Origin of the sequence: Streptomyces sp. CB01201, assembly GCF_002803085.1 — a bacterium.
In the GTDB taxonomy this organism is placed as follows: Bacteria; Actinomycetota; Actinomycetes; order Streptomycetales; family Streptomycetaceae; genus Streptomyces; species Streptomyces hundungensis.
In genome coordinates, this window is sequence record NZ_NNBJ01000020.1 from 1 (window position 1) to 55,648 (window position 55,648).

Consider the following 55,648-nt stretch of genomic DNA (forward strand, 5'->3'; position numbering starts at 1 on the left):
AGGCCATGGTCACCCTCGCCTGCCTGCGGCTCTGGCTCCCATGACTTTCCGGACACCCCCTAGTCCCCGGCCCGTCCCTCGTCGTCCGCGAACCCGGCGATGAGGCGTTCGAGCAGAGCCAGCGTTTCCCGCTTGCCGAGGCTGTGCTGGATCAGCTCGGTCATCGAGGCGGCGTGCAGGTCCACGTCACCGAGTTCGCTCAGCCAGGTCCCGCCGCTGTTCAGCCCCTCGGTGTAGACCATGTCCGGCTCGTCCCGCGGCCGGAACTTGAAGACCGTCATCGCGGTCGTCGGCGGGAACACCCGCGCGCAGGCGCGGTCGGTGAAGACGCGGATGTGCACCCGGTCGCGGTTCTCCGCGAGGTTGAACAGGTGCCGCAGCTGGCCGCGCATCACCTTGCGGCCGCCCACCCATTTGCGCAGCGCCCCCTCGGAGATGACCGCCGAGTAGTCCGGCGCCTCGGGCGATTCGAGTATCTGCTGCCGTCGCCGCCGCACCTCCCACCGGCGGTCGATCGTGGGGAGGTCCGGTCTGCCCAGGTAGGGGGCCTGCATGATGGCCCGGGCGTACTCGGAGGTCTGGAGCAGACCGGGCACCAGCGAGTCGGAGAAGGTGCGGATCTCCGTGGCGGCGCTCTCGACCGCCATCAGGTTGTGCAGGGACTTGTCCACCACGTCGCGGTAGTCCGTCCACCAGCGGCGCTGGTTCGCGTCGTCCACGAGGCTCGTCAGCGCCCTCAGGGATTCCCGGTCGTCGTAGCCGTAGAGCGTGGCCAGCCGGGTCACGGTCTCGGTGTCGGGCCGGGCGTCGCCGTTGGCCGTCTCGTACCGGCTGAGCTTGGAGGCCGAGCCGATCGCGCCCGCGGCCACCACGTCCTGGCCGCGCAGCCCCGCCTCGATCCGCATCTCGCGCAGCCGCAGACCCAGTACGCGGGCCGGCGGGGCGGCGCTCGCCCGGGGGCTCTCGGGCTCCTCGTCCGGGACGGGACCGAGAACGCGTGCGGCCACCCTGACTCCTCCAGCGCACGGCGACCGTCGCCGATACGCGCCCATCCTGAGGAACCCGGGTGGCCGCCACAACCCGTCGCTACGGGTTTTCAGCCAACCATTCCGTCGAACTCCCCCTTGCGCGCCCCGTCAAGGAAGGCCGCCAGTTCGGAGGAGGTGAAGACTAACGCCGGCCCTTGTGGGAAGCGGGAGTTGCGCAGTGCCACCTCCCCCTGGGGAAGCCGCGCAATTTCAACGCAGTCGTTGTAGGCGTCGCTCGCGGTCGCCTTCACCCACACCGCGTTCGCGATCTCGTCGGCCCGTACGCCGTTGCCATGGCCTGCCATCAGGTTCCGCCTCTCTCCGTCCGAGCTGCGCGAAGCCCTTGGTGGCCTCGCACGCCGTCGAACTCCCGGCCCCTTCTCCGTCGGGCGCGGACCCGGGCGGTGAAATTTCAGGGACCGAGGAGTGCCGCCGATCGTAGCGATGCCGCGCCGGGCCGTGCTGTCCCTCGAAAGTGGGCAATTCCCGTTGCCCGCAGGGGGTTTCACTTGCCAAGCCGGGCCGATCGCACGCCCCATGCGTCCCTCCCGCCACGTCACTGACGACGAGGCTCGGCGGATAGGTTAGGTTAGGCATACCTAAGCAGAGGGCTTGGGTATCGACGCCGCCTCCCAGGAGGAACCCGCATGCGCCCCTTCCGCGCCCGCACCGCCACGCCGACCGCCGCCGAGCGCGTACGGTCGATCCTCGCGGCGGCCCATTCGATGACCGTGGTGACCGACGAGGGCCGACACGAGGTGTACTGCGCCGGCGATGGCGGTGCGGCGGGCCGTGTGCATCTGCACGAGCCCGGCGACCTGGACCACGGGCAGCACACCGGCCCCCTGCCCGTCCGCCTGGAACTCACCGACATCGCGCCCACCCCGGTCCGCGACCGGATGCGCGCCCGCGTGACCCTCTCGGGACTCCTGAGCGCCCCCTACGATCCGGCCGCGGCCGCGAGTACGTGCGTGGAGTTCGGCGGGGCGTGGATCGAGGACGCCCAGGGGCGTACGGACCTTTCCCTGGACGCGCTCCAGGAGACGGACCTCGACCCACTGGCCACCCGTGAGGCGGGCATGCTCAACCATCTCGTCGACAGCCACAAGGATCTCGTTCCGTTGCTGCTGCGGCTCGTCCGGCCCCAGGTGAAGAGCTCCCTGTCCCGCGTCCTGCCCGTCGCTCTCGACCGCTACGGGCTGACCCTGCGCCTGGAGTACCCCGCCACCCACCAGGACGTACGACTGCCCTTCCCCCGCCCCGTCCAGGACATCGAGCAGGCGGGCCCCCAGATCCACGCCCTGCTGTCCGCGGCCCGCCGCTCCTCCCACTCCAGCCGCCTGCCGGCCTGAAGGCGCCTGCCCGCACCGCCCGATGCCCGGCGCGCGACCGCGCCGCATCGCGGAAAAACGACATCACCCCGCCTCCGCGCCCTTGGTGTCGGAATCCTGCCGGAGGCGGGCCACCACCCCTGCTGGACTGGTGATCACAGCCCCAAGTGACACTCTCCAGAAGGGGATCCATGTCCTCCGCGACCGCAGCCGTCGAACCCTCGGCCACATCGACCACCCGCTCCCCCCTGCTCTCCTGGCTGGCCGTGCTCTCGGTGACGATGGGGATCTTCTCGATCGTCACCACCGAGATCCTGCCCATCGGCCTGCTGACGTCCATCGGTTCCGGCTTCACCGTCTCGGACGGCATGGCCGGCCTGATGATGACGATGCCCGGCTTCCTCGCCGCGATCTGTGCGCCGTTGGTGACCGTGGCCGCCGGGCGCATCGACCGCCGGACGGTGCTGGGCGCCCTGATCCTGCTCCTCGCGCTGGCCAACTTCCTGGCAGCGACTGCGTCGAGCTACTGGCTGATCCTCGTGTCACGCGTGCTGGTCGGCATCACCATCGGCGGCTTCTGGTCCATCGGCGCCGGTCTCGCGGGCCGGCTCGTACCGGCGGCGCAGACGGGTCGGGCCACCTCGTTGATCTTCTCGGCGGTGCCGCTCGGTTCCGTACTCGGCGTTCCGCTCGGTACGTTCGTCGGGGACCTCGCGGGCTGGCGGACCACCTTCCTGGCCATGGGCGTCTTCACCCTCGCGGTGTTCGTCCTGCTGCTCCTGGTCGTGCCGGCACTGCCGGCCGGGCGAGGGCCGCGCCCCAGCGTGCTCGGCGGGATGTTCCGGGGCACCAACACCCGGTACGCACTGGTCGTCACCTTCCTCGTCGTCCTGGCGCACTTCGGGACCTACACCTACATGACTCCCTTCCTGGAGCAGGTCACCGGTGTGAGCCCCGCGCTCATCACGTTCCATCTCCTCGCCTACGGAGTCGCGGGCATCGTGGGCAACTTCCTCGGCGGCTCCACCGTGGCCCGCTATCCGCGGGCCACCTTCGCCGCCGCTGCCGCGGCGATCGCCTGCGCGACCCTGCTGATGCCGCTGCTCGGCCGCCGGGACTGGGGCGCGGTGACCCTCCTGGTCCTGTGGGGTGCCGCCTACGGCGCGGTGCCGATCTGCTCCCAGACCTGGTTCGCGAAGGCCGCCCCCGCCTCCCCCGAGGCCTCTTCCGTCCTGTTCACGGCGTCCTTCCAGGCCACCCTCTCGCTCGGCGCGCTGGTGGGCGGGTTCGTGATCGACCGCTCCTCCCCGTCGGCGGTCATGGTGGTGGGCGGCTGCGCCGCCGTTCTGGCGGTGCTGGTGGTCGCGGTGCACGGCGCCAGGAGGATCGCGTGGGCCTGAGTCCCCTTGCCGCGCAGCTGCCCCATGGTCTACAGATTTCCGCCATGAGCCCTGAACCCGCATCCGCTTCCCCCGCCCCGCCCGCGTCCTTCTACCGGGAACTCGCCGACGGTAGCTTCGAGAGCACACCGGCGACCGCGGGCCCGTGGAGTCCCAAGACCCAGCACGCCGGCCCCCCGTCGGCGCTCGTGGGGCGGGCCATGGAACGGCACCCCGGGCGTTCCGGTGCGAGGATCGCCCGCGTCACCGTGGAGCTGCTCCGGCCGGTGCCGGTCGCGGACCTGCGGGTGGAGGTGCGGGCCGTACGCACCGGCGCCCGGGTCGAGCTCCTGGAGGGCGAGTTGACGGCCGACGGCGAGCCGGTACTGCTCGCCCGTGCCTGGCGCATGGTGGCCAGCCCCGATGACACGCCCTCGCTGCGGCACGGGCCCGCCGCACCGCCGCTGCCGGGGCCGCGGCCCCTGGGGAGCATGACGGGGGCGTACCTGGGCGGCTATGTCTCCGCGATGGAGTGGCGGTTCGAGGACGGCCGGAGCTTCGACTCACCCGGCCCGGGCACCGTCTGGGCCCGCCAGCGCGTCCCGTTGGTGGCCGGGGAGCAGGACACCGCCCTGACCCGGGCCCTCACGCTGGCCGACAGCAGCTGGGCCGTGGCGTTCGAGCTGGACCACCGCGAAGGCCTGGTCATCAACACCGACATCACCCTCGCCCTGCACCGCGATCCCGTCGGCGAATGGCTCTGCCTGCGCTCGGAGACGGCGGCCAGCCCTGCTGGTTCGGGCCTGGCCACGGGGCTGATGTACGACGGCTCCGGGGACTGCGGGCGGGTGTTGCAGACCCTGCTGGTGACAGAGCGCAGAGCCGGCTGAATCCGGGTGGCGGGTCCGCGGGGCGTCCGCCCTCCCGGACCCGCCGCAGATACCTTCCCCCGCTCCCGTCCCGGCACGACGCGGACGCCGCACGCCGACGCAGACGACGTGGACGGATCAAGACGGCTTGGACGACCTGGGGGAATCGCCCCGCACATGGGCGCGCACCCCTTGCAGGCCGAACAGGACGAGAAGCTCCACCGCGCCGCCGTCCGAACTGCCCAGCCAGTGCGGAAGGGACGTGTCGAACTCGGCGGCCTGGCCGGGCGGCAGGGTCAGATCACGCTCGCCGAGCACCAGCCGCAGACGCCCGCTGAGCACGTACAGCCACTCGAACCCCTCGTGTGTCTGCGGAGTCGGTGCCCGCGGTTCGGGGCGGGCGGGAATGATCATCTTGAACGCGTGTACGCCGCCGGGCTGCCGGGACAGCGGCACGAACGTCATCCCGAACCGTTGGACCGGCTTCAGATGGATGCGGGGATCACCGGTGCGCGGGGCGCCGACGAGGTCGTCCAGCGGAACGTCGTACGTCCGGGCCAGCGGCAGCAGCAGTTCCAGGGTCGCCTTGCGCTGTCCGCCTTCGAGGCGGGACAGGGTGCTCTCCGAGATCCCGGTCGCCGCGGCGAGGTCGGCGAGGGTGATCCGGCGCTCGCGCCGCAGCGCCCGCAGTCGCGGTCCCACCGCGTCGAGCACGTCTTCCGTTCCCCGGTCCATGCGCCCATCTTGCCAGAGCGGCAACTTTTCGTGCCAAGCCGCGGTGGCCTGCCGACACTGGGCGCACACCTACCCGAGGAGCCCTCCATGAGTACCCCCGAAGCCGCGGACGCGGCCACGTACTGGCAGGACGTCTACGCGGCACGGCCGGTGCCCACCGATCCCCGGCCGAACGTCCGCCTCACCGAAATCGTCGCGGCCCTGCCGCCCGGCGCCGCCCTGGACCTGGGCTGCGGCAACGGCGGCGACGCGCTGTGGCTGGCCCGCCGGGGCTGGCGGGTGAGCGCCGTCGACATCTCGGCCGTCGCGGTCGAACGGCTCACCGGCCTCGCCGGCGCCTGCGGTCTGGGCGAGCTCATCGACGCACGGCAGCACGATCTGCACGAGTCCTTCCCCGGGGGCCGGTTCGACCTGGTCAACGCCCACTATCTGCACACCCCCCACGCCCTGGACAGGTCGAAGGTCCTGCGCGGCGCCGCACACGCGCTGCGCCCCGGCGGCCGCCTCCTGGTCGTCGATCACGGGTCGACCGCCCCGTGGTCGTGGAACCAGGATCCCGACGCGTACTTCCCGCCCCCGAGCGAGGTAGCGGCCGGCATCGGCGCGGATCCTGCCACCTGGACGATCGAACGAGCGGAACCGTCCAGCCGTGTCGCCACGGGGCCCGACGGCCGGATGGCCGAGGTCACCGATCACATCCTGGTTCTGCGGCGCGCTTCGTGACGAATCGCCCGCTCCCGTCACCGGGTGGCGAGCCGATCGAGCAGGGCGGCGCTGCGGGCGAGCAACTCCCTTTCCGCATCGGTCAGTTCGGCCTCGATGGCCTGTGCCAGCCAGCCGGCCCGGCGACCGCGCTCGGCTTCGAGCGCGGACCGGCCCGCCTCCGAGAGCTCGACCAGCGACTTGCGGCCGTCGGTCGGGTGCGCGCGGCGGGTGACCAGGTCCTGCTCCATCAGCAGCCCCACCGCCCGGGCCATCGACTGGGGGCGCACCCGCTGGTCGGCGGCGAGGTCACTGGTGGTCATCGCGCCGTTGCGGTCGAGCGCACCGAGCACGGCGGCCTGACCCAGCGGGATGCGGTCCTCGTGTTTGACGCGTCGGGTGAGCTTGCCCATCGCAGTGCGCAGTTCGGTGGCGATGGCGGCGGCTTCCGGGGTGGACATAGGGCACTTTAACCCGCTGGTCGGCCGGGTGGCGCGGCTGACCTGCACAGCCATGCTGCACAGCAAAACTGAGCAGCATTGCTGTGCAGTATTGCTGTAGGGTTTGACTCGTCGGGCTCAGCGCCAGCGCTGTCGCAGCCGGAGCCACGGCATACGACAACGGGAAGGAACTCCCATGTCCGCACGCCCAGTTGAAACCGCAGCCGCCGCCATCCGCACCGTCCACGGCCGCCGGATCATCGACAGCCGGGGCAACCCCACGGTCGAGGTCGATGTCGTCCTGGCGGACGGATCCCTGGGGCGAGCCGCCGTCCCCTCCGGAGCCTCCACCGGCGCCCGGGAGGCCGTGGAACTGCGCGACGGCGACTCCGCGCGCTGGCACGGCAAGGGCGTCGACCGGGCGGTGGCCCAGGTCAACGGGGAGATCGCGGCGGCCGTGCGCGGCCGGGACGCGGTGGACCAGGCCGGGCTGGACGCCGCCCTGATCGCCCTTGACGGCACGCCCACGAAGTCACGGCTCGGCGCCAACGCGATCCTCGGCGTCTCCCTCGCCGCCGCCAAGGCCGCCGCGGCGGCCCACCGCCAGCCCCTCTACCGCTATCTCGGCGGCGCCCACGCCCGCCTCCTGCCGCTGCCGATGATGAACATCGTCAATGGCGGTGCGCACGCCGACAACCCGCTGGACTTCCAGGAGTTCATGATCGCGCCCATGGGCGCGGCCACCTTCGCCGAAGCCGTCCGCATGGGCAGTGAGGTCTTCCACACCCTGCGCCGCGACCTGCTGGCCGCCGGGCACTCCACCGGGGTCGGCGACGAGGGCGGCTTCGCACCCGCACTGCGCACCGCCGAAGAGGCCCTCGACTTCGTGGTGACCGCCATCGAGCGCACCGGCTACCGTCCGGGCGCGGACATCGGTCTGGTCATGGACCCGGCGTCGTCGGAGTTCTTCCGCGACGGTGCGTACGACTACGCCGGCGAGGGGGTGCGCCGCACGCCCTCCGAGCAGGTCGACTACCTGGCCAAGCTGATCGACGCCTATCCGGTGGTCGCCATCGAGGATCCGATGGCGGAGGACGACCTGGACGGCTGGCGCGAACTGACCGCGCGCGTGGGCGACCGCTGCCAGCTCACCGGCGACGACGTGTTCTGCACCAACGAGACGCTGCTGCGCGAGGGCATCCGCACCGGCGTCGGCAATTCGGTCCTGGTCAAGGTCAACCAGATCGGGACGCTCACCGAGGCCCTGGACGCGGTGGCCACCGCCCACCGGGCGGGGTGGACGGCCGTCATGTCGCACCGCTCGGGCGAGACGGAGGACACCACCATCGCGGACCTGGCGGTCGCGACCGGCTGCGGTCAGATCAAGACCGGCTCGCTCTCGCGCTCCGACCGGACGGCCAAGTACAACCAACTGATGCGGATCGAGGAGGAGTTGGGGGGCTCGGCCCGTTACGCGGGCCGAGCCGCTCTGCGCCGGGCGTGAACCCCGGGCAGCCCCGCCCGCTCAGGGGCGGGGCTGCTCCCTGGTGACGCAGTGGATGCCGCCGCCGCCCGCGCCGAGGCTGTCGATGTCGAGCTGTTCCACCACGCGCCCCGGGAACAGCTGCCGCAGGCTCGACCTGGCCGCGGCGTCCGCGCGCGCGTCGCCGAACTGGGCCGAGATCACCGCGCCGTTGCAGACGTAGTAATTGGCGTACGCGGCGACGAAGTTGGGGTCACTCGACCGGATGCGGCCGTAGTCGGGACCCTGGATCTGGGCGACGGCGATGGGCCAGCCGTCCGCGTCCTTGGCCGCCGACAGGATCTGGTACTGCTGGCGGGCGTCCTTCGACCAGGCGTCGGTGTCCGTGGCCAGGGGCATCTGGACCAGACCGGACCCGGCGGCCAGAAATCTGGAGGTCGCGTCCACGTGGTCGTCGGTGATGTCCCGCCCGGTCACGCCGTTGAACCAGATCACCTGGTCCGCGCCGTACGCATCGCAGAGCGCCGCCTCGATCTGCGCCTGCTTGAGCCGAGGGTTGCGGTTGGTGTTGATGAGACTGCTGCGGGTCGCCATGAGCGTGCCGTTGCCGTCCGTCTCCACCGCGCCGCCCTCCCCGACGAGGGCCGCCGTGGTGAACGGGACCCCGAGGCCGGCCGCTATCCGCTGCGCGACCAGGGCGTCCTTGGCATGGGTCTGTTTGTTGCCCCAGCCGTTGAAGTTCAGCCCCACGGCGTCGAGGCCTCCCGCGCCGTCGGTGCGAAAGACCGGACCGGTGTCACGCATCCAGCAGTCGTCGACCGGGATCGTGCCGATCACGGTGACGGACGGGCCGCACGCGGTGCGGGCCTTCGCCACACTGGCGGAGTTGGCGCACAGCGTGACGGGCTCGTACTGGGCGATGGTCCTCGCGATGAGCGCGATGTCGGCCTGCACTCCGGCCAGTTGGCGTCCCCAGATGGCACTGCTGTCGGGCCACGCCATCCAGGTACGGGTGTGCGGAACCGCGTCGACGGGCACGGCGAAGGCCGCGGCCGGGGCCGGGGCCGCATGTGCCCTGCCGCCCGTGCTGACCGCCAGGGTCGCACCCGCCGCGGCGGCTCCGGCGGCCGTCAGGAAGGTGCGCCTGCCGAGCCGGCCGGACGCGGGGACGCTTGAAGCGAGCTGGTCGTTCATCTCTGATCTCCGATCAGTTGTGTACGGTGCTCTGTCCGTTGGTGCTGTCGGAAGGGGACGCGGTGTGGTGCAGGGCCCGGCGGGCGGCCGCGATCGCGTGCGGGTCCCAGCCGGGACGCGGAACGGACTCCAACAGGAGCCGCGTGTAGGGGTGTTGGGGCGCGGAGAGGACCTGCTCGGTGCTGCCCGCCTCGACGATCCGGCCCTGTCGCATGACGATCACGTCATCGGTGACACAGCGCACCACCCCGAGGTCGTGCGTGATGAAGAGATAGCCGACGCCGGTCTGGGCACGGATGTCGGCCAGCAGATTGAGGATCTGGGCCTGCACGGACACGTCGAGGGCCGCCACGGCTTCGTCCAGGACGAGGATGGCCGGCTCCACCGCGAGCGCGCGGGCGATGGCGACGCGCTGGCGCTGGCCGCCCGAGAGCTGCCGGGGCAGCGCGTCGCGGGTCCGGGTGCCGAGACCGACCTGGTCGAGGAGTTCGGCGATGCGGCGGGCGTGGTCGGCGCCGGGGAAGTGGAGGCGCAGGGTCTCCCGCAGCGCCGCCTCGACGCCCACCCTGGGATCGAGGGAGAGGAAGGGGTCCTGGAAGACCATCTGCACCTCGCGGGCCCGCGCGAGCCGGGCCACCCGGCCGCGCACCCGACCCGTACGCCCGGTGCCGCGCACCCGTATCTGCCCGCTGTCCGCGGACTCCAGGCCCACCACGATCCGGGCCGTGGTCGTCTTGCCCGAGCCGGATTCGCCGACGATGCCGAGCGAGCCGCCCCTCGCCAGCGAGAACGACACGTCGTCGACGGCCTGGACGCTCCCGTACCGGCGGTGTACGCCGTTGACGTGCAGCACGGTCTCAGCCATGGTCGGCACTCCCCGTGACGCGGTCGCTGTGGTGGCAGGCGACCCGGTGCTCACGTCCGTCGGGGGCAGCCGTGACGGCCCGGTCCTCGGGGGCCTGTTCCGTGCAGATCCCGGTGGCGTGGACGCAGCGGGGCGCGAACGGACAACCCGTCAACTCGGCTTTCAGATCCGGAGGTTGGCCGTCGATCGCGTTGAGCCTGCCCTGCGGTGCGTCGAGTCGCGGGGTGGCCGCGAGCAGGGCCGCCGTGTAGGGGTGACGGGGCCGGGCGAACAGGGCGTCGGCGGGGCCGGCTTCGACGATCCGGCCGGCGTACATCACGTACACCCGGTCGCTGATGGTGGCGGCGAGGCCGAGATCGTGGGTGACGAAGAGCAGCCCGGTGCCGAAGCGGTCGCGGAGGTCACCGAGGAGGGCTACGACCTCGGCCTGGGTGGTGACGTCGAGGGCGGTGGTGGCCTCGTCCGCCAGGAGCAGTGCCGGGTCGCCCATCAACGCGGCCGCGATCATGACGCGTTGGAGCATGCCGCCGGAGAGCTGTCCCGGGTACTGGCGCATCACCGCCGGAGCGAGGCCGACCGCCACGAGCAGCTCCCCGGCACGCCGCTCGGCCTCCTCGGCGGATGTCCCGGTGTTCAGGCGCAGGCTCTCGGTGAGGAAGTCCCCGATCCGGCGCAGCGGGTTGATGGCCGCGCGGGGGTCCTGGAAGATCATGGCGGCCGTGCCGGTGCGCAGCGCGCGCAGCCGTGCGGCGCTCATGGTGAGCACATCCTCGCCCGCGACCCGGACGGCACCTTCGGTGCCGGCGCCGGGCGGGAGCAGGCGCAGCACACTGCGCGAGGTGAGGGTCTTGCCGGAGCCCGACTCGCCGACCAGGGCGACGGTCTCCCCGGCGGCCACGGTGAGGTCGACGCCGTCGAGTACGGGCCGTGCGGTGCGCGGAAGACGCAGGCGCAGCCCTCGGATGTCGAGCACGGGCGAGGCGGTGACGGAGCCCGTGGACGCGCAACTGGCGTGTTTTTCCTGGGTGTTCATCGATCCCTCCTGGCGACCCGGTCGGCCCAGCGCTCGCCGACGACGTTGAACGCGACGACCGTGAGCACGATCGCGACACACGGCCAGATCGCGGAGAGCGGGTAGCCGCGCTGGACGGCGGTCTGGCCGTCGAGCACCATGCGGCCCCAGTCGGGGGTGAGTGCGGGCACGCCGAGGCCGAGGAAGGAGAGCCCGGCCAGGTCGATGAGGGCGTACCCGAAGTTGATGGTGGACTGGGCCAGGACGACGGGCCCGACGTTGGGCAGGACGTGCCGCAAGCAGATCTGCGGGGCGGAGTGGCCCTGCACCACGTAGGCGTTCACATAGGGCCGTTGACGTTCGGCGAGCACCAAGGAGCGGGTGAGTCTGCTGACGTAGGGGAGATAGGCGACGGCGAGTGCGATGACGGGGGCGGTGAGTCCCTCTCCGTACACCGCGACGATGAGGATCGCGAGGAGCATGCCGGGGAAGGCGAAGACGAGTTCCGTGCTGCGGGAGAGCACGGAGTCGAGCCAGCCGCCCCGCCACGCCGCGGTGGTTCCGATGGCCACGCCGGCCAGGGTGGAGAAGGCCACCACTCCGAGGGGCCCGAGCAGGGAGGTGCGGGCTCCGGTGACCAGTCGGGCGAGCGTGTCGCGGCCGGAGGAGTCGACGCCGAAGGGGTGGGCCGCGGAGGGGCCGGCGAGTGCGTTGCCCAGGTCCACGGCGTTGGGGTCGGCCGGCGAGATCCAGGGCGCGAGCAGGGCCGCGAGGACGACGACGGTGACGAAGGCGAGGCACAGCAGGTAGAGGGGTGCGTGAGGGGTGCGGAGCCGGGACAGGCCCGGGCGCCGCAGGACGGCGACGCTCATGCGGCGGACCTCCGGGGGCCGAGGGCGATGCGCGGGTCGACCAGGGGATGTGCCAGGTCAACGGCCAGATTGATCAGCATGAACAGGCCGACCATGGTGAGGGATATGGCCTGCACGGTGGGGAAGTCCTTGGTGGTGATGGACAGTTCGAGGAGCTGGCCGATGCCGCCGACGCCGAACGCCGACTCGACGAGGACGGTGCACACCAGGAGGGTGGACACGATCAGGCCGCCGGTGGTGAGGACCGTGCCGAGCGCGTTGCGGAAGACATGACGGCCCATCACCTTGCGTCGGGGCACCCCCCGGCTGAGGGCGACGGTCACGTGCTCCTGTCCGAGGACCTCGACCATGGCGCTGCGGGTGACCCGGGCGAGCATGCCGATCAGATACAGGGCGAGCGCTACCGCGGGCAGCGTGAGGTGCCACAGCATCTGGACCGGCCCGTCGCCGGTGCCGCCGGCCGGGAACCAGTGCAGCCGGACCGCGAAAAGGCCCTGGAGCAGGACGGCGGCGACGAAGGACGGGGTGCCGACGGCGAGCGTGGTGGTGACCAGGATCGTCGAGTCCACGGCGCCGCCGCGCACCGCGGCGATCCGACCGAGCGCGAGGCCCGCGGCCACCACGAGCACCAGGGCCATGGCGACCAGGAGCAGGGTGCTGGGAAGGCGGTCGGCGAGCAGCCGTGACACATCGGTGCGGTAGGTGATCGAGCGGCCGAAGTCGCCGTGCAGCAGCTGGCCGAGCCAGCGGAAGTACCGTACGGCGAAGGGGTCGTCGAGGTGGTACTGCCGGTTGATGGCCTCCAGCGCGGCCGGGGACGCGGACCGTCCGGAGAGCAGGAAGCTGGCGGGGCTTCCCGGCGCCAGATACATCGCGCCGAAGATCACGAACGAGGCCGCGAGCAGGGTGACCGCCATTTCGGCGAGGCGCCGCAGTCCGAATCTGAGGAAGTTCACCGCGCGGCCCCCACATCCGCCGCCCAGGGGTAGTACAGGTAGGAGATGGTGGTGGGGGCGCCGGTGATCCGTTTGTTGAGGAACACGGTGGTCGGCCACTCGGCGACCGGTATCCACAACACCTGCTCGGCCGCCTTCTGCTGGAGCTTCGCCTCGACGGCGAACCGGGTGGCCGGGTCGTAGGCGGCGCGCGCCTGGTCGACCAGCCGGTCGTAGTCGCGGTCGCTGTATCCGGCGTAGTTCTGGTAGGCGCCGGTGCGGAAGTTGCTCAGGAGGTCCAGCGGGTCGGTGATGGAGTCGTAGTACGTCTCCGGGAAGAGGTCGATGCCCTCGCGTGCCTTGGGGTCGGTGAACAGTGCCGTGAAGGCGTTCGGCGCGATCGTCTTCAGTTGGACGTCGAGCCCGATCTGGGTGCCGGCCGCCTGGAGGGCGGTGGCGAGCAGGGACACGTCCTGTCCGATCGAGCTGGTCGCGACGGTCACCTTCTTTCCGGTGGCCCCGGCCTCCTTGATGAGCTTTCTGGCTTCGCCCAGGTTCGGCTCGGTGGCGGGGAGCCCCGCGAAGGCGGCCTGCCGGGTCTGCTCGGGCGCCTCGGCCCAGGCCGCTCTGGTGGTGAGGGAGTGGGTGACCGTCCCGGCACCGCCCAGGCCGGTCGTGACGAAGCCCTTGCGGTCGAGGGCCAGCGACAGGGCCCGCCGTACCCGGACGTCACCGAGCACGCCGTGCATGTTGGTCACGTTGACGTTGTCGGTGCTGAGCCCCTCGCCGAAGTAGAGCGTGCCCGCCCCGCTGGAGCGCAGCGCGCCGTAGCTCTCGGTGGGGATGAGGTACCCGCCGTCCACCTCGCCGTTGAGCATGGCCTTGGTGCGCGCGGAGGAATCCGTGAGGAAGCGGAACACCACCTTGCCGGACTTGGCCCTGCTCCCCCAGTACGCGGCGAACCGGTCGAGCTCGATCGACTGCCCCTTCTCCCACCTCCCGAGCTCGTACGGTCCTGTGCAGTCGAGGCCGCCGGAGGTGCCGTAGTCCTTTCCCGCCGCCTCGACGCCGGCCTTGCTCGCGACCACGCCCGCGGCGGTCGCCATGTACTGGGGGAACTGGGAGTCGGGGCGCTTCAGTTTCACCGTGACCTGGAGTGGTCCGGTCTTGGTGACCGAGCCGACGTTCTCGAAGACCTGCGCCCAGGACGCCCCGTTGTCGGGGTTCATCTGCCGCCCGAGACTGAAGACGACGTCGTCCGCGGTCATGGTGGCCCCGTTGTGGAAGCGCACTCCGGGGCGCAGATCGTAGACCCAGGTCGAGGGTTCGGGGTTGGTCGCCTTCTCGGCGAGGCCCGGAGCCGTCTTGAGCTGGGGCGTCCAGCGCATCAGGCTCTCGCAGACATTGGACAGGATCATGTTCTGCGGATAGTCGAAGGCGGAGATGTAGTCGAGTGTCGGTGGCTCCGCGTACAGGGCCCAGCCGAAGGAGGCGATCTCGCCCTTGGCGGGCGGAGTGCCGGCGGACAGCTCGAAGTCGGCTGCCGCGGCCGGGGAGTTGGTGCCGGGCGGTCCCGCGCAGGCGGACATCAGGAGGGCGGCGGACAGGGCCGCGGCGATCAGGGCGAGCCGGTGGGGACGGCGTACTCCTGGCCGGGCTCCTGGCCGGGGCGGTGGGGTGGGCATCGGCGCGGTTCCTCTCCGTACGGGCACGATGGGGCGGTGCGGGGCGGCCGGCCCGGTCTGGGCGGTCAGACCGGGCGGGCAGCGCTGGGCAGGAGGGGTCAGTCGCGGCGGGGCGCGGCGGGCACCTGCTGGGTGATGCAGTGGATGCCGCCGCCGCCGTGGGCGAGCGCCGTCGTCGGTACCCCGACGACCTTGCGGTCGGGACAGGCGGCGGCGATCACGGCCAGCGCCTCCGCGTCCTGGGGCAGGCCCGCCACCGGGACGACCACTCCGCCGTTGGCCACGTAGAAGTTGAGGTAGCCCACTTCGACGGGCACGCCGTCGACCTCGGTGAACGCGCTCTGCGGAAGGTCGACGATTTCCAGGGTGCGGCCCTGGGCATCGGGGGTGGCTTCGAGGATCGCGCGGTTGGCGCGCATCCGGGCGTAGTCCGGGTGCTCCGGGTCGTCCGGCAGCTGGACCACGACCTTGCCCGGCGCGACGAAGGCGCAGACGCCGTCGACATGGCCGTCGGTCTCGGTGTCCAGGAGCCCGCCGTACGGCAGCCAGATGACCTTGGTGACACCGAGCCGGGCCTTCAGCTCGGCCTCGACCTGGTCCCTGTCCAGGCCGGGATTGCGGTTGGGGTGGAGCAGGCACTGCTCGGTGGTGATCAGGGTGCCTTCGCCGTCCACGGTGATCGCGCCGCCTTCGAGAATCATCTCCGAGCGGATCGCGGTCTCGCCGAAGTGTTCCAGGAGCGCCGCCCCGAGCCGGTCGTCGGCGTCGTACGGGTGGTGCTTGCGGCCCCAGGCGTTGAACCGGAAGTCGACGCCGGCCCGGTGGCCCTCGGGGTCGAGAACGAAGATCGGCGCGGAATCCCTGAACCAGGAGTCGTCCAGCGGCAGTTCGATCACGTCGACATCCCCGCCGCACCGGGTACGGGCCTCGTCGCCGTGGCCGGGCGGCGCGACCATGGTCACCGGCTCGAACCCGGCGATGGCCCGGGCCACCTGGGCGTACTCCTGCTTGGCCTGTTCCAGGACGGCGCCCCACAGATCGGGGCGGGTGGGCCAGGCCATCAGGCAGCGCTCGTGCTCGGTCCACTCGGCGGGCATGCGGAAGGTCATCACAGCTCTCTTCGTCAGATGTTCGACAGGCTCTTCGCAAGGACGGGCAATCGGTCTTCGCAAGGACGGAGGACGGGCAACGGTGGGCCGCGAAGTGGCCGGTTCCGGGTGGGTCGCACCCGAAGGGCCGGGCCGAGCGGGCGGTCGATGACCACGACGGCCGTTGATGTGCCCGGAATACTCCTCCGAACTGAAAATTCAGTCAAGGTGGGCGACCGAACGATCTCGGCCGCGTGGTGTCGGCGGCCCTACAGGAAGTACAGGCGGCTCAGGGATACCTCCTGGGCCGGTTCCGAACTGATCGGGACACCGTCAAGGGTCACGAGCCCGGTGTCCGCCCCCACCTGTACGGCGCCGAGGCGCGAGTTGTGCACCAGATCGGCGGGGCCGATGCCGCGGGTGCCGCGCACCGCCACGCGCCGGCGCCGGGTGGCCAGCGCGTCGTAGGGCCGCCCGAAGGAGCCGGACTCCGCCGCGGCCCGGCTGACGAACGCCACGGACAGGTCGGCCGCGGTGGCACCGTGGGCGCCGAACAGCGGCCCGAGCACCAGGGGTTCGCAGCGGTCGGTCGCGGCATTCGGGTCGCCGGTGACGCCCCAGGCGGGGAAACCGGACTTGAGGACCATCTGCGGTTTGGCGCCGAAGTAGGCCGGGCGCCACAGCACGATGTCGGCCATCTTGCCGATCTCGATGGAGCCGATCTCGTGCGCGAGGCCGTGCGCGATGGCGGGGTTGATGGTCAGCTTCGCCATGTACCGCAGGACCCGCGCGTTGTCGTCACCGTCCCCGTCGCCCTCCAGCGGACCCAGCTCCGCCTTCATCTTCCCGGCCATCGCAAACGTGCGCCGCACCGTCTCACCGGCCCGGCCCATGCCCTGCGCGTCCGAGGACGTGATCCCGATCGCCCCCAGGTCGTGCAGCACGTCCTCGGCACCCATCGTGCCCGCCCGGATCCGGTCCCGGGCCATCGCCGCGTCCCCCGGCAGATCCGTCTTCAGATCATGAACCGAGACGATCATGCCGTAGTGCTCCGCGACCGCGTCCCGCCCGAACGGCAGCGTCGGATTCGTGGACGAACCGATCACATTCGGCACCCCCGCCATCTTCAGCACGTTCGGCACATGCCCACCACCACACCCCTCGATGTGGAAGGCGTGAATGGTCCGCCCCTCCAGCACCTTCAAGGTGTCCTCGACCGTCAGGCACTCGTTCAATCCGTCACTGTGCAGGGCGACCTGCACATCGTGCTCCTCCGCCACCCGCAACGCCGTGTCCAGCGCCCGGGTGTGCGCACCCATGTCCTCGTGCACCTTGAACCCGCACGCACCGCCCTCCGCCAAAGCCTCCACCAGCGGAGCCCCGTCCGAGGACGAACCCCGGCCCAGGAAACCGATGTTGACCGGCCACGCGTCGAACGCGTTGAAGGCGTTGCGCAGCGCCCAGGGCGAGTTGACGCCCACACCCCAGGCCGGCCCGATCTCCTGGCCGATGATGGTCGTGACGCCGGAGGCGAGCGAGGCCTCCATGATGCGCGGGGACAGCAGATGCACATGGGTGTCGACGGCTCCGGCGGTGGCGATCAGCCCTTCACCGGAGACGATCGTCGTGCCGGTGCCGACGACCACGTCCACACCGGACAGGGTGTCAGGGTTGCCCGCCCGGCCGATGGCAGTGATCCGCCCCTCGCGGATACCGATGGACACCTTGCGGATCCCGACCGCCGCGTCGATGACGACGACGTTGCTGATGACGACGTCGCAGGTCTCGCGGACGGCGGCGGCCTTCAGATGCAGCCCGTCCCGGGCCGTCTTGCCGAAGCCCGCGAGGAACTCGTCACCCGGCGCCTGCGAGTCGGATTCGACCCGGACCACGAGGCCGGTGTCCCCGAGCCGCACCCGGTCGCCGGCCCGCGGACCGTGTACGGCCGCGTATGCCGTTGGATCGACTGAGCTGTTCACGGCGCTGCCTCCTGATCATCCGATTCGTCCGTGCCGGACCCGCTCGCCGCGTTGCGGGTGTAGACAGCGGGGGCCCCGCCCGCCGTGCCGTTCACGCCGAGATAGCCGCAGGCGGCGGCCCGGCGCAGCGCCTCGGCTTTCGCGCCCGGGGCGTCCAGCGGACCGTCGACGAGACCGGCGAAGCCGATGGCCACGCGGTCCCCGCCCATGGGTACGAGCGCGACCTCGCGGGACAAACCCGGGGCGAACCGCGTGGACGATCCGGCCGGCTCGGCGAGCCGCATGCCGTAGGCGGCGGCCCGGTCGAAGTCGAGCCGCGGGTTGCTCTCGAAGAAGTGGAAGTGCGAGGTGACACTGATCGGGACCGCGGCGGTGTTGCGGACCGTCAGCACACATTGCGGCTCGGGGCCGCGCACATCCCCGGCGCCGGGCAGCACCGCCCCCGGAGCGAGCGCGCCGAGGCCTCCACCGCCGAACGGCTCCCCGACCACGGCCAGCCGGCTCCCGTCGTCGAACACCGCCTCCACATGGATCTCGGTAACGACATCGGGCACGCCGGGCAGTACGTCCTCGGGCCCGAGGACCTTGCGGGCCGCGGCAACGGCCTCGGCGAGCCGGGCACCGTCCCGGGCCGCCTCGCAGACCGTGTCGGCGATGAGCGCGGTCGCCTCCGGCACGTTCAGCCGCAGTCCCCGGGCCCGGCGCGCTCTGGCCAGTTCGGCGGCGCCGAACAGCAGGAGCCGGTCGCGTTCCGTGGGAGTCAGCCGCATGTCCGCGGCTCCGGATGGACGCCCGGTACGGGAGGCGGGGCGGGGGCATGGATGAGCATGGAAGAGACCTCTTTCAACGAGGGCCTGTCGATGCGGGCCGGCTCCTTGGCGGGTCGGCGGCGCGTGGCCTGAACATCTCACTGACTGAAAATTCAGTCAAGAGATGAGGCAATAGGCAATCGGACCACATGAGCGTTCGCTCCCGACCGTCAGAACGTGTTCGGCCGGGCAGATAGGGTGGGCGACCGTGGGTGACCGTAGAACAGCGATCATGGAAGCGGCCGCGCGGGTCATCGCCCGGCGCGGGGTGCGGGGACTGCGGGTGGAGGAGCTGGCCGCCGAGGCCGGGGTGTCCACCGCGCTGATCTACTACCACTTCAAGGACCGGGCCGGAATCCTGCGCCGCACACTGGAGTTCATCAGCGACCGCGCCGAGCGCTACACCTCCGAGCGCGAGACGCCGGCCCGACCGCTGGACCCGCGCCGGGAGCTGGAACAGACCCTCCTCCTGGAACTCCAGGACGAGCCCGTGGTCCGGGAGAACAGCACCGCCTGGGGCGAGCTGCGGGCGAACGCCGTCTTCGATCCCGAACTGCGCGAAGACCTCGCCAAGGCCACGCTGATCTGGGTGCAGGAGACCGCCGAGCTGCTCGGCCAGGTCAGCCCCATGTCCCCGGCCGCGAGCCTGGCCGCGTCGGCCGAGCGGCTCACCGCCCTCCTCGAAGGGCTCAGCATGCGCTGGCTCAGCGGCATCCTTCCGCTGACGCACGCCCGCACCCTGCTGCTCGAAGCCGTCGCCGTCGAGCTGGAGCGCCTGGACCGCAAGTAGCCGGGCTCCCGGTAAAAGCGCCGCACGGCAAGCGCACCGCTGTTGACTGGTTACTGTACGAACGTGAGTACTCGACGTGCCAAGCTGCTGGAAGCGACCTGCCGAGTGATAGCCCTGCGGGGCGTCCGAGGGCTGCGGGTGGAGGACGTCGCCGCCGAGGCGGGCGTCTCCAAGACGCTGATCTACTACCACTTCCGCGATCGCGCGGGCCTGGTCACCAGCGCCCTTGAGTACGTCAACGACCGCGCCGAGGGCTATGCGGACATCGCGGAGGACGACGACTCCCTCGCCCGTGACCTGCTTCTTCGCCTGCTCGCCGCGGAGTTCCAGGACGACCCCGCGGTACGGGAGAACTCCGCGGTATGGGCCGAGGTGCGCGCGGCGGCCACCTTCGACGAGGCGCTCCGGCCCGTCCTGACCGCACTGACCGAACGCTGGCTGGTCGACCTGGCCGAGCTGATCGCCGACGGCCAGGACGACGGCACCATCCCCGCGTCGGTGGATTCGCGGGCCGCCGCGATCCGGCTGACCGCCCTGGTCGAAGGACTGAGCGGTCGCTGGCTGGCCGGCCTGGTCACCACCTCCGAGGCGCGGGCCCATGTGGAGGCGGCCCTGGATCGGGAGCTTCAGGCCACCGCGTAGGTCCGCCCGGCCGGCCCCGCACCCGCACCCGCACCCGCACCGGATTCGATGCGCGTCATGCCGAATCGTGCGCCATGCCCAATCCGCCGAGCCGCCCTCACACCTTGACTGAATTTTCAGTCAGTGCGACAGTAGAGGCACAGCCGACGCACGGACCTCCGGTGCGCCCGGTGTGCGCGGCGCGTCATCGCCGTGTACACAGGAGCGCCGTACACACGGGAGCGCGTACGCACAGAGCAGCGTGCCCCGAGTCCGCGTCGGCCCGCCGGGAGGCCGTCCGTACACCGCGGCCCCCCTCGATCCACAGCACGCGATGCGGAGCACCACCCATGAGCCACCTCCCCCCAGGCAGGCGTCTGCTGGATGCCCTCCTCGGTACGCGCCCCTCAGCCGCACCCCCGGACGGCCGCGCGAACGGCGCCTGGCGCGTACCGGCGGACGATGTGCCGCATGCCAGAACCTGGATGTCCTGGCCGTCCCGCAGGTCCATCTGGGGACGCCGACTGGGCGGCGTGCAGCAGGACATCGCGCTGATCGCCCGTACGGTCGCGGCGTACGAGCCCGTCGTCCTGTGCGCCCCGGACGACTACACGGCCGCACAGGCCAGGGCCGCGTGCGGGCCCGGGGTCACCGTCATCGACTCGATCCCCACCGACGACCTGTGGATGCGCGACACCTGCGCGGTCTTCCGCCGCGACGGCCACGGCGGCCTCGACACCGTGGGCCTCAACTTCAACGGCTGGGGCCGTAAGCAGACCCATCACGACGATGGCGAAGTCGCCGCGTGCGTAGCCGAGTTCACCGGCCTCGGGTTCCACCGGGCCGACTTCGTCGGGGAAGGCGGCTCGGTCGAGACCGACGGCGACGGTACGGTCATGGCCACCGAGAGCAGCCTGGTGAACAGGAACCGCAATCGTGGGATCGGCCGCCCGGAGATCGAGGAGGCCGTGCTCGCGGCGTACGGCGCCGAGAAGATGATCTGGGTTCCCGGAGTGCCCGGCCGCGACATCACCGACAACCACATCGACGTCACCTCCCGCTTCGTGCGCCCGGGTGTGATCATGGTGCAACTGCCGCCCGACGACCGGAACGACGTCTGGGCCCGCGACGCGCGCGAGCAGTTCGCGATCCTCTCGGCGGCCACCGACGCCCGCGGCCGCCGGCTCCGGGTGATCCGGGTGGACGGTCCCGCGACCGTGCGGTCGCGGAGTTCGGCGTTCGTCGACTCCTATCTCAACTTCCATCTCGTCAACGGCGCGGTCATCACGGCGCAGTTCGGCGACCACGCGACGGACGCCGCGGCCCGCCGGAGCCTGGCCGAGGCGTTCCCCGGACGCGAGGTGGTCCAGCTGGACGTGGACCGCCTCATGGCCGGAGGCGGCGGCATCCACTGCTCGACGATGCAGCAGCCGCACCCCTGATCCGGGATCCGCCCCCACGGCGGCCCAACACGCACGCCCGACCCGGGTGCGCGAAAAGAAAAACACCCTCGGCTACTTTCCTCCCAAGGGACCGCTCTTCGGGTTCTGTCCGGCATCCGTCCGGCTCCGTATGCCCCCGAACGGCGACCCACCCGCACGACGCAGGAGTTTCTCCGTGACCCCTCCCCCCATGTCCCGGCGCACCGCGCTGCGCACGTTCGCCGGCTTCGGCGCCCTCTCCCTCACCGCCGCGGCCTGCGGCCCCGGGGACACCCCGGCCGGATCGTCCTCCGCCTCCCCCACGGCAGCGGGCGAACGAACGGCGGGCGAGCGGACGGCGGGCCGGCGCTTCGGTGCCGAGTGGGACAGTCACGCCCGTACGTTCATGTCGTGGCCCGCGCTCGATTCGGTGTGGGGCGAGCAACTCCCGTCCGTGCGCGCGGACATCGCGCGGGTGGCACGAGCGGTGGCGGAGTACGAGCCGGTGGTCCTGATGGCCAGGCCCGACCAGCAGGCGGCGGCCCAGAAGGCGTGCGGCTCCCAGGTCGAGGTGATTCCGCTGGCCGTGGACGACCTGTGGGCCCGTGACACGGTGCCGGTGTTCGTGGAGGAGGACGGCCACACCCTGGGTGTCGACTTCAACTTCAGCGGCTGGGGCAACAAGCAGGTCCACACCAACGACGCACAGGTGGGCCGTCTGCTGCTCGCGAAGTACGGCATCGCCCGCGCCAAGGCTCCGCTGGTCGCCGAGGGCGGCTCCTTCGAGACCGACGGCGAGGGCACACTGATGGTCACCGAGAGTTCGGTGGTCAACAAGAACCGCAACCCGGGCAAGTCACGGGACCAGATCGAGGCCGAACTCAAGAGCAGCCTCGGCGTGAAGAAGGTGCTCTGGCTCGCCGGAGTGCGGGGCAAGGACATCACGGACGCACACGTCGACAGCATCGCCCGCTTCACCGCGCCGGGGGTCGTCCTGGTCGACCAGGCCTTCCCGGGCAGCCCGCCGGACGTGTGGTCGCAGTCGGCGGACCAGGCCAGGTCGGTCCTCAAGCGGGCAACGGACGCCCGCGGCAAGCGACTTGAGGTCATCGACCTGCCGCAGCCAGACCTGGACAAGATCACCGGCCGGGGCGACTCCTTCGTCTCCACCTATGCGAACTTCTACGTCGCCAACGACTCCGTGTTCATGCCCCGCTTCGGCGACGCACAGGCCGATGACCGGGCGAAGGGCATCCTCCAGGAGCACTTCCCCAAGCGCGACATCGTGATGGTGAAGATCGACACCATCGCCTCCGGAGGCGGCGGAATCCACTGCTCGACCCACGACCAGCCCGGCAAGCCCGCCCAGTAGCCACCTGGATCGGCCGCGGCCGGGCGTCCGGACGCGGGCTACCCGCCGTGGACGGTGGTGAGGTCGCTGAGGCCCGAGATGGTCAGGACCGGGTCCAGCAGCGGGTTGGTGACGAGTTGGAGCCGCTCGGCGTGCGGGAACAGGACGCTGAGGCCGGCGCTGTCGAGGTAGTCCACACCGGTGAGGTCGAGGACCAGGGGGCCGGCCGTGGTCGCGAGGGCGGCGGCCAGCTCACCGGCGTTGCTCATGTCGATCTCGCCGACCGCGGTCACCAGCCCCGTTCCGTCGGGCCGTCGTCCATGGGTGAGGGTCAGGGCAGTGGTCATCAGACGATCCTCGTGTGCATGTCGACGGTGGTTCCGGACGGTCCGGGGGTGACGGTGACGTGCTGCATCAGCGCCCGCATCAGTCTCATCCCCCGCCCGCGATGGGTGTTGAGTTCCGGCTCCGGAGCCTTCCAGCGGCCCGTGTCGGCGATGGTCAGGCGCAGATTGTCGACGTAGGCCTCGGCCCGGAAGTGGATGGTCTCGCCGGGGGTGTCGCGGTGGCCGTGCTCGATGGCGTTGGCGCACGCCTCGCCGGCGGCGACCAGAACGTTCTGCACCGTGGTGGGGGGCAGGTCGCACTGGTCGAGCCAGCTGCGCAGCGACTTGCGCACGGGGGCGAGCTGGGAGGACTCGGCGGGGAACGTCATCTCCAGCGGGGCCGGGTGGCGGTAGAGCAGCAGGGCGACGTCGTCGTCGTACCCGCCGACGGGCGCCAGCTTGGACATGACATCGGTGGCGAGCTCGTCGACCGCCGTGTTGCGGCCGTCCTGGAGGGCCTCGCTGGCCTGGTCGATGCCCGCGCTGAGCGGACGGCGGCGGCGCTCGACGAGGCCGTCGGTGTACAGGAGCAGCGTGGACCGGGCCGCTATGACGCAGGTGCCTTCGGGCCGCTGCCTGCCGGTGCGGACGGCCAGCGGAAGGGACCGCCCGTCTTCGAGGAGCCGGGTGGTGCCGTCCGGGTGAACGAGGATGCCGGGCGGATGGCCCGCGCTGGAGTACGTCAGCTGTCCGGTGTCGGCGTTTAGGACACCGCAGAAGACGGTGGTGCAGACGGCGCCCGGAACACCGGCGGCGAACTGGTCCAGGGCCATCAGCGTCTGGGCCGGGCTGGCGTCCTGGAGCAGCAACGCCCGGCAGGCGCTGCGCAGTTGACCCATGACGCTGGCGGCTTCGAGGCCCCGGCCGACACAGTCACCGACGACGATGCCTATGCGGCCGTCCGGCAGGCCGACGGTGTCGTACCAGTCGCCGCCGACCTCCAGGGGCTGGGTGGCGGGCTCGTACCGGACGGCGAATCCGTCGGGCAGCTGCGCGGGGCCGAGGATGGCCCGTTGCAGGGCGATGGCGGTCTCGCGCTGCTGGTCGAACTGGTGGGCCCGGTGCAGACCCTGGGCGAGGTGGCCGGCCAGGAGGGAGAGCAGCAGCTGGTCCTCGCCGGTGAAGGGCCGGTTCTCGCCCAGATCGATCCACAGGGCGAGCGGGCCGTCGGGGAACTCCAGGAGGACACCGGCCCCGGTGGGGTCGGCGGCCGGGGTCAGGATCGGCCCCTGGCGAAGGGAGTTGAGGGTGTCGCGCCGTCCGGCGGGCAGTTCCGCCCAGCGCGGTGTCCCGTCGGTGGAGGTCAGTGTGGGCTCGTCGCCGTGGTCGAACACGGCTGCCATGACCCAGCGGGCGCGCCAGATCTTCTTCAGTTCGTCCAGGGCCCCGGCCAGCGCCTGGGGCAGGCTGGTGGCCCGGGCCAGGCAGGTGCCGAGGGCGGCCAGGGCGCTTTCGCGTTGGATGGCGTAGTGCTCGGCCGTCACGTCCCGGAAGGTGCCGACGGTCACCCGGCGGCCGGTGTCGGGATCGTCGACCTGGTTGAACGTGGCCGTGACCCAGAGCCGGTGGCCGTCCCGGTGGGTGATCGGAATGGTGTAGGAGCCCTTGGTGCTGCCGAGCAGCAGCGCGAAGGCGTCGCTGACCTGCTGGTGTGCCTCGGAGTCGGTGGCGTCGGGCCACCAGGGGTGGACCGGACGGTAGGGCAGGCCTTCGGGTCCGTAGCCGAGGATGTCGGTGAACGCCGTGTTGATCTCGACGACGGCGCCGTCCTCGTCGCAGACGAAGAAGGCTTCCTGTAGGGAGTCCACCAGCGCGGTGCGCCAGCGGGCGTGATGGCTGCGCAGCCGTGCCAGCTCGATGTTCGCCCGGACCCGGGCGAGGAGTTCCGCGGCCGCGAACGGCTTGACGAGGTAGTCGTCGGCGCCCGCCCGCAGGCCCTCGATGGACGCCTCCTGTCCGGCCCGTGCGGACAGGAGCAGCACGGGGACCGAGGCGGTCCGTGAGTCCGCCCGCAGCGCCGCGACCAGGGCGAGTCCGTCCATGTGGGGCATCATGACGTCGCTGATCACCAGGTCGAAGGCCTGTGCGCGGACGGCCCGCAGCGCCTGTCGGCCGTCGTTCACCGCGCTGACCCGGTGCCCCGCACCACGCAGCAGCCGCATGAGGTACTCGCGCATGTCGGCGTTGTCGTCGGCGACAAGCACATGGGCCTGCTCGGCGCCGGCGTCCTGGCCGTCGGCGCTCGCGTTCGCGTCGCTCCCGACCGGGACCGGCATCGTCGTGGACTGCTCGCCGGGCAGCCAGCGCAGGGCCTCCTGTACGAAGGGGTCGGCCATGGCAGCCGATCCCGGGCCCGCCTCCGCGAGGACGGCATCGGCGGGCAGATGCGCGGAGCCGAAGGGCAGCCGGATGGTGAAGCTGGTGCCCCGGCCCTCGGCGGAGGTGGCGCCGATGTCGCCGCCGTGCAGTCCGACCAGCTCCTTCACCAGCGCCAGGCCGATACCGCTGCCCTCGTTGGAGCGGGAACGGGCGTTCTCGATGCGGTGGAACCGCTCGAAAAGGCGCGGCATCTCCTGCGCCGCGACCCCGATCCCGGTGTCGTCGACGGTCACCACCGCCATGCCGTCCTCGATGCCCACGGCGACCCGGATCGAGCCGTCGAAGGTGAACTTCAGCGCGTTGCTGAGGAGGTTGAGAACCACCTTCTCCCACATGCTCCGGTCGACGAAGACCGGCTCGGGCAGCGGCGGGCACACGACCCGGAAGTCCAGACCGGCCCGGTCGACGGCGGAGCGGAACACGCTGGCCAGTTCGCCGGTCACCGCGGCCAGGTCGACCGGCTCGTACTGGGCCTGCATCCGGCCGGCCTCGATGCGGGAGAAGTCGAGGAGGGTGTTGACCAGTTTGCCCAGGCGCAGCCCGTTGCGGTGGATGACCTCCAGTTCCGCCCGCGCGGCCTCGTCCGTGAGCCGGTGTCGCAGCTCCTCGACCGGCCCCATGATCAGGGTCAGGGGCGTACGGAACTCGTGGCTGATGTTGGAGAAGAACGTCGTCTTCGCCCGGTCCAGCTCCGCGAGTTCCTCCGCGCGGCGCTGCTGCGCCTGGTAGCTGCGGGCACTGGCGACGCCGGTGGCGACATGGCCGGCGACCAGTTCGACGAAGCCGCGGTAGCCGTCGTCGAGATCCCGGTACCGGTTCAGACCGACCACCATGAATCCGTACGGGGCGCCGCCCTGCTGCCGCAGGGGCACCACCATCGCCTGGAAGGGCGCTTCGGCCCACTCCCCCGTCGGGAGATCCGCGAAGGTGGCGCCGTCCAGCGGCGTCAGCACGGTCTCGCCCCGCGCCGGAGCGCCCGTCGGCCACACGGTCTCGGATCCCGCCGGGAGCAGCTTCTCGGCGGCCGGATGGCCGTCGTCGAGTCCGGTGACGGCGGCCAGCGCGGCACTGCCGTCGTCCTGGAACAGATAGGTCAGCGTGAAGGGCAGGTCGTGCGGGTTCCGGCTCAGCTGTACGCACGCGAAGTCGAGCATCTCCTGTTCGGTGCGCACCACGCTCGGGTCGGACCCCAGGTCGCGCAGCGTGGCCATCCGCCGCTCCCCGATGACCCGTTCGGTCTCCTCGCTGACCACGCACAGCATGCCGACGACGAGGCCCGCGTCGTCCCGCAGCGGGCTGTAGGAGAAGGTGTGGTAGCTCTCCTCCAGGTACCCGGAGCGCTCCACGAACAGCAACAGCGCCTGGTCCCAGGTGGCTTCGCCGGTGGTGAGCACGGTGTCGATCCGGGGGCTGATGTCGCTCCAGATCTCCGCCCAGACCTGGCTCGCCGGCCGTCCCAGCGCCCACGGGTATTTGCGGCCCAGGGTGTCGCGCCGGTAGGCGGCGTTGCAGAAGAACGTCAGTTCCGGTCCCCAGGCCATCCACATCGAGAACTTCGACGACAGCAGGATGCTCACGGTCGTCCTCAGGCTCTGCGGCCAGCCTTCCGGGTCCCCGAGCGGTGTGGTCGCCGCCCAGTCCACCAGAGCCAGGTCCCGGCCGATCTCCGTGTCCGCGCCGAACACATCGCTTCCGGCCGCCGCCGTGGCCTCCGGCTCGGCATCCTCGGAACGCGTCACTGCCCACCCCTTCGTTCACGGCAGCCGTCGCCCGAGCACCTGTCGGTGCCGGTCGTGCTGCCGCCCCTCCGCGCGTCGTGCCCGCTCGACCATGGGATACCCGCATGATCGCCGGACCATCCGGGCCGAGCCCGTTGACGTGATCCGTAGGATAGGACAGCCGTGTCCGGCACCAACAGGCACGGTCGACCAGGAGGGGCGGGGGGGTGACATGGCGGCGGCCGACCACGCCGTGCACCGGGACGTCCGTGCCGTCGCCCGCGGCGAAGAGCGGTGGCCGACCGCGCTGTTCGGCCCCTTCTGCGCTGCCTCGGCCGCCCCTTCGATCCTCGCCCCGACCGGCGGCGGCCACCCCGCGGCTCCGGCACCGCGCGAGAGCACGTTCGGCGAACTTGGGGCCGGCCCGCCGTCCGCGCGCGCCTGTCCCGCGCGCGCCTGTCGCGGGACCGGCAGTTCGACGCCCGCGGCGCACACGCTTTTCGCCGAACTGGGTACTGGGGTGAGCGACGACACCGCGTTGCCCGCCCTGTCCGTCCCGCCCCACCGCACGCCCCCGTCCGCTCAGGAGAACCGGTGACCGACCCCACTCTGACCGCCACCCGACACACCCACTCCCGCGGGGCGACGGTTTTGGCCGTGGCCGGCGAACTCGACCACCACACGGCGCCGCAGCTCTCCCGGCTCATCCAGGACACCGCCTTCGGCCCCGAGGCCCCGGTGCTGATCGAGCTGTCCGGGCTCACCTACTGCGACTCCACGGGCATCACCGTGCTGATCGGCGCCGACCGGCGGGCGCGTCAGGCCGAAGCCCCGCTGTCCCTCGTCGGCGTCAACCCCGACCTGATGCACGTGTTCCGCATCATCGGCCTCGACCAGCTCTTCAACTTCCAGCCCACGGTCGAGGACGCCATCGACGCGCTGCACGCCTGACCCGGTCCGCGCCCGGCCCAGGTCTCGGCGCGAGGCGGACGCCCATAACCTGACGCTCTGTCAACTCTCGCCCGGGCAGCCCTGGTTGGAACTCGGCCGGGCAGGGGCGGCGCGGCCGGGAACGCGGGCTCGGGCTCGGGCTCGGGCTCCAAGGACGGTCACGGCCTCTCGGCGTTCTCCAGCGGCGGCTCGCTCATGGGAGCGGGGGTGATCCCCAGCCGCTCCGCCACGGTGGTGAGGGCCGCTCCCAGAGGGAGTGCGATACGTGTGGTGGCGTGGCGGTCGCCCCTGGTCGGATCACGGTTGATGATCAGCACCGGCCGGCCTTCCTGGGCCGCCTGGCGGACGAAGCGGAGGCCGGACATCACCGTCAGGGAGGAGCCGAGGACCAGCAGCGAGGACGCCTCGCCGACCAGCGCCCGGCAGTGCTCGACCCGCCGCGGCGGCACGGTCTCGCCGAAGAAGACCACGTCCGGCTTGAGGATGCCGCCGCAGAGCGCGCAGGGCACCACCTGGAAGTCCTTGACCTGCTCGTCGGTGAGATCGGCGTCCCCGTCCGGGTTGAGGGCGGCCGCCACCGGCGCGAAACCCGCGTTGGCCTCCTCCAGCCGCCCCGCCAGTTCGCGGCGCGGGCTGAAGGCGCCGCAGGAGAGGCAGACGACGCGGTCCAGGCTGCCGTGGAGCTCCACGACGCCCTCGCTCCCGGCGGCCTGGTGCAGACCGTCGACGTTCTGGGTGATCACGCCCGAGAGCAGGCCCTGCCGCGCGAACGCGGCCACTGCCAGGTGCCCGGTGTTCGGCCGGGCGCGGCCGAAGGTGCGCCAGCCGAGGTGGCTGCGGGCCCAGTACCGGCGGCGGGCCTGAGGGCCGGCCGTGAAGTCCTGGTAGGTCATCGGGGTGTGCCGACTCAGGCTCCCTCCCTCACCCCGGTAGTCGGGGATGCCCGACTCGGTGGAGATGCCCGCCCCGCTGAGGACCAGCACTCCCCCGGCGCCCAGCGCTTCGGCGACCGGCCCCAGGTCCGTGGTGCCCGGCGCGATCTCCCCGGTGGGGGTCCAGCTCAGGGTGGGACGTATGCGCATGCACCCAGGGTACGGAACGGGCCGTCGGCGCCTCGTCCGCCGCGGGACGGCCCCGCGGGGTGGTTACTGCGGGACGGTTACTGCGGGATGTCCATGTGGAGCCGGACCGTCGTGCCCTGGTCACGGGTGGACCGGATCTCGACCAGGTCGCACAGCTGATGAGCGAGCCAGAGGCCGCGGCCGCCCATCTGCTCCGCCGTGGGGCGGGTGCGGCCGGCCAGCTGGTCGGAGATGTATCCGGCGTCCCGGAGTTCGCACAGGAAGGTCGCGTCCCGCGTCCAGGTCCGCAGCGTTCCCCTCCCCCCGCCGTGCCGGATGCTGTTCGTGGCGATCTCGGTCACGGCCACCGCCAGCTTGGGCAGCCGGTCCTCGGGCACGCCCGCGTCGGAGGCGCACTGGGCGACCTTCGACCGGACCGCGGAGAGGTCGCCGTGCGTATAGGCCAGCTCCTGGAGCGGATCGCAGGGATCGGGCAGGGCGTCGAAGACGTAGTCGTCGGCGCTGAGGTAGTCCTCGTTGCGTACGGACTGTCCGTCCTGGTGGATCAGTGGATGACAGCGTGAGACGGACCGCAGCGCGCTGCGGTCCTCGTCGGCGGCGTCGTAGGGGCACAGCATCGACCACGCCTGGCTGCGGGCGAAGGCCCGGTTGAGCAGCCATTCGTTGTAACGCAGCTCGGAGAGGTGCGACGCGTTGCGCGCCAGGCGCCACGCGGTCTCCCCGATGCCGCGGACCGGCCTTCCCCCTTCGCCCTGTTCGCTCATCCAGGCCGTCCAGGCCGCGATGTGGCGGCCGGGGTTGGGTCCGGCCGTCGACGCCTCGACGAACGTGACGGCGGGCTCGTCGGTGAGTTCCCCGCGCAGCAGCGACGCCTTGTCGGAAGGGACGGCGATGATGATCGCCTCCCCCGCGTCGAGGGCCTCACGGATGAAACCGAGCGTGCCCGTCAGGAACTGTGTGTCACCCCGGTACGGGTACAGCTCGTGCCGGAAGGGGGACTCCTGTCCGGCGGACGTCTTCGACGTCCGGGAGACGCTCATGCGCCCATCACCACCGAGAGGTCGGCCGCCTGGTAGCCGGCGAGTTCCCAGCACAGGCGGACGGTGTCGTTGGCGCCCTCCACGAGGATGCGGCGGGACGGCAGCCGGCGGGATGCGTCGACGAGGGCGTGCATCCCGGCCGCGTCGATCATTTCGAGGGTGTCGAACCGCAGCGTCAGGGTGGGCGCCTGGACGATCGCCGCGCGCAACGCCGCGTTGAACGCCGCCGCGCCCTCCGAGTCGATCACCCCGTCCACGCTCCAACTGTCGGCACCCGTGCTGAACATCCGGAAGGCCGGGCGCTCAGCACGTGTGCCCACCTCATGGGGGTGCACACATGCCATGTGGTCCAGCGTAGGCGCGTTCCACTGCGACGGCCGGAAGGCACACACCACGATCGCACCGCTCTCCGACGCGAACTGGTCGAGCTTGAGCTCCTGGTCCAGCAGCTCCTCGACCCCCTCGGGAGCCGCCTTGGGAACCCGCTCGGTGAGGACACGGACCGCGCGGAAGCCCTCCCGCAGCGCGGTACGCGCCTCACGGCGCACCGCGGCCAGGACCGAGGCGCTGTCCGCGGCCTCCGAGAAGTCGAGCACGACCGAGGCCGAGGGCACGGCATCACGCGGAAGGTCGAAGGTCTCGCCCATGCCGCCGATGACGACGATCTTGTCCCCGTACAGGGCGCCGTCGGCCACGAAGGCCCGCGCGTCGGCCAGGAGCGCCGCCGTGGGGTCCATGCGCCAGCAGACGTGGTCTCCGAGCCCGACCTCGTCCAGCGTCGCCAACGCCCGTGCCGCTCTCACCCGACCCCCTTCCGGCCGCCGGTCGATCTCTCGGCGGAGTATGCACAGACCTCTGAGCCTAGCCGAGCGTCGGCTCGGCATCCGCCCCGTTCAGCGGGGGCGCCGTCAGACGGCTCCCCAGTCGAGGCGGAGCACGGCCAGGTCGTCGGAGTGGCGTCCGGCGTTCAGTGCGTAGGTCTCCTTGATGAGACGGTCCACATGGGCGGCCGGGTCGGTCGGTGGCAGCCGGCGGATGAGGCCGAGCAGGCCTTCGACGCCGAGCCGGCCGTCCGCCGTGCCGTTGTGCCCCTCGGTGAGGCCGTCGGTGTAGAGGGTCAGCGCCCCGCTGTCGGGAAGCGGGACCACGGTGGCCGGCCAGTCGCGCTGTTCGGGCGCGATGCCCAGGGCGATGCCGTGCGCGGCGGCCACCTCCTGGGTGCCCGTCGCGGTGGTGAGCAGCGGCTCGTGGTGGCCGGCCAGGTGGAGGGTGGCGGTGCGGGTCTTCTCCTCAAGGGTGAGCAGCGCACAGGTGGCGAACAGGGTGTGGCTGTCCCGTTCGGCGATCAGGATGCGTTCCATGAGGTGCAGCAGTTCCGGGCCCCGATGTCCGCCGAGGACCAGCGAGCGCCAGGCGATGCGCAGGCACACGCCGAGCGCGGCCGCGTCCGGGCCGTGGCCGCTGACGTCGCCGACGACGGCGCACAGGAGTCCGTCGTCGCACTCGACGACATCGAGGAAGTCCCCGCCGAGCAGGGCCAGTTCGCCACCGGGGAGATAGCGCGAGGTGACCCGCACCGTGGAGGTTTCGAGGATCGGCTGCGGCAGCAGGCCCCGCTCCAGGCGGGCCATCTCCTCGGCGCGCAGCCGGGCGGCCTGCGCCTCGGCGCCGGCGCGTTCGGTCTGGCTTCGGTAGACGGCGTAGCTCACGGTGCGGCGCAGGAGCTCCGCCTCCACCTTGCCCTTGACGAGGTAGTCCTGGGCACCGGCCGCCATCGCCTCGGGGCCGGCCTGTGCCTCGGACAGGCCCGTCAGGACGATCACCGCGGTGTGCGGGGCGAGGGAGCGGACGGTGGTGACGGCGTCGGTGCCCGCCACGTCCGGGAGGTGCAGATCGAGCAGGATGCAGTCCAGGGGCGCCGCGGCCAGGTCGGCACGGGCGTCGGCCAGGCTGGACCGGCTGGTGAGTTCGAAGCGCAGGCCCGTGTCGTGGAGCAGCTCTTCGACGAGCAGGGCGTCGCCCTCGTCGTCCTCGATCAGGAGGACGCGGTACACCGGCTCCCCGGGCCGGGTGCCGTGGAGTGTGGTCGCCGAGCTGGTCATGACGTGGGCTCCGCCCCGGACCGGATCGCGGCCGGCTCCGTGCCCGCGCTCTGCCCCAACTCGGCTCCGCCGCGCGCCGGTTCGGTCTCCAGGAGCAGTCCGGCGGCTGCCGGGGGTGCTTCGGCGAGGGTGAAGGTGATGCGGGCGCCGCCCGTGTATCGCGGGTCGACGGCGATGGTGCCGCCGTGGAATTCGACGATCTTCTTGCACATCGCGAGGCCGATGCCGCTGCCGCTGTACGCGTCCTTGGTGTGCAGCCGCTGGAAGATCACAAAGACCTTCTCGGCGTACTCGGGCGCGATGCCGATGCCGTCGTCGGTGACCGAGAACCGCCACAGCCCGCCCTCCCGGGCCGCCGTGACGCGGATGCGCGGCGGTTGTCCGGGGCGGCGGAACTTGACCGCGTTGCCGATCAGGTTCTGCCACAGCATGCCCATCTGTGTGGGATCCGCGACCAGGGTCGGCAGTTCCTCACAGCTGATCTCGGCGGCCGTCTCCTCGATGCTGACGCTCAGGGCGGACAGCACGCTCTCCACCACGGCATCGAGGGCGACGCTCTCCTGGGTGTGGTGCACCCGGCCCACCCGGGAGAAGTCCAGCAGGTCGTTGATCAGGGTCTGCATGCGGTTCGCGCCGTCGACCGCGAAGGCGATGTACTGGTCGGCCTTGGCGTCGAGCCGGCCCGCGTAGCGGCGCTGGAGGAGCTGGGTGAAGCTGGAGACCTTGCGCAGCGGCTCCTGGAGGTCGTGCGAGGCCACATAGGCGAACTGTTCGAGTTCCGCGTTGGAGCGCTGGAGTTCGGCCGCCTGTACGTCCAGATGCTGCCGCGCCTGTTCACTGACCTCCAGCTCCCGCACCAGGCGCTGCCGCATCGCGTCGATCTCCCCGCTGAGGTGGCGCAGGTCCGCGGGCCCTGTCGCGACGATGGGGCGGCCGAAGTCGCCGGCCGTCACGCTGCGGGCGTCCCTGCCGAGCCGCTCCAGCGGCTTGGTGACGCCGCGGCGCATCGCTTCGAAGATCAGCCCGGCCAGCGCGGCGATGACCAGCGCGATCGCGGCGAACACCCAGTTCCGCAGCCGCATGGTGGCCGCCAGGTCATCGCGCCCGGCGTCCTGGTCGGCCCGGAGGCGCTCCTGCTGCCGTGCCATGGCGGCCCGCAGCGCGTCGAATTCCGTCTTGCCCTCCGCCGCCCGTTCGGTCGCCAGCGGCGAGGGCGCCCCGGCGGGTGAGGCCGCGATCGGCCGGGCGATCCGTGCCTGCCACGTCTCGACCGCGTCCTGGACGCCGCGCAGATCGCCGAGTTCGGCACGATCGTCGCCCACCAGCCGGGAGAGCGTGCCGATGTGCGTCTTCTGGTCGGCGAGACCCTGCTGGTACGGCCTGAGGAAATCGGGGGCGCCGGTCAGCCCGTAGCCCCGGATCCCGGTCTCCTGGTTGAGCAGCGCCGACTCCAGCCGGAACGAGGTGCTCAACGCCGGGGACTTCACCTTCACCAGGGCGTCACTGATCGAGGCCGTACGCCCCAGCACCCACGCCCCGGTCGCGCCCAGCACGGTCAGGACGGCCAACGAGACGGCCACCCCGACGCGCAGCCACCGCCGCGTAGTCCACCCGGAAAGCCGCCGCCCATGCGGTAGCTCCTCCTCGCCGGTCATCCCTGCACCCCTCCGCCTGTGCCGCCACGAATCGGCGCCGCGCACACTGTAGAGCCTCCGCGACAACAGATGTTGTCGCGGGGCCACTCAGGGGCCTAAGGTGCCAGACATGCCTGGCAAGAACTACCCATCCCGGACCTCGTCGCAGGAGACGGCCGAGGTCACGGACCGGGCGGTCGACGAACTTGCGCGGCGCATCGCCGGGCACCTGCTGCGCGATCCCGGGCAGCCGGAGGGCGATGGCACAGCGCAGGCGCTGACCCTGCTGCACGTCCTCGTCCAGGTCCAGCGGTCCGCCGAACGTCTCCAGCGGTCCGCGGCCGAGCGAGCCGCACATGCTGGAGCCGGGTACCCCCAGATCGGCGAAGCATGCGGCCTGACGCGTCAAGGTGCCCGCCGGCGTTGGCCGGAACTCTTCCACCACTCCCCCGAAGCACCCACGGAGCCATCGATGACGACCGCCCCCGCCCGCGCCTTCGACGTTCTGCTCGTCGAGGACGACATCGCCGACGCCATGCTCATCGAGGAAGCGCTCTCCGAGCGCGGAGCCCGCAATCTGGTGCAGGCCACCGACGGAGTGGCCGCCCTCGAACACCTCCGCGACCCCGCCAAGGTGCGCCCCGACCTCATCGTGCTCGACCTCAACATGCCCCGCATGAACGGCCGCGAGCTGCTCCGGGTCCTCAAGACCGACGAGGCCCTCCAGACCATTCCGGTCGTCGTCCTCACCACGTCCTCCGCCCCGGACGACGTGACCGACGCCTACAGCAGCCACGCGAACGCCTATGTGACCAAGCCGGTCAACCTCCAGGAGTTCGAGCAGGCGGTGCAGAGCATCGACGCCTTCTACCTGGAGACGGCGACCCGGCCGCCGCACAGCTGAGCGTTCGCCCCCGCCCGCCGCACGCGGGCCGGGGCCACGCCGGGGGCCCTCAGCTGCCGGGTCCGCTCGGCGCCCGGTCGATGTCCGGGTGCTTGCCCGGTTCGATGATCTTGTCGAGCACCGATCGCACCACCGTGAACGCGCCGGCCAGCTCGGCAGGCCCGGAAGCCCCCTGCGCTCCGGGAGCCGCGTCGGCCTCGGCGCGGAGCCTGGCCTCCTCCTCGATCGCCCAGTCACGGGCCCCGCGAATGCGCCGCAGGAGTTCGTCTCCGTCCACCGCGTCAGCCATGGGTGAGGTCTACCCACAACCACCCCTGGGGAAGCGGCGGTTGGGCCCCGCGGTGCCGTTGGGCTCCGGCCCCGGCCTCATCGCGGAGTGTCGGCGTCGGGGCCCGGAATCCCGTCCCTGCCGTGCTGCGTCCGGTACGAGGCGATCCACTGCTGGACGGTGGCCACGGGGAGCCGGGCGTCCTGGGCGATGGCCTGGAGCGGAACGCCGGTGCGCCAGGCGTCCACGGCCGCTCGGTGCAGGGCCGCGATACAGGCGTCGAGGTCGCCGAGAATGGCGTCGGCGGACACGTGCGGTGGCCGCTCGGTGAGGCGCTGGGCCGCTCTGCGCACCGCGCGCCGCCGCTCGATCAGCAGGATCCGGTACGCGCGGGGAGTCCGGCGGACGCGCCCTGTCGAGCCGCGGGAGCGGCACTTGCCGGCCCGCTCCGCCAGGAGCCATGCCGCATCGGCCCGCAGACCCAGCAGGCCGATGAGGCTCGGGGCGTCGTGGCCGCGCAGGGCGAGCGTCCAGGCCAGGTAGCAGGTGTTCAGGCCGGGCGGGTCGGCCCTGAGCAGCAGCGGCCGCAGGGCGTCCATCGGGAAGTGGTCCTGATGCCGCGCGTCGGGGCAAGCGGCTGCCGCCCCGGCGTCGGAGCCCGGCCATGCGCCGTTTCGGCTCGCTCGCCGGTGGGCGAGGAACAGGACCAGGCCGGCGGCGGCCGTGCCCGCCGCGGCGCTACAGAGCAGCGCCCGCGCTCCCGGCGGGGCGTACGCGAAGCCCAGCGCTTCGATCGTGGCGCAGAGACCGAGGGTCGCGGCAGCCGTACCGACCGCGCCGGGTCGGTGACGTGAGATTTTCATGCGGCAGGCCCCTGTTCGACAGCTGCCCGGATCTAAGCACCGCTTGCGCAACTAGGCAAGTGTTTCCAGTATGCTGCGGAAGCACTTCGCGCCCATCGGGGCCTCCACCGGCGGAGGTTGGGGTGTGACCGGTCCGGGCACCTCCGAGTGTCGATCCGGCCACACGGGCATGGGGTGTGACAGCGGAGCACCGGGTGCTCACGAGCGGGGGGAGGCGGGATGGACAGTGGTCCGGGCCATAGTCGGCCCTCCCTGCTGTGTTCTTCGCCGTCTCTCCGCGACACCGGATAACCGCCGCTCCCCGCGGTCCCGTTCGAGCCCCGCTCGTTCGGTTCGCGGAACGCGCCTGCCGTGACCCGGTGTTGCCCGGTCCCGCCGTGGCGGGTTCAGGGAGTTCGCCTTGTCTGCCAGCCATCTCCTCATGACCACCTCCGCGCGGCTGCGCGACCGCCGCGTCAAGCTCGCCCGCCGCGCCCTCGCCGCCAAGACGGTGCGCGGCTCCCTGGTGTCCGTGGCCGGCCTGGTCAAAGGCCCTGTCACCAACCAGGCCGGCGACGACGTCGGCCGTGTCGTCGACGTGGTCGCGCGGCTGTACGGAACCGACTCCTATCCGCCCGTGACCGGGCTCGTCATCCGGGTCGGACGCCGGCGCGCCTTCCTCCAGATCGACACGGTCGAGCAGATCGACGCCGGACGGGTACGGCTGCGGACCGCGCGGATGGATCTGCGCGAGTACGAGCGCCGACCGGGTGAGGTGCTGCTCGCCCGGGACGTGCTCGACCACCAACTCGTCGACGTGGACGGCATTCAGGTCACGCGCGCCGCCGACCTGTACCTCGCCCCGCTGGCCGAGCGCATCGTCCTGGTGGGCGTGGACGTCTCGCTGCCCACCCTGCTGCGCAGGCTGGGACCCCGGCGCTGGCAGGCCCGGCCCACGCCCGAGCGCGTACTGGACTGGCAGTCGATCGCGCCGTTCGCCGAGCACGCCACCGAAGGGCCGGCCGAGGTCAGCCTGCGCGGCACTCGCGCCTCGCTGCACCGGCTCAGGCCCGCGGACCTGGCGGACGTACTGGAGGATCTGGGCCGCGCCGAGCGGCAGCAGTTGCTGACCTGGCTCGAACCCGGTCACGCCGCAGACGCCCTGGAGGAGATGGAGCCCGGCGAGCTGGAGAACCTGCTGCGGGAGGCCGGGCCCTCGTACGCCGCTCAGATGCTGGGCGAGATGGAACCCGACGAAGCCGTCGACGCGTTGCGCGATCTGGGCGCGGGCGAGCGCTCGAACCTCCTGGACCGCATGGCCCCCACCCAGGCCACCGGGCTGCGCGGACTGCTCGCCCGCCCCGAGGACACCGCGGGCGGCGCCATGACCACGCGGCTCGTCACCGCGCTGCGCGAGCACAGCGTCGCCCGGGTCCGCGGCCGGCTCGCCGAACAGGCCGAGCACCGCACCGAGATCGACGCCGTCGCCGTCGTCGACACCGGCGGACGGCTGATCGCGGACGTACCGCTGTTCCATCTCACCGTCGCCGAGGACAGCTCGACCATGGGTGAACTGGTCGACTGGCTCGCCCAGTTCGGGCCACAGGTCGCGGTGCGCCCCGACACCCCGGTCGACGAGGTCGCCGACCATCTGCTCGCCTCGCGCGCCTCGTCCCTGCTGGTCGTCGACGAGAACGAGACCCCGCTGGGACGCCTGCTCGCCGACGACATTCTCGACGCCCTCCTGCCGGAGCGCGGGCGGCGCCACTTCCGGAGGTTCCTGCGATGACGAGCGACACGGACACCGCCGCGGAGGACACCGCCCCGCACGGCACGCGGCGGCGGACGCCCCGAACGGGGTGGCGCAGGGTGGTCGCCGTATCGGCGGTCGCGGGCCCGGGCCTCGTCGCGGCGAACGCCGGCAACGACGCGGCGGGCATCGCGACCTACGCCTCGGCCGGCTCCCAGTTCGTCTACGGCACCCTGTTCTTCATGGTGCTGGTCACCATCGCCCTGGTGATGGTCCAGGAGATGGCGGTCCGGCTCGGCGCCCACACCGGCAAGGGCCTGGGTGCTTTGATCCGCGAGCAGTTCAGCCTGCGCCTGACCGCACTCGCCCTGTGCTGTCTGCTGCTGGCCAACACCGGCCTGGTCGTCTCCGAATTCGCGGGCATCGGCGCAGCCTTCGAACTCCTCGGCGTACCCAAGTGGGCCGTCATCCCGCCGGCCGCCCTGCTGCTGTGGGCCCTGGTGCTCTTCGGCTCCTACCGATGGGCCGAACGCATCTTCCTGATCATGTCGCTGGCCTTCTTCGCCTATCCCGTCGCCATGGTCCTCGGCCATCCCGACTGGGGCCGGGTCGGCTCCCATCTGGCACTGCCCCACATGGAAAGCAGCCAGGCGTTCATCCTGCTCGCGGTCGCGCTGATCGGCACCACCGTCAGCCCCTACATGCAGTTCTACGCCGCCGCCGGAGTCGTGGACCGCGGCGCGAAGCCCGAGGACTACAAGCTCATCCGGGCCGACGCCGTACTGGGTGCCGTGTTCGCCTGCCTCATCAGCCTGACCATCATCATCGCCACCGCCGCGGTCATCGGCGGCAGCGGACCGCTGCAGTCCGCGGCCCAGGCCGCCCAAGCACTCGAACCCGTCGCCGGACAGGGCGCGGAGCTGCTCTTCGCGTTCGGCCTGATCGGCGCCTCCGCGCTGGCCGGGGCGGTGGTGCCGCTGTCGGCCAGCTATGCCATCGGCGAGGCCGCCGGGGTCGAGCGCTCGGTCTCCCGCCGCTTCCGCGACGCGCCGCTGTTCCTCGGCCTGTTCACCGCCCAGATCATCCTCGGCGCCGCCGTGGCCCTCACGCCGGTCAACGTGATCCAGCTGCTCATCGGCACCCAGGTTCTCCAGGGGCTGATCAGCCCCGTCGTCCTGGTCTATCTGCTCGTCCTCACCAACCGCCGTTCGGTCCTCGGCTCCGCGGCCAACGGACCGCGCTATCGGATCGCCGCCGCCCTGGTCGTCCTCGCCGTCGCCGCCATGTCCACCATCCTGCTCGTCCAGACCGTCCTGACGTGGCTCGGCTGGGCCTGAACGACGTACTCGGCCGCGCGGGTGGTCTGCGCGGTGCGGCGAGGGGTTGGACTGCGCGCCAACCAAAGGGGACCCGGCCGGGCGCGGTGACCGGGGCGCCGCTACTGGGCCGCGCGCTCCTCGCGGCCGAACCAGTCGAGGCAGACGACGAGTTCGTCGTCGTCCGCCGCGTCGCCCCGGTGGGCGGCCAGCTCGCCGAGGACGGCGCGCGGGACCGCGGCCGCGGGCAGCAGGCTCGCCGCTTGGATGACCCGCGTCAGGGCCCGCTCCCCGTACGCCTCGCCGAGTTGGCCGGCGGCTGCGTACACCCCGTCGCTCACGAAGATCAGCCGGTCGCCCGGGCGGACTTGGAAGCTCTGGGCGACGTAGGGCGTCTCGTCGAACATGCCCAGGGGGAACTGCGCCTCGATGGGGATGCGTTCGACGGTCTTGTCGCGCTGGCGCCACAGTTGCGGGGATCCGGCGTCGACGATCTGCACATGCCCGGTGGCGAGTTCGAAGGACAGCAGCAGGGTGGACACGTACTGGGCCCCCGCGTGCTGGGCGTAGAGGGCCTGGTCGGCGAGGGCGGCCTGATCGGCGATGCCGATGCCTGCCCGGCGGGCGTTGCGCAGGGCGTTGACGGCGAGATTGGTGAGCAGCGAGGCCTGGATGCCCTCGCCCATGCCGTTGGTGATGGTGAGGGTGAGGCTCTCGGCGGTGGTGGCCCAGTCGAAGTTGTCGCCGTGAATGGCGTAGGCCGGCTCCAGTTGGGCGCCGATCGCATACTCCTGGCGGGCGCAGGAGCGTCCTGGCAGGAGCTGCCACTGCATTTCGGCGGCCAGGGTCAGGCGGCTGGCCCGGCGGGCCTGCAAATAGAGGTCGGTGTCCCGCTCGGCGACGATGATCTCGTGCCCCAACAGCTCGGCGAGGCTGGTGAGTTCATCGACGGCCTGCGGGCTGCATCTGTGTTTGGGCAGGCGCACCGTGAGGATGCCGAGTCTGTCGCCGCGCACGGTCACGGGCAGGTGCAGGTCCACCGCGCCGTCGTGTGCGGTGTACTGGCCGAAGGGTTCCTGGCTGCCGAAGGCGCGCCCCTCGGGGCTGGTGTGCAGGGGCAGCGGCTGGGCGGTGTGGGGCAGCGCGGTGACGGGTTGCAGGACGGTGAGGCCGTAGTCGGCCATGAGGAGTTCCACGCCGAGGGCCTCGTAGTGCTGCACGAGTGCGGCGCGTGCGGCATCGAGCAGAGCGTGCGGGGGCGCACTGCGCACGGCACGTTCCACGGCCAGGAAACGGCTCACCGTCAGCCTGCCTTCGTTCAAGGGGTAGAGGTCTGGACGCAGTAGCGTACCGGCACCGCAGGGCCGTCAAGCACGTGTTTCCCGGAGTAGCGGACGCGCGACGGGCCCTTGACCTCATCATTAACTCACGAGAACTGTTGTCTTTTGGCAACGGTTGGCGCTACGGTGGGGCCAGTCGCCCGATCGGGTTGTCCTGACGGGGCCTCCCCTTTACGACTACGGGAGTTTTTGAGCTCCCCATCGGGCCTCAACCGGCTTCACCGCCACCATTCGAGGGGCCAGTTTTGGACACCCCAATCACCGATCAGCGGATGTTCCTCGTCACGTACCACAGTGCGGACACCGTCGTACTCGCCGTGCACGGCGAAGTCGACCTCGATTCGGCACAGCCCCTGCGACTGGCCCTCGACGAGGCGGCCCGCTACGGCGCCGGCCCGGTCGTGGTCGATCTGTCGGGGGTCCTGTTCGCCGACACCACCATCGTCAACACCCTGCTGCGGGCCCGCTCGGGTCTCGGGGAACGGCTGCGGCTCGCCGCCCCGTCGTGGCCCGTGCTGCGGCTGCTGCGGATCCTCGGCATGGGCAGTGTCTTCGCCATCCACACCGGCCGGGCCGCCGCGCTCCGCGACGGTCCTGTCCACGTGTAGGAACCAGCCGGCGATCAGCCCTTGGGAAGCTTCACCACGGTGACGAAGAAGTCGTCGATCTGGCGGATGGCCAGGATGAACTGGTCCAGGTCCACCGGCTTGGTGACATAGGCGTTGGCGTGCAGCTTGTAGCTGCGCAGGATGTCCTCCTCGGCCGACGAGGTGGTCAGCACGACCACCGGGATGTGGCTGAGCTCCGGGTCCGCCTTGATCTGCTCAAGCACCTGGCGGCCGTCGTACTTGGGCAGGTTCAGGTCCAGCAGGATCAGGTCCGGTGTGGGCGCTTCGGTGTGGTCTCCACGCCGGTAGAGGAAGTCGAGCGCCTCCAGGCCGTCGCGGACCACGTGGAGGGTGTTGCCGATCTTGTTGTCCTCGAACGCCTCACGGGTCATGAGTTCGTCGCCCGCGTCGTCCTCCACGAGCAGGACTTCGATGGGCTGCGGCGGGGGTGTGGTCATGAGGCGACTCCTTCGGACTGCGATGCGGACGGCTCCGGGCCCTCGGGCACGGAAACACCGGGGAGTGTGAAGACGAGCCGGGTCCCGTCCGTGTGGGCGGTGTCCACCCAGATGCGGCCGCCCCGGTGCTCGATGATTTTGCGGCATACGGCGAGGCCGATGCCAGTGCCCCCGTAGGCGTCCCTGCTGTGCAGGCGCTGGAAGATGACGAACACCTTCTCCGCGAATTCGGGGGCGATGCCGATCCCGTTGTCGGTGACGGCGAACCGGACGAAGCCGGGTTCCTCGTCCGGCTCGGCACTCACCCGGATGTGCGGAGGCCGGTCGGGGTGGCGGAACTTGACGGCGTTGCCCAGCAGGTTCTGCCACAACATGGTGATCAGGGTGGGGTCGCCGGTCACCCCCGGCAGATCGTCCGGGCAGTCGATACGGGCCCCGTGCTCCTCCACGGCGGTGGCCAGGTTGCGCAGCGCGCGGTCCACGACGGCGTTCGTGTCGAGGGCTTCGCAGGCGTCGTTGACCCGTCCGACGCGGGAGAAGGTCAAAAGGTCGTTGATGAGGGTCTGCATGCGCTTCGCGCCGTCGACGGCGAACGCGATGTACTGCGTGCCGCGCTCGTCGAGCCGGTCCCCGTACCGCTTCTCCAGGAGCTGGCAGAAGGAGGCCACCTTGCGCAGGGGCTCCTGGAGGTCGTGCGAGGCGACGTAGGCGAACTGCTCAAGTTCCGCGTTGGAGCGGCGCAGCTCGACCGCCTGGGCGTCCATGTCCGACGCCTGTTCCGCCATGACGGCTTCCCGGCGGCGGCCGGCGCCCAACTCCCCCACCACGCGAAGGCGCATGGCTTCGACCGCCTTCGACAGGGCCCGGACGTCGGCCGGCCCGTGCGCGGGGATGGGGTGGTCGAAGTCTCCGTCGGCCACCCGCCGCGAGGCCGTACGCACGTCCTCCAGCGGGCGCACGACGGTGAACTGGAGGAGCAGCGCCAGCCCCACGCCGATCAGGACGAACAGCACCAGCGCCGCGAGGAAGGTGCGGTCGCGCTGTGCGCGTACGTCGGCGAGGTCCGATTTGGCCTGCTCCTGTTCCTGCTGCAACTGCCGCAGGACGGTGGCCAGACGCGTACGGACCTGATCGAACTCGGCCTTGCCCTGCGCTACGGAGACGGTCCCCGAATGGGACCTGGTGGCGGCGACGGCGGGCTCGGCAAAGCTCTCCTGCCACTGCTTCACCGCGGCGTCGAGCGCGACGAGAGCGTCGGTCCGCATGCCCATCTCGCCCACCAGCGTGCCCAGTTGGGCCCGTGCTGCGGCTCCCGCCGGGCGGCCGCGCTCGTAGGGCACAAGGAGCGTGCCGTCCCCCGTCAGGAGATAGCCGCGCACTCCCGTCTCCTGGTCGAGCAGGGCCGCCTGGAGCTGGAAGGCGGCGGTGCGGGCCGGTGCGACGTTGTTGACGAGCCGGTCGGCCGCTTCATTGGTACGCGACAGAACGGCCGCTCCGACACCGGCCGTTACGAGCGTCATGGCCCCCATCACCCCCAGGGCGAGGAGGAACCACCTCCTGACGGTGAGCGTGCGCCACCTGGCACCGAGCGTCGATGTCCGTGTGCGTTCGGGAGTCATACCGTCCATTCGAGTAGCAGCACTGCCACGTCGTCGGCCAGGCCGCCGCCGGGTGCGTCAAGGGTCCGGGCGCCGGGCGGCCGGGGATCGAGAAGCGCACGGGGCGCTCTACCCGCCCGCAGCTGTACGGGCGCGTCCGCGAGCGACCGCGCCCGTACGAGATCGAGGGGTGGGCCGCTGTCCGGGACCATGTCCTCGACGAGCAGGGCACCGCCCGTGTCGTCCTCGATCAGCAGCACGCGCGGGCGCCCGCCCACCCGGAGCGGGTCCGCGGGGCTTCGGCCGAGCGTGCCGGTCGCGTTGTGCGGGGGCTGCCCGAGCGACACGGCCCGGGTCGGCACATCGGGTCTCCCCGGTGCCGGTTCCGGGCGGGTTTCAGGGCTGATCCCCATGGCAGGATGTCTCCTCTCGCCACGGGCACCGCGACCCATGCGGCCGCCCGACACGTCCGCGACGAGACTAGGGCGATCAGTTGTCTTTTCGCAACAATTGCCCTCGCCAGGTATCCGGTAGGGCAGTACGCACCGGCGCTCGGGCCGGAAAGCCGCTTCAGGCAGGGCGCGCGATCCTCAGTCGGGGCTCGTCCACTGGGTCCTGCGGCGCCGTCCGGCGCACGTCCTCGGTGGCTCCGTCGACGGCCCCGGCCGCCGCCTCCCGGAACGCGATCAACCCCTTGGCCAGGTGCTCCAGCGCCTCCGGCGCCATCGCGCCGAGGACGGGCTGAAGTTCATGCATTTCGCGGCGGCGCACCTCGTCGAGCAGCGCACGGCCCTGCCGGCTGAGATACAGCTCCAGCTCCCGGCGACTGGCGGTGCTGAGGCGCCGCTCGATGAGGCCCGCGGCCTCCAGGCGGTCGCACAGGCGGCTCGTGGCCGGCGCGCTCGATCCCAGCGCCTGGCCGAGGGCCCGCAGATTGCCGCCCTCAAGGCGCTCGATCGCCACCAGGGCGCGCGTCTGCGAGGCCGACACCGGTCCGGCCGGCGCCTTCGCCTGGGCCCTACCGAACAGCACACCGAGCAGCCCACTCACCTCTGCCGCGGTGTCCGCTGCCTTCTGTGATGGAGAGGTAGAGCCTGGACGCATTGTTCCACTGTGCCATCCGCGAGCCCACCGTGTCAGCCCTTGGCCAGAAGCCCGCACGGCCCGGGCCGCGCATCGGCCTCGCGTCGGCTCCGCGTCGGCACTGCACCGGGTCGCGCGGAGGCCGCTGCCCGCCGAGGAGCGTGAGACCATCCGCCCATGAGCGACGGCCCGGAAGTGAGTGCTCTGGCGATCAACGTCACGGTCCCCGAGGCGCTTCGCTGGACGGACACGCGACGCGGCCAGGAGTTCACACTGACCACGCTCAACATCCGGCTCCTCCCCGACGGCCGCCTCGCCGCCAAGGCCTACGGACGACCGGTCGGCGGTGGCCGGGGCGCCTATGTCTCCTTCCCCGTGCCCGAGCGGCCCGAGCTGGCGGCTCTGATCGCCGACGCCGCCGGCCGCGCCGCCGGATGGTGGGCCGCCCATCGGGGCCTCGGCTGAACCGGGTGCTCCGCGTTCGGAAAGGGCCTTTCAGGGCAGGCCCGTTCACCTTCAGCACGATCGTGGTGCCCGGCGAATTCGGCAGGCCAAGGAGGCGCCAGCCGTACCAGTCCTACCGATCCGCCGGGCGTCGCTGCGGGCGTGCGGGCACACCCCGCGCAATCACCGGTTCGGGTGGCCGACCCCTCAGGAGTGAATCGAACGCAAGATCACGGACTCGCGGCCCGTCGCCACGGCCCCCCGAGCCGACGGGGAACATTGTGGCGAGGATTCGCCCTCGCATCACCGTTACGCATGACGGACCCGGCGAGTTTTCCGAGCACCTGTCCGTGCTGATGCCACCGGAGGAGCCCTGTGCGAACCCATCCCAATATCGTCGGTGTACATCTCGTGTTCGAGCATGCCGGCCACGTCCTCCTCCAGCGGCGCTCCCCCAACTCCCCCTTCGCGCCCGGCTCCTGGCATGTGCCGGCCGGCCACCTGGAAGAGGAGTCGGCCACCGCATGCGCGGTGAGGGAGTCGCGCGAAGAACTCGGGGTGACCATCGAGCCGGGGGACCTCAGGCTCGTGCATGTGCTCCACCACCGTCACACGAGCACCGGTACGCCCCGAATGCAGCTCTTCTTCCGCGTCCTGCGCTACCAGGGCACCCCCAGGATCTGCGAGCCCGACCGGCACACCGCACTGGAATGGCACCGCTACACCGCCCTGCCCTCGCCGCTCGTCGACTACACCGCCGTGGCACTCACGGCCATCGCCGTCGGCCGCCCGTACGCCGCGATGGGGTGGGCCGCTTGAGCGCCGGGCCGAAGCGGAAGCCTGAGCAGCAGGTCCTGGACGAGCAGGCGTCGACCTCGTCCGAGGAGGCACTGTTCGGCGGGTCGCTCCGCTACGACCTGGGCTGGAACAAGCACGACGAGGCCTTCCTGGAGCTGAACCTGCGGGCCATGCTGGCCCGGCTCCCCCGGCTGATCGCGCTCACGGTGAAGCTGGCCTGGCAGGCCGACCGGCAGGCACTGCGGCTGGTCGCCGGGGCCGAGGCCGGGCGGGGCATCTGCCAGGCCATCGGCCTGGTCGCCGTCAACCAGGCCCTCGCGCACCTGCTCACCGGCGGCACGACGGCCCAGCGTCTGACCGCGGCGAGCGGCGCGATCGCGACGGCCGCGATCACCGCGGCGTTCGGCGCGGTGCTGCGTTCCGTGTCGACGGCCGGTACCGGACGGCTGGAGCCGAAGGTCGAGCGGGTGGCGACCGAGCAGTACCTCCGGCACACCGCGGCGGTGGAGCTGGCGGCTATCGAGGACGACGCGTTCCACCGGCTGCTCGACAGTGCCTCCTACGGAGCAGGCTCAGCGCGGCGCCTGGTGAAGTACGTCCAGAACATCGTCACCGGCCTCATGTCCCTGGCGGCCGCCGCGGGTGTACTCGCGGTGCTGCACCCCTTGTTGATCGTGCTGCTCATCGCCATGACGGTGCCCAGCTCCTGGGCCGCCCTGACCGTGGCCCGGCGTCGCTACGCCTCGTTCCAGACCTGGGTCCAGCACTCGCGGGCCGGACAGCTGATCAGCAGGCTCCTGATGTCCAACGAGGCCGCCGCCGAGATCCGCGTCCACGATGTCGGTCCGTATCTGCTGGCCCACTTCCGGCAGATGTCGATGGACCAGGAGGCCGAACAGCGCAGGCTCGCCCATCTCGCCGCCCGGACCGGCCTCATCGCCGCCGGCTGGACGGGGCTGGCCACCGCCGCGGCGTACGCCACTCTCGGCGGGCTGCTGTGGAGCGGGGCGATGGCCCTGTCCGTCGGCGGCACCGCGATCCTCGCCATCCGCACGGGGTCGTCCAGCCTGTCCAACCTCGTGCTCCAGATCAACTACTGCCACGAGGAGAGCCTGTTCGTCGCCGACCTGCACGAACTGTGCGCCGAGGCCACCGTACGGGCGATCCCCACCGGCGGCCGGGCCCTCCCGGAGAAGCCGCGCGAAATCCGCTTCGAGAACGTGGTGTTCACCTACCCGGGCAAGAGCGACTCTCCGGAACCGGTCGAGGGGAGGAAGGCACTCGACGGCGTCGACCTCACCATCCCCACCGGGAAGATCGTCGCCCTGTGCGGAGAGAACGGCTCCGGCAAGTCCACCCTGGTGAAACTTCTCGCGGGCCTCTACCAGCCCGACGCCGGACGCATCCTGTGGGACGACGTCGACACCCGCACCGCCGACCGCCAAGAACTCGTCTCCCGTATCGCCATGGTCGGCCAGGACTTCTACAAGTGGCCGTTCACCGCCGAGGTCAACATCTGCATCGGCCGCGCCGACGTTCCGGCGAGCACCGAGCGCCGTGACCGCGCGGCCCGCTACGCAGGCGCCGAAAAGGTCGTAGCCGACCTGCCCAACGGCTGGAAGACCCTGCTCGCCCGCGGCTACAAGGGCGGTCACAATCCCTCCGGCGGCGAATGGCAACGCCTGGGCATCGCCCGCGCGCACTTCCGCCGCGGGGAGATCCTGATCGTCGACGAGCCGACCTCCGCGCTGGACGCCAAGGCCGAGCAGAAGCTGTTCGACGAGTTCCGCAGCCTCGCCGACGAGGGGCAGACCGTCGTCCTGATCACCCACCGCCTCGGCTCCGTCCGTACCGCCGACCTCATCCACGTCCTCGACCAGGGCCGGGTCGTCGAGAGCGGCACCTTCACCGAACTCCTCTCCGACCGGGCCGCCGGTGTGTTCCGCGGCCTGTACGAACTCCAGGCCGCGCAGTACCGGCCGACGGCCGCAGGGAGCATTCCACATCCGTCGAGTCCGTCGAGTCCGTCCAGTTCGGCAAGTCCGGCGACTCGGGAGGAGTCGAGCCCATCGTGACCGTCAGAGCCGTCAGGGCCGTCAGTGTGCTCAGGGCCCTCAGGGCCCTCAGGGCCGTCGCAGCCGTCGCGGAGAGAAGTCAGGCCGTCGCACGGCCGTCACCGCCATCAGCCCCTGCCCTCGGGCGGCGGTCGGCTTCAGCGGGGAGACCGGGCGATGACGACGCTGGCGTCGTCGCGGCGCGTCCCGGCCTGGCGGAGCAGGCCGGTGGCGAGCACCGCGGGCGGGTGGTGCAGCAGGCCCGCCAGGTCGGCGGCGCTCCAGCGTTCGCTCAGCCCGTCGGAGTGCATGACCAGGACACCCGCGGCGGGCAACTGGGCTTCGTAGGTGCGCAGTTGACGCATCTGGTGGCCGACGATGCCGGGGTGGGACATCAGCGTGGTGCGGTCGGCCGTGGTGACCAGGGCGGCCGTGATGTTGCCGATGCCACAGAACAGCAGCCGCCCGTCCGGTTCCAGGCGCGCGATGGCCACGGCGGCGCCGCGGGTCCCGCGCAGCGCCCGGTGCACTTCCTCCATCACCTTCTCGGGGGTGCGTCCCGTCGCGGTACGAAAGGCCTGGACGGCGGCCTGCGCGGCGAGTGCGGCTTGCGGGCCGTGGCCGAGCCCGTCGCAGGACATGACGAGCAGGCCCGCCCCGCCCCCCGGCGAGGCGGCCCGCACCGGGGTGGTCCGCCCGGTCGAGACCGTCCGGGCATCGTCCGGGCCGGGCCGGCCAGGTGCCTCCGGTCGGGCACCGGCGGGGCGCGGGTCGATCGAACGCGACTGCTGTGAAAGGGGGTTGGTCAGAGCCGACCAGCTCGGGCGGCCCTCTGCGGACGGGCCGTGCGGGGGCGTCCCGTCGCCCCGCGGCCCGGCCGAGGGTGCCCGGCCGCGGACGGTTGGCAGGGAGCCGCTGTCGGTGCGGGCGGCCCAGGCGTCACCGCAGGTCTGTTCGCCACTGATCGGGCGAGTGACACCTGCCACGGCCGGTTCGGCCCGCGCGGCCGACGGCGCCGGACGCGGCCAGAAGCGGGCGAGTTGGATCGTGCCCGTACCGGGCCGGGAGTGGATGTCGTAGCTGTCGGCGAGGCGTTGGACCGCGCCGAGGCCGATGCCCAGGGTGCCGCTGGTCGACATCCCGTCGCGCAGGGCGGCCGGGATGTCGGCCATGCCGGGCCCGCTGTCGACGGCGATCACCTCCACCCCGGCCGTCACTCCGATCCCGGCCGCCGCCTCCGCTCCGGACTCCGCATGCGTGCGCAGCACGCGCAGCAAGAGGGAGCCGTCGACGGCGTGCTTGGTGAGGTTGCCTGCCAACTCGGCCACCGCCAGCACCAGTTGGGCGGTCCGCTGCTCATCGAGGCCGATCCTGCGGCCCAGCGCGGCGGCCGCGCCGCGGGCGGCCTCGGGCTGGTCGCGGAACCAGGCCACGTCCTCGCAGTCCACCAGCACCGGTGAACGGGTGACGGTCATCGGCCCCACTTGGTGATGGTGACGGTGGTGCCCGCTCCCGGCGTCGTGTCCAGGACGAAGTCGTCGACCAGGCGTTTGGAGCCGGACAGACCGAGCCCCATACCGGTGCCCGAGGTCCAGCCGTCGGTCAGCGCGAGGTCGACGTCCGCGATGCCCGGTCCCCGATCGGCGAAGGCCAGGCGCACGCCACGCCGGCCGCGTTCCTCCAGCAGGAGGGCGGTCATGGTGCCGCCTCCGCCGTGGACGAGGGTGTTGCGGGCCAGTTCGCTCGCGGCCGTGATCAGCTTGGTCTGGTCGACCAGGGAGAGCCGGCACTGCTGGGCGAGTGCGCGCACCTGCTGGCGTGCCTGCACGACACCGGCGGTGGTGGTGATCTCCAGTACCTCCGAGGTACGGGAGGCGCCGCTCATGCGCCGGCCGCGACATCCGGCGCGATGCCCTCGTGCCCTCGCTCGGCGTGGTCGTCCTCCAGCATCCGCAACCCCTTGTCCAAGGTCAGCGCGGTCCGCACGCCACCGAGGGAGAGGCCGAGTTCGACCAGGGTGATGGCGACGGCAGGCCGCATGCCCACCAGGACGGTCCCCGCGTCGAGCAACCGGGACAGCGAGGCGATGGTGGCCAGCATCCGCCCCACGAACGAGTCGACGATCTCCACGGCGGTGATGTCGATGACCACCCCGTGCGCACCGCTGTCCACCACGGCCTGGGCCAGATCGTCCTGGAGCAGCAGCACGGCCTGGTCGTCCAGGTCGGTCTGGATGGACACCAGCAGCACCTGCCGGATCCTCAGGATGGGAACCCGCTCGCTCACCGGGCACCGGCCTGCGGCGCGGTACGGGAGACCGTGTTGCCGGTGCGGCGCAGCGCATGGCGCAGGGCGTCGGCGAGCGTGGCCTTGGTGACGATGTCCCCGAAGTCGATGCCGAGGGCGACGATGGTCTGGGCGATCCCCGGACGGATGCCGGAGATCGTGCACTCGGCGCCCATCAGACGGGCCGCGACGACCGTCTTCAGGAGGTGCTGGGCCACTTCGGTGTCCACGGTCGGCACACCGGTGATGTCGATGATGGCCTGCTCCGACCCGGTGTCGATGAGCGCCTGGAGCATCTTCTCCATGACCACCATGGTGCGTGCCGAGTCCAGGGTGCCCACGAGCGGGACGCCGATCACGTTGTCCCACAGCTTCACGACCGGGGTCGAGAGTTCGAGCAGCTGCTCGGCCTGCGCGGAGATCAGCTCTTCGCGGGTGCGGGCGTAGACCTCGATGGTGAACAGGCCGAGGGTGTCAAGGAGACCGGCGAACTCCAGGTACGCCTCGACGTCGCCGTCCTCACCGGCCAGTGACGGTTCCAGAACCTGCTTGAGCGCGAACACGCTCACCGCGGTCTCGGTGGGAGTGAAGCCCTGGAGGGCCCGGTTGCGGGAGAGTTCGGTCAGCAGCGCGCGTACCTCACCGAACGCTTCGCCGTGCCCGTCCAGACTCCCGTCGGCCAGCGCGGCGACCAGAGCGGTGTAGATCTCCCGCAACTCGCGCTCGACCTCGGCACGGGCCACCCGTCCGCCCAGCGAACCGGTCACCCTCTCCGCCCACTCGGCGCCCAGATCCTCTCCCCGGACCGACAGGAGACCGATCAAACGTTCCGAAACATGCTTGTCAGCCACAGGGCCTCCCTCTTCCAAGGGATCAAGCGACCCCACCGGAACTTTAAGCCATCCGAGTGGGCGAGGTGGTCGCCCTCCTGCGGCATCCGGCCGACCGACCCGGAGGTCTCGCGACGGCAACTCCGCCGGCGCCGTGTCCCGCCTGATGTGGCCGGCCGTCTCGCGGAGAAGGCTTTCGGCTCCGACGACCGCTTCAACTCCCCGAGAGGCAGATCACGTTCGCGATACCTGGCGCACAACTCGCGCCCGGTGACGCGAGTCGGATTCCGCGGATCCGGTGTGGTCCCGCGGCGAGCCCCGGTGCGCCCCCGTGGCGAGCCGAAGAAGCATGACCATTTGCCCGGTCAAGAATCTTGTAAACAGTAGCCGCGAACCGGTGTGGGCCGCCTCGGCGGGGGCATTCGGTGGCTCGGAGGTTGATAACTATGGTTCCCCTGCTTCTCGTTCTTCTACTGGCTCTGATCCTCTTCGGTGCGGGCTTCGCCCTGAAGGCCCTGTGGTGGATCGCGATCATCGTGCTCGTCGTCTGGCTGGTCGGCTTCGTCGCCCGCCCCAAGGGAGGAAGCGGCCGCTGGTACCGCTGGTAATTCGCGGCCGCGAAATAGCTGAATTGTGGGCTCCCCGCCAAAACAAGGCGGGGAGCCCACAGGCATGTCATCGCGGGAATTCACCTGCACCGGAACACTCGGTACGTAAAACTCGCTACGTAAATGGGTGGACGTATTTCCCGGAAACGGGTCCGGGCATCCCGTGACCGGGATCATGTTCGTGGCGGCGCCCGGACCGGCGGCCGGTTGCGGCGCCGGGTTCTCAGTGCGCGCTGTCTGTGACGAAGTCGGGCAGCTCCGCCGAGAGGAGTTCCTCGGCGCCGTGGTCCAGGAGCCTCTGCCACGCGTGGGAGCGGGGCACCATCGTCGCCTCGTAGGCGTGGACGGCCTCGGCCACGGTGCCGCTGTTCGCGAGGGCGAGGGCGAGTTCGCAGCCGTCGAGTATGGCGAGATTGACCCCGACGCCGAGCGGCGGCATGAGGTGGGCCGCGTCGCCGAGCAGGGTGACGGCCGGGTTCTGTTCCCAGGTGTGCGGTACCGGCAGGGCGTGGAGGGGGCGGTGGATGTAGGGGCCGTCGTGGTCGGTGATCGTGCGGCGCAGCCGGGGCGACCAGTCGCGGTACCGGTCGAGGAGGAGCGCGCGGATGCCGGCCGTGTCCTCAACGGTCAGCCCGGCGTCGGCGATCCAGTCGGCGGGGACGCGCTGGATGAAGTAGACGCGGAGGTGGTCGCCGCTGTTGCGCTGGGCGAACAGGCCGCGCTCGCCGTCGGACACGCCGGCACTGCCCTGGCCGACGAGTTCGGCGATGTCGGGGTGCCGGTGCTGGATGTCGTGGAACCAGGCTTCGAGGAAGCTGACGCCGCTGTAGTCGGGCGTGGCGTCGGAGACGGCACGACGGACCTTGGACCAGGCGCCGTCGGCGCCGATGACGAGGTCGGCCTCAAGGGTGGTCCCGTCGGCGAAGTGCAGTCGGCGGGGGCCTTCGGCGGGCCCGTCGACGGAACGCAGGGCGTGGCCCCAGCGCACTGTGCCGGGCTCAAGGGAGTTGAGGAGGAGGTCGCGAAGGTCGCCGCGGTCGATCTCGGGCTTGAAGCGTTCGTCCGCTTCGGGGGCGTGGTGGAAGAGGAGGTTCCCGCTCGGATCCAGCTGGCGCATCTCCTGTCCCTCCGGGCGGCACAGCCGGAGGAACTCCTCCAGGAGCCCGGCTTCGCGCAGGGCGAGTTGGCCGCTGTCCTCGTGCAGGTCGAGCGAGCCGCCCTGGTCGCGGAACCCGGGGCCGCTCTCGGCGTCGTGGACGGTGACGGCGATGCCGTGCCGCTGAAGGACGCGGGCACAGGTCAGGCCGCCGGGGCCGGCGCCGATGACCGCGATGCGGGGGGTGTGAGTGGTGTTCATGGTGCGCTCCCTTCATGCCGCGTACGGCGGGACTGCGGAGTACGCGGGGCGGAGAGGGTTCAGTGGACCGCGCCGGCCGAAGCGTTCTCGGCCACGACGGGGGCGGGCGGGCCCGCCTTCTTGAGCGGTACTTCGATGACGAAGAGCGCCGCCGCGAAGGCGAGCGCGCAGACGACCGCGCCGAGCGCGAAGATGTGGCCGGTGCCGTTCGTGACCGCGGCAAGGTGGGCGGCCTTCGGGCCGGTGGACGGGGCGGACCGCACGGCGCGGGTGAACAGCGAGCCGAAGACGGCGACGCCGAGGGATCCGCCCAGCGTGCGGAAGAGGTTGACCGAGCTCATCGCGGCGCCCATGTCCCGCAGCGGGACGCTGTTCTGCGCGATGGTGCCCGCCATCTGGAGAGTGAAGCCCAGGCCGATGCCGACGAGGACCATGTACACGCTGGTCACCAGAGACGACGTGGTGGTGCTCATGGTGGCCAGGAGGCCGAGTCCGGCTGTGAGGAAGAGGGTGCCGACCACCGGGAAGACCTTGTACTTGCCGGTGGCGGACATCGCCTTTCCGGCGAGGGTGGAGACGATCACGACGGGGATCATCATCGGCAGCATCAGCAGCCCGGAGTTCGTGGCCGAGGCGCCCTGGACCGTCTGCTGGAACAGCGGCAGGTACAGGCCCGCGCCGAACATGACCACTCCGGCCGCGAGGATCATGACCATCGAGAGCGGGAAGTTGCGGTGGTTGGTGAAGACCGTCAGCGGCAGCAGCGGCTCGGCGGCCCGCTGCTCCACGAGCACGAAAGCGGCGAGTCCGATCGCGGCAGCGGCCGCGAGCGACAGGATCTGCCAGGACCCCCAGGCGTAGCTGACGCCCGCCCAGGTGGCCGCGAGGACGACGGCGGTGATGGAGAACGTCAGCAGGACGATGCCCGCCCAGTCGATCCTCGCCTCGATGCGCCTGGCCGGGACGTGGAGCCGCAGCCAGAGCCAGACCAGGGCGACCAGGCCGAGCGGCAGGTTGACGTAGAAGGCCCAGCGCCAGTCGAAGTGGCCGGTGACGAACCCGCCGAGCAGCGGGCCGCCGATGGTGCCGATGGCCATGACGGACGCGGTCATGCCCTGGTACTTGCCGCGTTCGCGCGGCGGTACGAGCGCCCCGATCAGCGCGAACGCGCCCGCGCCGATGCCGCCGGCGCCGATGCCCTGCACGACGCGGAAGGCGATGAGCTGGCCCATGGACTGGGACGCCCCGCACAGCGCGGAGCCGACGATGAACACAGCGATCGAGGCCAGATACATGGGCTTGCGCCCGAACAGATCGCCGGACTTGCCCCAGACGGGCGTGGTCACCGCGGTGACCAGCGTGTAGGCGGTGACGACCCAGGAGATGTGGTCGAGGCCCCCGAGGTCGCCGACGATCGTCGGCATCGCGGTGCTGACGACCATGTTGTCGAGCATCGACAGCAGCATCGCGAGCATCACGCCGAGCAGTACCCAGCGCACGTTCTTCGGGACCGCGGGCGGGGCGGGCGGGAGGGATGTGGTCGTGGACATGACGGATCACTCCTTTCGGGCAGGAGGGTGGAGAAACGGAAGGGAAAGGGGCGGCCGGGGCGATGGTCCGCAGGCCGGGCCGCTACTCCAGAAGAGCACAACGACTCAACAAGTGCAACCGTTTCACTTTTGAAGCTGAGCAACCTTGGCGGTATGATCGACCTCATGCCCGAGACCCAGCCCTCCGCCGAGGCACCTCCGATGGGGCGCCGCGAGCGCAAGAAGGCCGCCACCCGTCAGGCCATCGCCGATGCCGCGCTCCGCCTGTTCCTGGAGCGCGGATACGACGACGTCGGCATCCGGGAGATCGCGGACGAGGCGGACGTGTCCACCACCACCCTGTTCAAGCACTTCCCGGTCAAGGAGGCCCTCGTCTTCGACGAGGAAGCCGACCAGGAGGCCCTGCTGCTCGCCGCCGTCCACGACCGCCCGAAGGGCCGGTCGATCCCGGCGGCCCTGCGGGAACATGCGCTGCGCTACCGCATGGCGGCGACCGGGAGCGATGCCCGCTTCACCGCGTTCTTCGAGCTGATCGACACCACCCCGGCCCTGCGCGACTACGTCCAGGCCATGTGGCTACGGCACACCGAGGCGCTCGCCCACGCGATCGCGGAGGAGTGCGGCCTGCCCGAGGACGATCCCGGCTGCACCGCGCTGGCCCACTTCGCACTCGAAGCCCCCCGCGCCGCCCGCGGCCACGACGACCCCCGCCGGGCCGTCGAGCGGGCCTTCGACCTTCTGGAACACGGCTGGCAGCCTGATCCGCCGAAGCGCACACGGCCCGGCGGACGTTAGGCCAGGCCCACCCGAGTCCACCCGAGGTGTCGGCGGCGATGAGTTCCGCCGGGTTCCGCGGTCATAGATCATGGTCGGTACGCCGCGTCCCCGAGCACGGCCGAAGCGCCCCGACCCGAACGGGCCGCCCGTCGGACACGAGACACCGAGGAACAACAGATGCGCACCCTGATCAGTACCGCCTTCATCTCCCTCGACGGCGTGGTCGAGGCCCCCGGCGGGGAGGCCGGATACCGGAACGCCGGGTGGACCTTCAAGAACGTCGACTTCCTGCCCGAGGCGTTCGACATCAAGGGCCGGGAGCAGCAGGAGGCCACCGCGATGCTGCTGGGCCGGAACAGCTACGAAGCGTTCAGCCAGGTGTGGCCCGACATGCCGGACTTCGCCGGCTACAAGGTGATGCCGAAGTACGTCGTCTCCACCACCCTCGCCGAGGACGACCTGGTGTCGAACTGGGGCGAGACGACGATCCTGCGCTCGCTCGACGACGTCGCCGCGCTGAAGAACACCGAAGGCGGCCCGATCATCATCCACGGCAGCGCCGAGCTGAACCAGGCCCTGTCGGACGCCGGCCTGATCGACCGCTACCACCTGCTGGTCTTCCCGCTGCTGCTCGGCGCGGGCAAGCGGCTCTTCAGCACCACGGACAAGGACACCCAGAGGCTGAAGCTCGTCGAGCACGAGGCCTACGCCAACGGGTTGCAAAAGCAGGTCTTCGACGTCGTCCGCTGATCCGCCCGCCACGCCCGCGGCCGTTCGCGGGCGGCTTTCTACGCCGGTCTCACGAGCCGGGTCTCATAGGCGAACACCACGGCCTGGACCCGGTCGCGCAGCTCCAGTTTGACCAGGATCCGGTTCAGATGTGTCTTCACCGTCGC

Annotated in this window: 55 protein-coding genes (1 of these 55 cut by a window edge); 21 read left to right on the forward strand and 34 right to left on the reverse strand. The window is 71.3% G+C overall.

Annotated features, from left to right (window positions below; translation table 11 throughout):
• Positions 1-59: 59 nt before the first annotated feature.
• Positions 60-1,007 carry a helix-turn-helix domain-containing protein gene (locus tag CG740_RS32135; protein ID WP_159030445.1) on the reverse strand — a complete coding sequence of 316 codons (948 nt, stop codon included), beginning with the start codon at positions 1,005-1,007 and terminating at the stop codon, positions 60-62.
• An 89-nt stretch (positions 1,008-1,096) separates the two neighbouring features.
• The gene (locus CG740_RS32140; RefSeq protein WP_100578831.1) at positions 1,097-1,333 is read right to left on the reverse strand and encodes a DUF397 domain-containing protein; all 237 of its coding nucleotides are present in this window, start codon (positions 1,331-1,333) and stop codon (positions 1,097-1,099) included.
• 342 nt (positions 1,334-1,675) lie between these two features.
• Here CG740_RS32140 and CG740_RS32145 point away from each other — a divergent pair, with 342 nt between their 5' ends.
• The 3 genes from CG740_RS32145 (at position 1,676) to CG740_RS32155 (ending at position 4,628) form a co-directional block, all read left to right on the forward strand.
• The gene (locus CG740_RS32145) at positions 1,676-2,380 is read left to right on the forward strand and encodes a DUF2470 domain-containing protein (RefSeq protein WP_100578832.1); all 705 of its coding nucleotides are present in this window, start codon (positions 1,676-1,678) and stop codon (positions 2,378-2,380) included.
• 170 nt (positions 2,381-2,550) lie between these two features.
• Positions 2,551-3,759, forward strand: coding sequence for an MFS transporter (locus tag CG740_RS32150; RefSeq protein WP_100578833.1), 1,209 nt, complete (start codon positions 2,551-2,553; stop codon positions 3,757-3,759).
• A 44-nt stretch (positions 3,760-3,803) separates the two neighbouring features.
• The gene (locus tag CG740_RS32155; RefSeq protein WP_100578834.1) at positions 3,804-4,628 is read left to right on the forward strand and encodes a thioesterase family protein; all 825 of its coding nucleotides are present in this window, start codon (positions 3,804-3,806) and stop codon (positions 4,626-4,628) included.
• Positions 4,629-4,745: 117 nt separating this feature from the next.
• Here CG740_RS32155 and CG740_RS32160 read toward each other — a convergent pair whose 3' ends face one another.
• Positions 4,746-5,342: a helix-turn-helix domain-containing protein gene (locus CG740_RS32160; protein ID WP_100578835.1), complete on the reverse strand. Its 597-nt coding sequence runs from the start codon at positions 5,340-5,342 to the stop codon at positions 4,746-4,748.
• 87 nt (positions 5,343-5,429) lie between these two features.
• Here CG740_RS32160 and CG740_RS32165 point away from each other — a divergent pair, with 87 nt between their 5' ends.
• Positions 5,430-6,065, forward strand: a complete 636-nt coding sequence (locus CG740_RS32165) for a class I SAM-dependent methyltransferase (RefSeq protein ID WP_100578836.1) — start codon at positions 5,430-5,432, stop codon at positions 6,063-6,065.
• A 17-nt stretch (positions 6,066-6,082) separates the two neighbouring features.
• Here CG740_RS32165 and CG740_RS32170 read toward each other — a convergent pair whose 3' ends face one another.
• Positions 6,083-6,505, reverse strand: coding sequence for a MarR family winged helix-turn-helix transcriptional regulator (locus tag CG740_RS32170; RefSeq protein ID WP_100578837.1), 423 nt, complete (start codon positions 6,503-6,505; stop codon positions 6,083-6,085).
• Between the two features lie 175 nt (positions 6,506-6,680).
• On the opposite strand from CG740_RS32170, the gene eno reads away from it, so the two are divergent.
• On the forward strand, positions 6,681-7,988 hold the full coding sequence (gene eno / locus CG740_RS32175) for a phosphopyruvate hydratase (RefSeq protein ID WP_100578838.1): 1,308 nt from the start codon (positions 6,681-6,683) through the stop codon (positions 7,986-7,988).
• A 21-nt stretch (positions 7,989-8,009) separates the two neighbouring features.
• Here eno and CG740_RS32180 read toward each other — a convergent pair whose 3' ends face one another.
• The 9 genes from CG740_RS32180 to ureA all read right to left on the reverse strand — a co-directional run bounded on the left by CG740_RS32180 (position 8,010) and on the right by ureA (position 18,367).
• Entirely contained in the window at positions 8,010-9,161 is a 1,152-nt protein-coding gene (locus CG740_RS32180) for an agmatine deiminase family protein (RefSeq protein ID WP_100578839.1), read from the reverse strand.
• 13 nt (positions 9,162-9,174) lie between these two features.
• Positions 9,175-10,026 (reverse strand): ABC transporter ATP-binding protein, encoded by an 852-nt coding sequence (locus CG740_RS32185; RefSeq protein ID WP_100578840.1) that lies wholly within the window; start codon positions 10,024-10,026, stop codon positions 9,175-9,177.
• Positions 10,019-11,059, reverse strand: a complete 1,041-nt coding sequence (locus CG740_RS32190) for an ABC transporter ATP-binding protein (RefSeq protein WP_100578841.1) — start codon at positions 11,057-11,059, stop codon at positions 10,019-10,021. Before CG740_RS32190 ends, CG740_RS32185 begins: the two co-directional genes overlap by 8 nt.
• On the reverse strand, positions 11,056-11,910 hold the full coding sequence (locus CG740_RS32195; RefSeq protein WP_100578842.1) for an ABC transporter permease: 855 nt from the start codon (positions 11,908-11,910) through the stop codon (positions 11,056-11,058). The genes CG740_RS32190 and CG740_RS32195 overlap by 4 nt, the downstream gene beginning before the upstream one ends.
• Entirely contained in the window at positions 11,907-12,866 is a 960-nt protein-coding gene (locus CG740_RS32200) for an ABC transporter permease (RefSeq protein ID WP_100578843.1), read from the reverse strand. Before CG740_RS32200 ends, CG740_RS32195 begins: the two co-directional genes overlap by 4 nt.
• On the reverse strand, positions 12,863-14,530 hold the full coding sequence (locus CG740_RS32205; RefSeq protein WP_100578844.1) for an ABC transporter substrate-binding protein: 1,668 nt from the start codon (positions 14,528-14,530) through the stop codon (positions 12,863-12,865). The genes CG740_RS32200 and CG740_RS32205 overlap by 4 nt, the downstream gene beginning before the upstream one ends.
• A 98-nt stretch (positions 14,531-14,628) precedes the next feature.
• Entirely contained in the window at positions 14,629-15,639 is a 1,011-nt protein-coding gene (locus tag CG740_RS32210) for an agmatine deiminase family protein (RefSeq protein WP_234376602.1), read from the reverse strand.
• A gap of 248 nt (positions 15,640-15,887) precedes the next feature.
• Positions 15,888-17,597 (reverse strand): urease subunit alpha, encoded by a 1,710-nt coding sequence (locus CG740_RS32215; protein ID WP_100578846.1) that lies wholly within the window; start codon positions 17,595-17,597, stop codon positions 15,888-15,890.
• A complete protein-coding gene (gene ureA, locus CG740_RS32220) occupies positions 17,594-18,367 on the reverse strand; it encodes an urease subunit gamma (RefSeq protein ID WP_100578847.1) in 774 nt (257 codons plus the stop codon). Before ureA ends, CG740_RS32215 begins: the two co-directional genes overlap by 4 nt.
• 247 nt (positions 18,368-18,614) lie before the next feature.
• On the opposite strand from ureA, the gene CG740_RS32225 reads away from it, so the two are divergent.
• From CG740_RS32225 to CG740_RS32240, 4 genes are all read left to right on the forward strand, one after another.
• Positions 18,615-19,196: a TetR/AcrR family transcriptional regulator gene (locus CG740_RS32225; RefSeq protein ID WP_376207292.1), complete on the forward strand. Its 582-nt coding sequence runs from the start codon at positions 18,615-18,617 to the stop codon at positions 19,194-19,196.
• Positions 19,197-19,259: 63 nt separating this feature from the next.
• Positions 19,260-19,838, forward strand: coding sequence for a TetR/AcrR family transcriptional regulator (locus CG740_RS32230; protein ID WP_199846635.1), 579 nt, complete (start codon positions 19,260-19,262; stop codon positions 19,836-19,838).
• 329 nt (positions 19,839-20,167) lie between these two features.
• Positions 20,168-21,259: an agmatine deiminase family protein gene (locus CG740_RS32235; RefSeq protein ID WP_100578850.1), complete on the forward strand. Its 1,092-nt coding sequence runs from the start codon at positions 20,168-20,170 to the stop codon at positions 21,257-21,259.
• 190 nt (positions 21,260-21,449) lie between these two features.
• Positions 21,450-22,610, forward strand: coding sequence for an agmatine deiminase family protein (locus tag CG740_RS32240; RefSeq protein ID WP_100578851.1), 1,161 nt, complete (start codon positions 21,450-21,452; stop codon positions 22,608-22,610).
• A 38-nt stretch (positions 22,611-22,648) separates the two neighbouring features.
• Here CG740_RS32240 and CG740_RS32245 read toward each other — a convergent pair whose 3' ends face one another.
• On the reverse strand, positions 22,649-22,936 hold the full coding sequence (locus CG740_RS32245) for an STAS domain-containing protein (protein WP_100578852.1): 288 nt from the start codon (positions 22,934-22,936) through the stop codon (positions 22,649-22,651).
• Positions 22,936-27,093, reverse strand: coding sequence for a SpoIIE family protein phosphatase (locus CG740_RS32250; protein WP_100578853.1), 4,158 nt, complete (start codon positions 27,091-27,093; stop codon positions 22,936-22,938). The genes CG740_RS32245 and CG740_RS32250 overlap by 1 nt, the downstream gene beginning before the upstream one ends.
• A gap of 211 nt (positions 27,094-27,304) precedes the next feature.
• On the opposite strand from CG740_RS32250, the gene CG740_RS32255 reads away from it, so the two are divergent.
• Both CG740_RS32255 and CG740_RS32260 read left to right on the forward strand, forming a co-directional pair.
• Positions 27,305-27,670: a hypothetical protein gene (locus tag CG740_RS32255; protein WP_100578854.1), complete on the forward strand. Its 366-nt coding sequence runs from the start codon at positions 27,305-27,307 to the stop codon at positions 27,668-27,670.
• A complete protein-coding gene (locus tag CG740_RS32260; protein ID WP_100578855.1) occupies positions 27,667-28,023 on the forward strand; it encodes an STAS domain-containing protein in 357 nt (118 codons plus the stop codon). The genes CG740_RS32255 and CG740_RS32260 overlap by 4 nt, the downstream gene beginning before the upstream one ends.
• A 158-nt stretch (positions 28,024-28,181) precedes the next feature.
• On the opposite strand, the gene CG740_RS32265 is transcribed toward CG740_RS32260, so the two are convergent.
• The 5 genes from CG740_RS32265 to CG740_RS32285 form a co-directional block, all read right to left on the reverse strand.
• Complete coding sequence (locus CG740_RS32265; protein ID WP_100578856.1) at positions 28,182-29,105, reverse strand: NAD-dependent protein deacetylase; 924 nt, start codon at positions 29,103-29,105, stop codon at positions 28,182-28,184.
• Positions 29,106-29,182: 77 nt separating this feature from the next.
• The gene (locus tag CG740_RS32270) at positions 29,183-30,145 is read right to left on the reverse strand and encodes a sensor histidine kinase (protein ID WP_100578857.1); all 963 of its coding nucleotides are present in this window, start codon (positions 30,143-30,145) and stop codon (positions 29,183-29,185) included.
• Entirely contained in the window at positions 30,142-30,948 is an 807-nt protein-coding gene (locus CG740_RS32275; protein WP_100578858.1) for an MEDS domain-containing protein, read from the reverse strand. The genes CG740_RS32270 and CG740_RS32275 overlap by 4 nt, the downstream gene beginning before the upstream one ends.
• Before the next feature lie 105 nt (positions 30,949-31,053).
• On the reverse strand, positions 31,054-32,247 hold the full coding sequence (locus CG740_RS32280; RefSeq protein WP_100578859.1) for a PP2C family protein-serine/threonine phosphatase: 1,194 nt from the start codon (positions 32,245-32,247) through the stop codon (positions 31,054-31,056).
• Positions 32,244-33,902 (reverse strand): sensor histidine kinase, encoded by a 1,659-nt coding sequence (locus tag CG740_RS32285; RefSeq protein ID WP_100578860.1) that lies wholly within the window; start codon positions 33,900-33,902, stop codon positions 32,244-32,246. The genes CG740_RS32280 and CG740_RS32285 overlap by 4 nt, the downstream gene beginning before the upstream one ends.
• Positions 33,903-34,011: 109 nt before the next feature.
• Here CG740_RS32285 and CG740_RS32290 point away from each other — a divergent pair, with 109 nt between their 5' ends.
• On the forward strand, positions 34,012-34,785 hold the full coding sequence (locus CG740_RS32290; protein ID WP_100578861.1) for a response regulator: 774 nt from the start codon (positions 34,012-34,014) through the stop codon (positions 34,783-34,785).
• Between the two features lie 49 nt (positions 34,786-34,834).
• Here the strand turns inward: CG740_RS32290 and CG740_RS32295 are convergent, their stop codons facing one another.
• On the reverse strand, positions 34,835-35,074 hold the full coding sequence (locus CG740_RS32295) for a hypothetical protein (RefSeq protein WP_100578862.1): 240 nt from the start codon (positions 35,072-35,074) through the stop codon (positions 34,835-34,837).
• A 77-nt stretch (positions 35,075-35,151) separates the two neighbouring features.
• On the reverse strand, positions 35,152-35,916 hold the full coding sequence (locus CG740_RS32300) for a hypothetical protein (protein ID WP_100578863.1): 765 nt from the start codon (positions 35,914-35,916) through the stop codon (positions 35,152-35,154).
• Positions 35,917-36,316: 400 nt separating this feature from the next.
• Between CG740_RS32300 and CG740_RS32305 the strand changes: the two genes are divergently transcribed.
• Together CG740_RS32305 and CG740_RS32310 are read left to right on the forward strand one after the other, a co-directional pair.
• On the forward strand, positions 36,317-37,684 hold the full coding sequence (locus tag CG740_RS32305; protein WP_100578864.1) for a magnesium transporter MgtE N-terminal domain-containing protein: 1,368 nt from the start codon (positions 36,317-36,319) through the stop codon (positions 37,682-37,684).
• The gene (locus CG740_RS32310; protein WP_100578865.1) at positions 37,681-38,982 is read left to right on the forward strand and encodes an NRAMP family divalent metal transporter; all 1,302 of its coding nucleotides are present in this window, start codon (positions 37,681-37,683) and stop codon (positions 38,980-38,982) included. Before CG740_RS32305 ends, CG740_RS32310 begins: the two co-directional genes overlap by 4 nt.
• Before the next feature lie 101 nt (positions 38,983-39,083).
• On the opposite strand, the gene CG740_RS32315 is transcribed toward CG740_RS32310, so the two are convergent.
• Positions 39,084-40,262 (reverse strand): PP2C family protein-serine/threonine phosphatase, encoded by a 1,179-nt coding sequence (locus CG740_RS32315; RefSeq protein ID WP_100578866.1) that lies wholly within the window; start codon positions 40,260-40,262, stop codon positions 39,084-39,086.
• 284 nt (positions 40,263-40,546) lie between these two features.
• On the opposite strand from CG740_RS32315, the gene CG740_RS32320 reads away from it, so the two are divergent.
• Positions 40,547-40,909: an STAS domain-containing protein gene (locus tag CG740_RS32320; RefSeq protein ID WP_324901181.1), complete on the forward strand. Its 363-nt coding sequence runs from the start codon at positions 40,547-40,549 to the stop codon at positions 40,907-40,909.
• A gap of 14 nt (positions 40,910-40,923) precedes the next feature.
• On the opposite strand, the gene CG740_RS32325 is transcribed toward CG740_RS32320, so the two are convergent.
• From CG740_RS32325 to CG740_RS32340, 4 genes are all read right to left on the reverse strand, one after another.
• Positions 40,924-41,367 (reverse strand): response regulator, encoded by a 444-nt coding sequence (locus CG740_RS32325; protein ID WP_100578868.1) that lies wholly within the window; start codon positions 41,365-41,367, stop codon positions 40,924-40,926.
• On the reverse strand, positions 41,364-42,887 hold the full coding sequence (locus CG740_RS32330) for an ATP-binding protein (protein ID WP_324901183.1): 1,524 nt from the start codon (positions 42,885-42,887) through the stop codon (positions 41,364-41,366). Before CG740_RS32330 ends, CG740_RS32325 begins: the two co-directional genes overlap by 4 nt.
• Before the next feature lie 95 nt (positions 42,888-42,982).
• Positions 42,983-43,327, reverse strand: a complete 345-nt coding sequence (locus CG740_RS32335; protein WP_100578870.1) for a hypothetical protein — start codon at positions 43,325-43,327, stop codon at positions 42,983-42,985.
• 208 nt (positions 43,328-43,535) lie between these two features.
• Complete coding sequence (locus CG740_RS32340) at positions 43,536-44,015, reverse strand: MarR family winged helix-turn-helix transcriptional regulator (RefSeq protein WP_234376603.1); 480 nt, start codon at positions 44,013-44,015, stop codon at positions 43,536-43,538.
• 210 nt (positions 44,016-44,225) lie between these two features.
• Here CG740_RS32340 and CG740_RS32345 point away from each other — a divergent pair, with 210 nt between their 5' ends.
• From CG740_RS32345 to CG740_RS32355, 3 genes are all read left to right on the forward strand, one after another.
• Positions 44,226-44,513 (forward strand): hypothetical protein, encoded by a 288-nt coding sequence (locus tag CG740_RS32345; protein WP_100578872.1) that lies wholly within the window; start codon positions 44,226-44,228, stop codon positions 44,511-44,513.
• A gap of 390 nt (positions 44,514-44,903) precedes the next feature.
• A complete protein-coding gene (locus CG740_RS32350) occupies positions 44,904-45,311 on the forward strand; it encodes an NUDIX hydrolase (RefSeq protein WP_159030446.1) in 408 nt (135 codons plus the stop codon).
• Positions 45,203-47,365: an ABC transporter ATP-binding protein gene (locus tag CG740_RS32355; RefSeq protein ID WP_100578874.1), complete on the forward strand. Its 2,163-nt coding sequence runs from the start codon at positions 45,203-45,205 to the stop codon at positions 47,363-47,365. The genes CG740_RS32350 and CG740_RS32355 overlap by 109 nt, the downstream gene beginning before the upstream one ends.
• Before the next feature lie 137 nt (positions 47,366-47,502).
• On the opposite strand, the gene CG740_RS32360 is transcribed toward CG740_RS32355, so the two are convergent.
• From CG740_RS32360 to CG740_RS32375, 4 genes are read right to left on the reverse strand one after another with little or no spacing between them, the layout of a single operon-like run.
• A complete protein-coding gene (locus tag CG740_RS32360; protein ID WP_100578875.1) occupies positions 47,503-48,819 on the reverse strand; it encodes a SpoIIE family protein phosphatase in 1,317 nt (438 codons plus the stop codon).
• Positions 48,816-49,229 carry an anti-sigma regulatory factor gene (locus tag CG740_RS32365; RefSeq protein ID WP_100578876.1) on the reverse strand — a complete coding sequence of 138 codons (414 nt, stop codon included), beginning with the start codon at positions 49,227-49,229 and terminating at the stop codon, positions 48,816-48,818. The genes CG740_RS32360 and CG740_RS32365 overlap by 4 nt, the downstream gene beginning before the upstream one ends.
• Complete coding sequence (locus CG740_RS32370; protein ID WP_100578877.1) at positions 49,226-49,630, reverse strand: STAS domain-containing protein; 405 nt, start codon at positions 49,628-49,630, stop codon at positions 49,226-49,228. Before CG740_RS32370 ends, CG740_RS32365 begins: the two co-directional genes overlap by 4 nt.
• Complete coding sequence (locus tag CG740_RS32375) at positions 49,627-50,481, reverse strand: STAS domain-containing protein (protein WP_100578878.1); 855 nt, start codon at positions 50,479-50,481, stop codon at positions 49,627-49,629. Before CG740_RS32375 ends, CG740_RS32370 begins: the two co-directional genes overlap by 4 nt.
• Positions 50,482-50,906: 425 nt before the next feature.
• Here CG740_RS32375 and CG740_RS32380 point away from each other — a divergent pair, with 425 nt between their 5' ends.
• Positions 50,907-51,068 carry a hydrophobic protein gene (locus CG740_RS32380; protein ID WP_100575597.1) on the forward strand — a complete coding sequence of 54 codons (162 nt, stop codon included), beginning with the start codon at positions 50,907-50,909 and terminating at the stop codon, positions 51,066-51,068.
• A 223-nt stretch (positions 51,069-51,291) separates the two neighbouring features.
• Here CG740_RS32380 and CG740_RS32385 read toward each other — a convergent pair whose 3' ends face one another.
• The gene (locus tag CG740_RS32385; RefSeq protein ID WP_100578879.1) at positions 51,292-52,425 is read right to left on the reverse strand and encodes an FAD-dependent oxidoreductase; all 1,134 of its coding nucleotides are present in this window, start codon (positions 52,423-52,425) and stop codon (positions 51,292-51,294) included.
• A gap of 59 nt (positions 52,426-52,484) precedes the next feature.
• The gene (locus tag CG740_RS32390; protein ID WP_100578880.1) at positions 52,485-53,975 is read right to left on the reverse strand and encodes an MDR family MFS transporter; all 1,491 of its coding nucleotides are present in this window, start codon (positions 53,973-53,975) and stop codon (positions 52,485-52,487) included.
• Between the two features lie 165 nt (positions 53,976-54,140).
• On the opposite strand from CG740_RS32390, the gene CG740_RS32395 reads away from it, so the two are divergent.
• Positions 54,141-54,770 carry a TetR/AcrR family transcriptional regulator gene (locus tag CG740_RS32395; protein WP_100578955.1) on the forward strand — a complete coding sequence of 210 codons (630 nt, stop codon included), beginning with the start codon at positions 54,141-54,143 and terminating at the stop codon, positions 54,768-54,770.
• 159 nt (positions 54,771-54,929) lie between these two features.
• On the forward strand, positions 54,930-55,502 hold the full coding sequence (locus CG740_RS32400; RefSeq protein ID WP_100578881.1) for a dihydrofolate reductase family protein: 573 nt from the start codon (positions 54,930-54,932) through the stop codon (positions 55,500-55,502).
• Positions 55,503-55,540: 38 nt separating this feature from the next.
• On the opposite strand, the gene CG740_RS32405 is transcribed toward CG740_RS32400, so the two are convergent.
• Positions 55,541-55,648, reverse strand: the final stretch of a protein-coding gene (locus tag CG740_RS32405) for a response regulator (RefSeq protein ID WP_100578882.1). Its footprint extends 558 nt past the window's final position; 108 of the gene's 666 nt are visible here — the last part of the coding sequence; the start codon falls outside the window, past its right edge; its stop codon occupies positions 55,541-55,543.

Excerpts from the sequence above, each read along its gene's own strand:
- CG740_RS32140 (WP_100578831.1), bottom strand. The coding sequence starts at position 1,333 with ATGGCAGGCCATGGCAACGGCGTACGGGCCGACGAGATCGCGAACGCG.
- CG740_RS32145 (WP_100578832.1), top strand. The coding sequence starts at position 1,676 with ATGCGCCCCTTCCGCGCCCGCACCGCCACGCCGACCGCCGCCGAGCGC.
- CG740_RS32150 (WP_100578833.1), top strand. The coding sequence starts at position 2,551 with ATGTCCTCCGCGACCGCAGCCGTCGAACCCTCGGCCACATCGACCACC.
- CG740_RS32155 (WP_100578834.1), top strand. The coding sequence starts at position 3,804 with ATGAGCCCTGAACCCGCATCCGCTTCCCCCGCCCCGCCCGCGTCCTTC.
- CG740_RS32160 (WP_100578835.1), bottom strand. The coding sequence starts at position 5,342 with ATGGACCGGGGAACGGAAGACGTGCTCGACGCGGTGGGACCGCGACTG.
- CG740_RS32165 (WP_100578836.1), top strand. The coding sequence starts at position 5,430 with ATGAGTACCCCCGAAGCCGCGGACGCGGCCACGTACTGGCAGGACGTC.
- CG740_RS32170 (WP_100578837.1), bottom strand. The coding sequence starts at position 6,505 with ATGTCCACCCCGGAAGCCGCCGCCATCGCCACCGAACTGCGCACTGCG.
- eno (WP_100578838.1), top strand. The coding sequence starts at position 6,681 with ATGTCCGCACGCCCAGTTGAAACCGCAGCCGCCGCCATCCGCACCGTC.
- CG740_RS32180 (WP_100578839.1), bottom strand. The coding sequence starts at position 9,161 with ATGAACGACCAGCTCGCTTCAAGCGTCCCCGCGTCCGGCCGGCTCGGC.
- CG740_RS32185 (WP_100578840.1), bottom strand. The coding sequence starts at position 10,026 with ATGGCTGAGACCGTGCTGCACGTCAACGGCGTACACCGCCGGTACGGG.
- CG740_RS32190 (WP_100578841.1), bottom strand. The coding sequence starts at position 11,059 with ATGAACACCCAGGAAAAACACGCCAGTTGCGCGTCCACGGGCTCCGTC.
- CG740_RS32195 (WP_100578842.1), bottom strand. The coding sequence starts at position 11,910 with ATGAGCGTCGCCGTCCTGCGGCGCCCGGGCCTGTCCCGGCTCCGCACC.
- CG740_RS32205 (WP_100578844.1), bottom strand. The coding sequence starts at position 14,530 with ATGCCCACCCCACCGCCCCGGCCAGGAGCCCGGCCAGGAGTACGCCGT.
- CG740_RS32210 (WP_234376602.1), bottom strand. The coding sequence starts at position 15,639 with ATGACCTTCCGCATGCCCGCCGAGTGGACCGAGCACGAGCGCTGCCTG.
- ureA (WP_100578847.1), bottom strand. The coding sequence starts at position 18,367 with ATGCGGCTGACTCCCACGGAACGCGACCGGCTCCTGCTGTTCGGCGCC.
- CG740_RS32235 (WP_100578850.1), top strand. The coding sequence starts at position 20,168 with ATGAGCCACCTCCCCCCAGGCAGGCGTCTGCTGGATGCCCTCCTCGGT.
- CG740_RS32240 (WP_100578851.1), top strand. The coding sequence starts at position 21,450 with ATGTCCCGGCGCACCGCGCTGCGCACGTTCGCCGGCTTCGGCGCCCTC.
- CG740_RS32245 (WP_100578852.1), bottom strand. The coding sequence starts at position 22,936 with ATGACCACTGCCCTGACCCTCACCCATGGACGACGGCCCGACGGAACG.
- CG740_RS32255 (WP_100578854.1), top strand. The coding sequence starts at position 27,305 with ATGGCGGCGGCCGACCACGCCGTGCACCGGGACGTCCGTGCCGTCGCC.
- CG740_RS32265 (WP_100578856.1), bottom strand. The coding sequence starts at position 29,105 with ATGCGCATACGTCCCACCCTGAGCTGGACCCCCACCGGGGAGATCGCG.
- CG740_RS32270 (WP_100578857.1), bottom strand. The coding sequence starts at position 30,145 with ATGAGCGTCTCCCGGACGTCGAAGACGTCCGCCGGACAGGAGTCCCCC.
- CG740_RS32280 (WP_100578859.1), bottom strand. The coding sequence starts at position 32,247 with ATGACCAGCTCGGCGACCACACTCCACGGCACCCGGCCCGGGGAGCCG.
- CG740_RS32285 (WP_100578860.1), bottom strand. The coding sequence starts at position 33,902 with ATGACCGGCGAGGAGGAGCTACCGCATGGGCGGCGGCTTTCCGGGTGG.
- CG740_RS32290 (WP_100578861.1), top strand. The coding sequence starts at position 34,012 with ATGCCTGGCAAGAACTACCCATCCCGGACCTCGTCGCAGGAGACGGCC.
- CG740_RS32295 (WP_100578862.1), bottom strand. The coding sequence starts at position 35,074 with ATGGCTGACGCGGTGGACGGAGACGAACTCCTGCGGCGCATTCGCGGG.
- CG740_RS32300 (WP_100578863.1), bottom strand. The coding sequence starts at position 35,916 with ATGAAAATCTCACGTCACCGACCCGGCGCGGTCGGTACGGCTGCCGCG.
- CG740_RS32310 (WP_100578865.1), top strand. The coding sequence starts at position 37,681 with ATGACGAGCGACACGGACACCGCCGCGGAGGACACCGCCCCGCACGGC.
- CG740_RS32325 (WP_100578868.1), bottom strand. The coding sequence starts at position 41,367 with ATGACCACACCCCCGCCGCAGCCCATCGAAGTCCTGCTCGTGGAGGAC.
- CG740_RS32330 (WP_324901183.1), bottom strand. The coding sequence starts at position 42,887 with ATGACGCTCGTAACGGCCGGTGTCGGAGCGGCCGTTCTGTCGCGTACC.
- CG740_RS32345 (WP_100578872.1), top strand. The coding sequence starts at position 44,226 with ATGAGCGACGGCCCGGAAGTGAGTGCTCTGGCGATCAACGTCACGGTC.
- CG740_RS32355 (WP_100578874.1), top strand. The coding sequence starts at position 45,203 with ATGGCACCGCTACACCGCCCTGCCCTCGCCGCTCGTCGACTACACCGC.
- CG740_RS32360 (WP_100578875.1), bottom strand. The coding sequence starts at position 48,819 with ATGACCGTCACCCGTTCACCGGTGCTGGTGGACTGCGAGGACGTGGCC.
- CG740_RS32365 (WP_100578876.1), bottom strand. The coding sequence starts at position 49,229 with ATGAGCGGCGCCTCCCGTACCTCGGAGGTACTGGAGATCACCACCACC.
- CG740_RS32380 (WP_100575597.1), top strand. The coding sequence starts at position 50,907 with ATGGTTCCCCTGCTTCTCGTTCTTCTACTGGCTCTGATCCTCTTCGGT.
- CG740_RS32385 (WP_100578879.1), bottom strand. The coding sequence starts at position 52,425 with ATGAACACCACTCACACCCCCCGCATCGCGGTCATCGGCGCCGGCCCC.
- CG740_RS32390 (WP_100578880.1), bottom strand. The coding sequence starts at position 53,975 with ATGTCCACGACCACATCCCTCCCGCCCGCCCCGCCCGCGGTCCCGAAG.
- CG740_RS32395 (WP_100578955.1), top strand. The coding sequence starts at position 54,141 with ATGCCCGAGACCCAGCCCTCCGCCGAGGCACCTCCGATGGGGCGCCGC.
- CG740_RS32400 (WP_100578881.1), top strand. The coding sequence starts at position 54,930 with ATGCGCACCCTGATCAGTACCGCCTTCATCTCCCTCGACGGCGTGGTC.